Source organism: Litchfieldella qijiaojingensis (genome assembly GCF_014651875.1).
GTDB classification, from domain to species: Bacteria; Pseudomonadota; Gammaproteobacteria; order Pseudomonadales; family Halomonadaceae; genus Litchfieldella; species Litchfieldella qijiaojingensis.
Genome location: NZ_BMXS01000031.1, coordinates 1 through 41675, shown reverse-complemented (window position 1 = coordinate 41675; position 41675 = coordinate 1). Strand labels below are relative to the sequence as shown.

Below are 41675 nucleotides of genomic sequence, written 5' to 3'. Positions count from 1 at the left end.
GGTCATCTGTTCCATCGACGACGAGGCTTCCTCGGCGGAGGCGGCCTGCTCGGTGGCGCCCTGACTGAGCTGCTCGGAGGCCGCGGCCATTTCCTGGCTGCCGGAGGCGACGTTGCGTACCGCGCCGCTCACCTCACCGACCACCTCGCGCAGCTTGGCGGCCATGGCATTGAGCGCATCGATCAGGTCCTTGATCTCGTCGTTGGACTTCACCTGGGCGGTGGCATTGAGATCGCCCGCCGCCACGGCATTGGCGAACCCGAGGGCACTACCAACGGCACGGGTGATGGAGAGCACGATCCAGATCGCCGCTATCGCCGCAATAAGGACGATGGCGATGAGCGCGCCGATGATCGTCGTGCGCGAGGTTTCGTAGGTAGCCGAGGCATCGGCCTGCGCCTGGTTGACCTCATCACGCAAACGGTTGGTCATTTCATCAAGAATGGCATCGGACGCGCGCCGGTAGTTACCACCCTCGGCCGCGACTTCGGATGCATAGTAGTCGCCGTTTTCCAGCCCCTTGGCCATGGCTCCCTCGAGCAGAGGCAGCCACTCCGCGATGCCCGTCTCGATCGCATCGAAACTCGCCCGGTGCTCGCGACCCAGGAGGCGGGATGCCTTGTCGACCTGCGCCTGTAGCTCGGCGATTCGCGCCTCCACCACTTTGGCGAAGCGTTGCTGAGCCTCGGGATTGTCGTTGGAAGCGAGGACATTGAGCAGATTGACGCGCACCCGCAGCAGCGCCGGAACGAGATCGGTCACCGCTTGATATTGCTCGGCTCCAGTCTCGCGCCCACCAATCGACGCCTCATCACTGAGCTGCCGGGCCAGGCTTTCGACGGATTCGAGCACCGCAAGATAGGCATCCCTGCCCTCGTTCTGCATCATGCGACGGGCAATGCGAATGGACTGCAACCGGGCCTGTTCCTGCACTTTGAGATCACTCTCGAGGAATTTTGCCCATGGCTCCTTGAAGGCATCGATGGCAGCTCGGCCCTCGGCGCCGGCAAGCTGGTACATCTGAGCCAGCAGTTCATCTATCTTGGTCTTGCTTTCTTCGATATCCGCCGCGAATTCGTCCATTTCCGCATTGCTTGCGGCGAGGATGAAATTGCGTTCGTCGCGAGCGACGCGCACCGACTCGGCATCGATTTCGGTGGCGAGCCGGACACGCTTGATCTTGTTGTCGATCAGTTCGTCATAGGTGTCGTTCATCTGCCCCAAATTGCTGATGCCAAGGTACATCCCCCCTGCCGCCAGAGCGACGACGATAGCGAAAGTCGCCCCCAGTTTTGCCTTGAGTGTCAGTCTCACTCTCCAATCTCCCTATGGTCGAGAACCGGCGCCTGCCGGTGCTCGGAAACTCGCAGCCGTTTCAGTTGGCTGTCGTAAAAGTCAAGTGGTAGTCGGCTCTCATCCACGCCTGGGTTTATTGCGAACCCCTTTCGGCGTTCTCGGTGCTACCGTCCATGCCGCTTTCCACCATGAAGATCCTGCCGAGATCGGGATGAATGACGAAGCTGTCGCCACGCCGACCGATGCCACGCACGTATTCCGAACGCCAGCGCATGCCGACCTTGGGCGCTTCTTCAATCGAGGCCGATTCGATATCGGCGACGTCATGCACCCTGTCGGCGTAAATGGCGACGATCGCCGGTTCGCCGGCGAGTTCGATCTCGATGACCACGATGCGGCTGTCCTGGTCCGACGCCGAACGCGTCATGCCGAAGGCCACGCGCAGGTCGGCCAGGGGCACCACCCGCCCACGGACATTGATCAGCCCATCCACGAAGGGGCGGGCGTTGGGCACCTGGGTGATGGGCACCTCGTCGAGAATTTCCCGCACCTGCGCGGCATCGATGGCGAAGATCTCGTCTCCCAGTTCGAACACGAGTGCCTGCATGGCGATTCCGGCTCTCTTGGCTTCGTTCATGCCTCCCTCCTCATGCGTTCGTCGCGAAGACGCTGCTCGAAGCCACGTCCGAAACTCACTAGATGGGTAATATCGAGAATCAGCGCGACGCTGCCGTCACCGAGGATGGTGGCGCCGGAGAAGGTGCCGAGATCCGCGTGCAGTCTGGACAGCGGCTTGATGACGGTCTGGTTGTTGCCGATGATCTGGTCGACCACCAGCCCGACCCGGGACTCGCCCGAGGAAACGACGACCACCTTCTGGTGCGGGTCGGGTTCGCCACCGGCGGCGAACAGCTCCCGCAGGCGCAGGAACGGCACCAGGCTGCCGCGAATGTTGAGGAAATTGCGGCCTTGGGCCTCGGTGATCTCGGCTTCGGGCAGTTCGACGCACTCTTCCACCGCCAGCAGCGGCAGGCAGTAGCGCCCCTCGCCCACCCGCACCAGCATGCCGTCGATGATGGCGAGCGTCAGCGGCAGGTGTAGCGTGACGGTGGTACCCGAACCTGGCTCGCTGGCCAGCTCGATACTGCCACGCAAGGCTTCGATGGTGCGCTTGACCGCGTCCATGCCCACCCCACGCCCGGACACCGAGGTCACTTCGCTGGCCGTGGAAAAGCCGGGATGGAAGATGTACTGGAACAGTTCATGATCGGACAGCTTGGCATCGGGCGCGATCAATCCCGCGCTTTCGGCCTTGGCACGAATACGTTCGGCATCGAGCCCCGCCCCGTCGTCGCGGATCGAAATCGCCACTTCCGCCCCCGAATGCACCGCCGCGAGCCGCACCTTGCCACCCCGGGATTTTCCCGCGCGCTGGCGGCGCTCGGGATCTTCCAGGCCATGATCGACGGCGTTGCGGATCAAATGCACCAGCGGGTCGGCGAGCTGTTCGATGACTGTCTTGTCGAGCTCGGTTTCCTCACCAGAGGCCACGAATTCGACCTCCTTGCCCAGTTCATGCGAGAGATCGTGGACCAGCCGGCGGAATCGACCGAACAGCGTGCCGATCGGCACCATGCGAATGCCCATGGTGATGTCGCGCAGGCCGGATGAAAGCCTTTCGATCTCTTCCGCCACGGTCTTGAGCTCGAGATCGTCGCTTGCCCCGGTGATCTGGGAGAGCCGCGCCTGGGCGATGACCAGTTCGCCGACGCGATCCATCAACTCATCCAGGCGTTCCGCCGGCACGCGCAACGATGAACTGTGTCCCTTGCCGGCCTTCGTCGCCGGGGCACCTTGCCGCCCGGCGCCCTGTACCTGCGTCTCGCCCTGGGCCGCTGCTTTTGTCGGCATGCTGGACACCTCATCGGTATTGGAAGGCCCATCGTTCTCTCCCGCCTCGAGAGATTCGATCTCCAGCGCCATGCCATCGCGCAGGAACATGAAGACATCCTCGATGGCTTCCCGCGGCGCCTCGGTAGTGAGCGTGACGTCCCAAGCGAAATAGCAAACCTGAGGATCGATCTCCTCGAGTGGCGGCACATCGTCGGCCAGTGCCTCTACCTTGCACTCGCCCAGTTCGCGCAGCTCGTCGAGCAGCAGCAAGGGGTTGGTGCCAAGCGCGAGCGCGTCATCCGGCAGGCGGAAGCGAACCCGCCAGGTCCGCGCCTGGCGCGCGCCATCGCTGGGCGCCGGAACGGAAGTCGACTTGACGGCGCCTCGATCGCCGACGATGTCATGTAGCGCCGCGAGGATCGGCTCGCCCTGGGCGGCATGCCGCCCAGGCTCTTCGATCAACTTGCCGACGTGATCGCCGGCGCTCAGCGCCACGGCAATCAACGCCGGGGTGACGGACGATTCCCCTTTGCGTACTCGATCGAAGGCGGTTTCGAACTCGTGAACGAAATCGGCGACCTCGTCGAAACCGAACATGGCGCCCGAGCCCTTGAGCGTGTGCAGGGAACGGAAGACGCTGTCGACCAATTCACGATCATCAGGCGCCTGCTCGAGATCGAGCAATGCCTGTTCGAGGCTTTCCAGGAGATCGCGCGCTTCCTGGCGAAAGGTATCAGCGGGATCGGGAGTGCTCATGAGCCTGCCACCTTCTTGACCACGGCCAATAGTTTGTCCTGCTCGAAGGGCTTGACGATCCAGCCGGTGGCACCGGCTTCCTTGGCCTGGCGCTTCAACTCACCGTCGGATTCGGTGGTGAGAAACACGATCGGCACGCCCGTGCTCGACGGGTGAGCACGGTATTGGCGAATGAATTCGATGCCGTTCATTTTCGGCATGTTGAGGTCGGTAAGCACCGCATCGACCCGATGAGCGGTTGCCTGGGCCAGCCCCTCTTCTCCATCGCTTGCCTGCAGTACGTTGTAACCGGCCCCGGATAGAGTGAGCGATACCATCTGCCGGATGGAGGCGGAATCGTCTATGGTCAGAATCGTCTTGCTCATGAGGTCCTTTATCTCCCTGCGATCATTTTTTCGTCTTGTCCCCACCCCATATCCCAGCCGGGGAACGCACTGAGTTCATTGCTGCGCTTCGAGCAGGCCGGCACGCTCCATGGCGGTTTGAACAGCGTCGCCACGAGCCGTGACCAGGCGCAGCTCGGCTCCACGCTGCATAGCGCTGACACGGGCGGCAATCAGTAGCTGGAGAACACTGATATCGACTTCGACCACTTCACGCACATCCACCGCCACCGTCTTTCCCGACTCGAGCACTTCCTCGAGACTGCGGCAGACCTGCTGCACATTGCGAAGCCCAAGCGTGCCTTCCAGCTTCACCGTCATTTCTCTTGCATCGTTCACTATCGAATCTCCATTTCCCGACCTATCGGACTATCGGCCATGAAAAACGAGTCCGAACCCTTGGACACAATTTAATTTCGCTATTCGGATAACGACTTCGCTAAATGGATACTGAGTTACCAATATCCCGCCGATATACGAAGGGAGCATGAATGGATAAAAAAGTGCGATCCAAGGAGCCGGAAAATTGAAGCATCGTCTTTACCCTACGTTCCCTACCCTATCCGGCAACAGCTTCGAATCATTGCGGCAAACACTGGAGCCTTACCATCACTCCTTGTCACGTCCCACGCGTCGAGCCAATGCCCCTTTCCAGTGGAGAGTGGACGTATACAACACCAACGGCCTGACCGTGTTGAAAGCACGATGCTCCGATGACTGGTCCTTCACCTACGATGGAAACGAAGATAATTTGGGGCTCTTGATACCCCGCATCGGCCGGATTGAAGCTTCACTTGGAAACCAAACGTTTAGCGTAACACCCGGCCATGCCTTGCTGGCTCCCACACCATTGCTGCGCGGAATGCGGTTCTTCTGCGACAATCATGAAAACTCAATGATATCGCTGAACGTTGCCAAGCCGATCGTCACAACGGTTCTTGATGAGCTGTCATGTGACAGCATGATGTATGAACTAGACTACAACCCTGTGATCGATTTATCACAAGGAATTGGCCCGACTCTTGGCCTTATGATCCGAACCCTCATAGCGGGAATATGCGAAAGCCAGACTTGGGAACACTCGCCCCAAGCGATGAAAAAGTTCATCAAGTCCGTATTGCACCTGATCTTCGAGAACATGCCAGACCAGCCTGCCAAGCAGGATAATGGTCAGTTGATCGATATCACGCCGCGGCATGTAAAGGTTGCCATCGACTTCATGCATGCCAACTTGCATCGACCGCTCACCGTAACGCAAATTGCCGAAATCGCGGGAGTCAGCGCGCGAGCGCTGCAAACCGGTTTCCAGCGTCACCGCAACACCTCCCCATTGCGTTATCTTCGCAACATTCGACTCGAAGCGGTGCATGAGGAACTTTCATCGCCGGAAAATCAGCTAGGTATAGGTGAAGTGGCCCTGAAATGGGGCTTTACCCATTTCGGTCGGTTTTCCGCCGAATACAAGGCGGCCTACGGACAATATCCCTCGGAAACCGTCAAACGAATGAAGCACTCACGAAAGGCAGAAGCCTAAACGCTGCCCATGAATGCGAAAGAAAAAACCGTCCGGGCGGGGGTAGCTCGACACCGGACGGAAGGGGCACTCGGTATTGGCGCGTCAGTCGTCAAGCGCGCCGTTCGAATTCGATATGCGAAACACCACGGAAACGGGCGGCTCGTTCGGTAGCCGAACTCGACCTTCCTTCGCGTTCACGGCATTTCCCGCTGCGGAATCCTTTCACTCTCTCATCTTCTCGACAGTTTCAGACAAGAAACGTGGATTTCGGGGGGAGAAGCTATCAAACAAGACGTTTCATAAATAGCGTCAGGAGCAAACAGTTGCGCTTTTCGGACATTTTTACGTGAAACGGACATGCAACAGTATGAATTGCTTTAGGGAAACGCTGAATAAATCGGCGAGCGGAGTAAAGCGCAAGGCGCACGGAGCGCAGGAACCGGAGCCTATGGGGTATAGGTGAGGCTTCCGAGCACCGCGCAACGCAGCGATTTGCCCGCGTAGGCAATTATTCAGTGTGTCCTCAGCGAAGCCGCGTTAGCCAGGCATCCAGGGTACCGAACAGCCATTCACGCAGCCGCTGCCAGCGGGGCCGTTGGGCCCAGCGGGCCGGATCGATCTCATGACTGGCGGCGAAATTGCGCTCGAACAATGCCGCCACCTCGCTGGCGAAATGCGCATCGTGGACTTCCTGATTGGCCTCCAGATTCCAATGCAGGCTCCAGTGATCGAAATTGCACGATCCCAACGTGGTCCAATCGTCGGCCAACGAGAATTTGGCGTGTATGAAGATCGGCTGGAATTCGAAGATTCGTACTCCGGCACGCAACAGGCGACCATAGAAACGCTGGCCGGCATAACGCACCACGGGATGGTCATGAGCATCGCCAGGCAATAACAGGCGCACGTCGACACCGCGCCTGGCCGCCCTGGCCAAACGCAGGCGCAGACCGAAGGTCGGCACGAAATAGGGAGTACAGATCCAGATACGGCGTGTCGCCGAGGAAATCTGCTGGTGCATGGAATGGCGAATGGCCTGGTAGCGGTAGCCCTGTCCCCATACCACCCGCCCGCGCATGCCTTGGCCATCGATATACTCGGGAATATCCAGTATCAGATCCCGCACCAGACCGGCTTTCCTCCTGCCTCGAGTCAAGGGAGAGTCCCAAAGCCGCGAGAACAATCGCACCCAGTCGCCAACCACCGGCCCTTCGATGCGAATCGCCACCTCGTACCAGGCCTCCAGGAACTCATCCACGGCACCGAACCCGCCGGTGAAGGCCACGCGCCCATCCACCACCACCAGCTTGCGATGATCGCGGGTCAGGTTCTTGGCTAACGAGTGGAATCCCAGCGGATTGAAGAAGCGCAAGGCCACGCCGCATTCGCGCAGGCGTGTACGGTCTTCGTCGGTCAATCCCATGGCGCCATAGCCATCCAGCATCAGCATCACCGAGACGCCTCGCTCGACGGCCCGCCCCAGCGCATCGATCATCCCCGTCGCCAGACGCCCCGATTCCATCAGGTACAGCTCGATCAGAATCGAGGAACGGGCCTGCTCGATGGCGGTGAACATCTCCGGGATGAAGCGCTTGGCTTCCGGCAACAATGTGAAGCGGTTGCCCTCTCGCCACATGCCGCGCATGGTGGCCTCCTTCGCTCCTTGAACCTCCATTGACGCATGTTTATCCGCATTACGAAAGATACCCTCCTGCGGCATTGCCGCAGTTACCGATATACTGGCCGCCACTATCCCCGACAAGGCAATGGAATGGCCTGGAACACCACCCTCTCGAATCTACTGCGCGCGCCCTTGCGCCGCCTGATTGCCGCCTGGGTCGAGTTACGCCTGATCGAACCGCTCCCCGAACGGCTTGCCCTGGATCCCGAATGCCCGACCCTCTACGTGCTACCGCATCCGGCTCTTAGCGATACCTTGCTGCTGGAAACGCTCTGCGCACGTCATGACCTGCCATCGCCCAGCCAGTGCATGCGCTTCGGTGATCTCGACCTGCGTGCCAGTGTGCCTCTACCTACCACCAGTCGGCGCTTTGGCCAGCGATCGTTGTTCACGCCGCCTTTCACACGTTTGATCGAGTATCTTGCCACTCATCCCGATGAGGACATCCAACTGGTGCCGGTCAGCGTGTTCTGGGGCCGGGCGCCCGGCAAGCGTTTCGGCTTGTGGAAATTACTCGCCGCCGATAGCTGGCAACTCACCGGCCACGTGCGTCGCGCCTTGTCGGTGATCGTCAACGGCAAGAACGTGGAGCTGCACTTCGGCGCTCCTCTGCATCTCAAGGCCCTGCTGGACGATCGCCCCAGCGAGGTCACCAACCGCAAAGTGGCGAGACTGTTGCGCGTTCACTTTCGCCGCGCGCGTACCCGCGTGCTTGGCCCCGACCTATCCCACCGCCGCACCCTGATCGATGGTGTCGTGGGGAGCCCCGCGGTGCGCCAGGCGATCGTCGAGGTGGCCGATGCCGAGGGCCTTTCGCGCGCCAGGATCGAGAAGCGCGCATGGCGCTATGGCCGCGAAATCGCCTCCGATATGTCCTACCCGGTGCTGCGTTTCATGGACAGCCTGCTCGAATGGTTGTGGAACCGGCTCTACGACGGCGTCGAGGTGCGAGGACTGGAAAGCGTCAAGGCCTTGGCCGGAGAGCACACCCTGGTCTATGTGCCCTGCCACCGCAGCCATATCGACTATCTATTGCTGTCCTACGTGCTTTACCGCGACGGCTTGATGCCGCCACACATCGCGGCTGGCCACAACCTCGACATGCCACTGGTCGGGAGTCTGCTGCGCCATGGTGGCGCCTTCTTCATGCGCCGCAGCTTCAAGGACAACCGACTATACGGCGCGGTGTTCAATGAATACCTGCATCGCCTGCTGTCGCGCGGCCATCCGCTGGAGTACTTCATCGAGGGCGGGCGTTCGCGCAGCGGGCGCATGCTCTCGCCGCGGCCAGGCATGCTGTCGATGAGCCTACGCTCGCATGCCCGTCTGTTCGCTGACGCCACGGGCCACGCACGCGGCATGGTCTTCGTACCGGTCTATATCGGCTATGAGAAGGTACTGGAGAGCGCTACCTACCTGCGGGAGCTCAAGGGGTACAAGAAGCGCAAGGAGTCGCCGCTGGGTTTGATCCGTGTACTCGGCCAACTCCGCCAGCCCTTCGGACGGGTCGCGGTCAATATCGGCGAGCCGCTGCACCTGGATGCCTTCCTCGACCATCACACCCCCCAGTGGCGCAGGCAGTGCGACCTGTCGCGCCCCCCTTGGCTGAACCACGCCGTGCCGCTCCTGGGCATCGAGCTGGCGCGACGCATCAACGATGCGGCAGCACTCAATGCCATCAATCTGGTGGCGTTGGTGTTGCTGACTACACCGCATCGCGCCATCGAGACCCGAGTGCTCATTCGTCAGTTGGCCCTGCTGGTCGCACTGCAGCGCCGGTTGCCAGGCGGCAGGCATACCAGCTTTCCCGATGGCAAGCCCGAAGAGTGGGTGACCCAGGCGGCCAGCCTCGGTTTCATCGAACGCCGCGATCAGGCTCTCGGTGAGTTGGTGCTGGCCGATGCGGCACAAGCCAGCCTGTTGGGTTGGTACCGTAACAATGTTCTGCACCTGTTCGCCCTGGCAGGGCTGACGGCCTTCGCATTCCGCAACAATACCCGCCTGCGACTGGAGGAATTGCTCGACCTGCTAGCCCCGAGCTGGCCGGTGTTGTGCCAGGAACTGTTCATCTCGACACCCCGTTCGCTCGAATCGAGCCTGCGCGACATGCTCGAGGCGCTTGTCGAGCAAGGCCTGCTCGAGTATCGGGGCGACGCCTGGAAGCGGCCCAACGGCCAGCTCGAAGCCAATGAGCAACTCCAATTACTGGGAGGGCTGGTTCAACCGACCTTGGAACGCGGCTTCCTGCTGCTCACGACCCTGCTGCGCCAGCCCAGCGGCTCCTTGAGTCGCGAAGACCTGATCGAACAAAGTCGTCAGCTCGCCGAGCGTCTGGCGCTACTTTCGGGTCTCGAGGCACCGGAGTTCTTCGATGCGCGACTCTTCACCGGGCTGATCGACTCGCTGCATCAGGAGGGTTGGTTGTGGCTGGAACAGGACCGCGTGCATTACGGACAGGCTCTCGAACAGGGAGCACGCAAGGCCAGTGCCCTTTTCGACCCGGCATTGCGTCAGCGGTTGTTGCAGATCTCGACGCCGCAACCGGCTCAGGCGTCATCCAGCGCACGGTGAACGTATAGATCGTAGCGACTGGTCTTGCCTTCGATGACGTGACGGGGTGCCGGACCGTCGATGGGCGGCGCCGTGCGCGGGCGCTTGACCGCCACCCGATGGGTCGCGACATCCAGCGCCGCTTCCAGCAGGCGCGGGGCATCCTGGTCGTCGCCGGCCAGTTCGCGGAAGATACGCATCTCCTTCTTGACCAGCGCCGACTTGGTACGGTGAGGAAACATCGGGTCGAGGTGGATCACCTGTGGCGCAAAGCCTGCTCGAGCCACCGTTGCGGCAAGCTCATGGGTGGCATCGGCCCGTGCCAGGCGCAGGTGAGCGGCGGTGGGCGCCGTTTGCGGGTCACGCTCGGCACGCGCCAAGGCATCTTCGAGCAAGGCGAAGATCGCTGGCACTCGTTCGATCATCAACACCTCGGCCCCCAGGCTTGCCAGCACGAAGGCATCGCGCCCCAATCCTGCGGTGGCATCGACGATGGATGGCGTCTGGGTCTTGCCCAGGCCGCATGCCTTGGCGACGAGCTGGCCGCGTCCGCCACCGAAGCGCCGCCGGTGGGCCGCTCTACCGGCCACGAAATCGGCCTTGAGAGGCTTGCCATAGCGCCCTTCGTCACCCGCCAGCACCAGTTCGCCGTCGAGAAGCATCAGTGTCAGCCCCGCTCCCGGTGTGGCGACCCATGGCAGTCTCAAGCGCTCGGCTAGAGGCTTCAAGTCAACTCCGCAAACGCTGACGGTAGCCGTTTCTCTCATCGCCCCTTCTGCCAGGCGACCTGGTCACGCAGATAGACCGGTTGTACCAGATGTGGCTGGCGCCCCTCACCCGCGGCGAACTGCCGGGTCGCCAGCCGCACCATGTCCTCGGCGGCCGGCGCCAGTTCATTGAAACACTGGCTGATCCCTGCCTGAACCGTCGCCGGCATCGACTCCCATAGCGCCCAGCCAGAGCCGACACCTACCCAGTCGGTATCCTCGTATCCTTTCGGCAAGATCAGGCGCTCGGGCGGCAGTACCGCATCTTCGGCCAGCGACTCGAGCTCGCCATCGCGGCAGCGATAGGCGCCCACGTACAGCTCGCCCATGCGCGCATCCAGCGCCGGCATCACGTAGCGCAGGTGGTAACGACGATGGGCAGCGAGCGCCAAGGCCGCCAGGGTCGAGACCCCGAGCAATGGCTTGTCGGCACCGAAGGCCAGCCCTTGGGCCACACCGGCAGCGATGCGCAGACCGGTGAACGAGCCGGGGCCGCGGCCGTAGGCCAAGGCATCGAGCTGGCATAGCTCGATGCCCGCCTCGGCCAGCAGCTCGTCGACCATCGGCATCAGGCGACGTGTGTGCTCGCGGGGTGCCAGGGCGAAACGTGACAGTACTTCGTCCCGTCCGTCGCAGTGGATCATCAGAGCGGCGGAACAGGCATTCGAGGAGGCATCCAGGGCCAGCAGCGTTGGCATAGTTCTCGGTATGTCAGTCATGGTGAGGTAGGTGGGCGCATTATACGACAACGGCCCGCGGGTTGCGGGCCGTCTCGAACATGAAGCATGCGGTGAAGCGTCAGCCCTCCAGGGCTTGCATCACCTGGCGGGTAATCTCGTCCACACTGCCCACCCCTTCGACGCGGTGGTAGGCCGGAGCGCTCTCCGGATCCTCCTTGGCCCAGCGCTGATAGTAGTCCACCAGCGGTGCGGTCTGCTCATGGTAAACCGCCAGACGATTGCGCACCGTGGATTCACGATCGTCGTCACGCTGGATCAGGGATTCACCGGAGACGTCATCCTTACCGGCCTCCTTGGGCGGATTGTACTCGATATGGTAGACCCGTCCGGAGCCGGGATGCACCCGCCGACCAGCCAGGCGCTTGACGATCTCTTCGTCGTCCACGGCAATTTCCAGCACGTGGTCGAGCTTGACGTTGGCTTCCTTCATGGCATCGGCTTGGCGAATGGTGCGCGGGAAGCCATCGAACAGGAAGCCGTTGGCACAATCGGGCTGAGAGATGCGTTCCTTGACCAGAGCGATGATGATGTCATCGGATACGAGGCCACCGCTTGCCATGATTTCCTTGACCTTCAGACCCAGGTCAGAGCCTTCCTTGACTGCGGCGCGCAGCATGTCGCCGGTGGAAATCTGCGGGATACCGAACCGCTCGCAGATAAATTGGGCTTGGGTACCCTTTCCGGCACCCGGGGCGCCCAACAGGATCAAACGCATCTGTACTGCTCCTTGGATGAGAGGAAAAACTTTCTATTAAAAGACTATTAAGCTTGACGATACCCGGGGCGCTGCGTGCAGACAAGCGGCCATATCCATGACGGTGCCTGTCTGATACGAAAATTGACCTTTATCAACAATGGGTTGCCTTACGAATAACACTTTGGTCTCGGCAATACACAACGAGCATGAACACCAACGGCGCCCCCATGGGCGCCGTTGGGTGATCGAGAAATGCCGATCTCGCCTTACAGTAGCAAGCGACGAATATCCGTCAAGGCCTGCCCCAGGAAGGCGGTGAAGCGCGCCGCATCGGCACCGTTGACCGCACGGTGGTCGTAGGACAGGCACAGCGGCATCATCAGCCGCGGGGCGAACTCCTTGCCGTCCCACACCGGCTTCATCTGCGCCTTGGAGATCCCCAGGATGGCGACTTCCGGCGCGTTGACGATCGGTGTGAAGGCGGTACCGCCAATCGAGCCCAGGCTGGAGATGGTGAAGCAACCACCGGTCATCTCCTCGCGCTTGAGTTTCTTCGACTGGGCCTTCTTGGCCAGTTCCACGGACTCCTTGGCCAGCTCGATCAACGACTTCTTGTCGGCGTCGCGGATCACCGGGACCATCAGGCCGTCCGGAGTGTCCACGGCAACGCCGATGTGGACGTACTTCTTCCACACCACCGTCTCGCCGTCGGACGTGAGGCTGACGTTGAACTGCGGGTACTGACGCAGGGCGAAGGCGCACGCCTTGATCAGGAAGGGCAGCGGCGTGAGCTTGGCGCCCTGGGCTTCCGCCTCGGCCTTCATGGACTTGCGGAAGGCCTCGAGCTCGGTGATGTCCGCCTCGTCGAACTGGGTGACGTGGGGCAGGTTGACCCAGCTGCGATGCAGGTTGGTGGCGCCCATCTTCATCAGGCGGCCCATCGGCTTTTCTTCCACTTCGCCGAACTGGCTGAAGTCCTGGTCCGGGATCGGCGGAATGCCTGCGCCCGCCGTCGGGGCCGGTGCCGCAGCGGGCGCCTTGGCCTGCCCCGCCATCACCTGCTTGACGTAGGCGTGGACGTCTTCCTTGAGCACCCGGTCCTTGGGACCGCTGGGCTTGACCAGGGCCAGGTCGACACCCAGTTCGCGGGCCAGCATGCGCACCGCTGGACCGGCATGCACCAGCCTACCTTCGCGCGGCTTGTGCTCGGCCATCTGCGCTTCCGGGCTCGGCGTACCAGTCGGGGTGACGGCGGTCTTCTGCTCCTGAGGTGCCGGCGCCGGCTCCGGCTTGGCAGGCTCAGCCGCTGGCGCAGCGGGAGCCGGGGCTCCGGCCACCTCAATGTAACCGATTAGATCCCCTTCGGAGACGGTGTCGCCTTCCTTCACCACAAGCTCGAGGAGCTTGCCCTTGTAGGGGCTCGGCACATCCATGGAAGCCTTGTCGGATTCCAGGGTGATCAGCGGATCTTCCTCGCTGAGTTCGTCACCAGGGCTGACGGCGACTTCGATGATCGGCACATCGCTGGAACCGGAGAGATCCGGCACACGGATCTCCTTGCGCTGCGGCTCGGCACTGACGGCAGCCTCGGGCTGCGGTTCGGGGCGCGCCGGCGCCTCCTGGGCCGTATTGGCGGCAGGGGCCGGAGCCACTTCGGCTTCGTTACTGTTACCCTCGCCGGCAATCTCCATGGTGCCGATCACATCGCCCTCGGAAACGGTGTCACCCTCTTTCACCGACAGCTTGACCAGCTTGCCGGCGTAGGGGCTGGGCACATCCATGGAAGCCTTGTCGGACTCCAGGGTGATCAAGGTGTCTTCCTCGGCGACATCGTCGCCTTCAGAAACGGCCACCTCGATGATCTCGACGTCGCTCGAGCCGCCCAGGTCGGGCACCTTGACTTCTACGCTACGCTTGCCGCCAGCAGCGGCCGGCTTCGCCGCTGGTGCCGGTTCGGGCTTCGCTTCCGGCTCGGGGGCGGTTGTTACATTCTCTTCGGCCAGCCCGTTGCTGGCACCTTCCACGTCCAGCTCGACGATCTGGTCGCCTTCGGAGACGGTGTCGCCTTCCTTGACCAGTACCTTCAACACCTTGCCGCCCTTGGGAGAGGGCACGTCCATGCTGGCCTTGTCGGATTCCAGGGTGATCAGGGTATCTTCGGCATCGATCGTGTCACCTTCCGATACCGCGATCTCGATGATTTCGACATCGGTGCTTCCGCCGATGTCGGGGACTTTGATGATTTCGCTACTCAAGGTCGCGCTCCTTTCGAATCGTGCTTGCCGCAGGCGCTTCTCCTCGGGTCCCACGGGGGCTGACAGCCCCCGCTCCTGCGCCTGCCACGCTGGTCAACGGCTCAAGACACCACCGGGTTGGGCTTGTAGGGGTCGATGCCATACTTCTTGATGGCATCCGCCACGACCTTGCGGTCGATCTCGCCACGCTCGGCCAGCGCTTTCAGCGCGGCCACGGTGACGAAGTAGCGGTCGACCTCGAAGAAGTGACGCAGCTTCTCACGGGTATCGGAACGGCCGAAGCCATCGGTGCCCAGGACATGATAGTCGGTCGGCACCCAGGCCCGGACCTGGTCGGCGAAAAGTTTCATGTAGTCGGTCGAGGCGATCGCCGGTCCCTTGCGTCCCTCCAGGCAACGGGTTACGTGCGGCTTGGCCGGCTCGGCGTCCGGCTTGAGGAACGCCTGGCGATCGATCTCGAGCGCCTCGCGACGCAGTTCGTTGAAGCTGGTCACGCTCCAGATGTCTGAGCCGATGTCGTAATCGGCCTTGAGCAGCTCGGCTGCGGCTTCGACCTCACGCAGGATGGTGCCGCTGCCCATCAATTGCACATGCCCCTTGCCGCCCTGGGTCTCGCGCAGCAGGTACATGCCCTTGATGATGTCCTCGGCGGGAATCTCGTCGAGGGCCGGATGCTCATAGTTTTCGTTCATTACCGTCAGGTAATAGAAGCAGTTCTCCTTGTCGACGAACATCCGCTTCAGACCGTCCTGGACGATCACCGCCACCTCATGGGCATAGGTCGGATCGTAGCTACGGCAATTGGGGATGGTCGAGGCCTGGATGTGGCTGTGGCCGTCCTGGTGCTGGAGCCCTTCGCCATTGAGGGTGGTGCGACCGGCGGTGCCACCGACCAGGAAGCCGCGCGCCTGCATGTCGCCGGCCGCCCAGGCCAGGTCGCCGATGCGCTGGAAGCCGAACATCGAGTAGTAGACGTAGAACGGCAACAGCGTGGTGTTGTTGTTCGAGTAGGAGGTCGCGGCGGCGATCCACGCCGACATGGCGCCGGCTTCTGAGATGCCTTCCTCGAGGATCTGGCCCTTCTTGTCCTCGCGGTAGAACATGATCTGGCCCTTGTCCACCGGCTCGTACTTCTGGCCTTCCGAGGTGTAGATGCCGAGCTGGCGGAACATGCCCTCCATACCGAAGGTGCGTGCCTCGTCCGGGATGATCGGCACAACGCGCTCACCGAGCTTCTTGTCCTTGACCAAGCCGTTGAGGATGCGTACGAAGGCCATGGTGGTGGAGATCTCGCGACCCTTGGAACCACCTGTCTGGGAGGCGAAGGTCTTGTCGTCGAGATCGGGGATCTCGAGGGACTCGAACTCGGTGCGGCGCTGCGGCAGATAGCCGCCCAGACGCTCGCGCATCAAGTGCATGTACTTCAATTCCGGGCTGTCGTCGTCCGGCTTGTAGTACGGCACCTCCTTGAGCTGCTCGTCGGAAAGCGGAATGCCGAAGCGGTCGCGGAATGTCTTCAGCGCCTCGTATTCCATGGTCTTGACCTGGTGTGCCTCGTTGGCCGCTTCGCCGTCGCCGCTGCCCATGCCGTAACCCTTGACGGTGTGGGCGAGGATCACGGTGGGCTTGCCGTTGCCGTTATGCACCGCCTCGTGATAGGCCGCATAGACCTTGTAGGGGTCGTGACCGCCGCGGTTGAGCTTCCAGATGTCCTCGTCGGACATGTCCTTGACCATCTCGGCGGTTTCCGGGTACTTGCCGAAGAAGTGCTTGCGCGTGTAGGCACCGCCGTTGGCCTTGTAGTTCTGGTACTCGCCGTCGACCGCCTCGTCCATGCGCTTCTGCAGGATGCCCTTCTTGTCCTTCTCGAACAGCGGGTCCCACAGACGGCCCCAGACCACCTTGAGCACGTTCCAGCCGGCACCGCGGAATACGCCCTCGAGCTCGTCCATGATACGGCCATTGCCGCGCACCGGGCCATCCAGGCGCTGCAGGTTGCAGTTGATGACGAAGATCAGGTTGTCGAGTTTCTCGCGGCCGGCGAGAGAAATGGCCCCCAAGGATTCCGGCTCGTCGCACTCGCCATCGCCCATGAAGCACCAGATCTTGCGATCGTGCATGGCCTTGAGTTCGCGGGAGTCCAGGTACTTCATGACATGGGCTTGGTAGATGGCCTGAATCGGCCCCAACCCCATGGACACGGTGGGGAACTGCCAGAAGTCCGGCATCAGCCAGGGGTGCGGATAGGACGACAGACCGTCGCCGTCCACTTCCTGGCGGAACTTGTCCATCTGTGCCTCGGACAGGCGGCCTTCGAGGTAGGCTCGAGCATAGACACCCGGTGCCACGTGCCCCTGGATGTAGACCAGGTCGCCTTCGAAGTCGCCCTGCGGGGCGCGGAAAAAGTGGTTGAAGCCCACGTCGTACAGGGTCGCTGCCGACATGAAGCTCGAGATGTGTCCGCCAAGCCCCGGATGAGCGCGGTTGTTGCGAATGACCTGAGCAATGGCGTTGTAGCGAATCAATGAGCGAATACGCCGCTCCATGAACAGATCGCCGGGCATGTGCGCCTCGCGGTGCACCGGGATGCTGTTACGGTGGGGGGTCGTCACCGAGAAGGGTACCCGCATGCCGTCGCGACGCAGACGGTCGGCCAGGCGGCTCAGCAGGTATTGGGCACGTACTTCGCCCTCACGATCCAGGACCGATTCCAGGGATTCCATCCATTCCGCTGTTTCGATCGGATCGAAATCTTCTCTTGCCTCCAGACTCATAGACGTCTCTCCGAATGAAGATGTTGTGTCAGTCTGCCCTCACCCAGGGGGGTGGAGGGGCGTGTGGCGCTCTTCAGTGCGGGCGTGACCTTCTATGGATCACATCTCCGTGGGAAAACCTGATGCCGACGACTTGCGGAAACACTGCACAAATGCCTGCGCGGGCAAATCACTGCGTTACGCGGTGCTCGCAAGCCTCACATATACCCCATATGCTCCGGTTGCTGCGCTCCGGGCGCCTTGTGCTTTACTCCGCTCGCCGATTTGTTCAGCGCTTCCTTACAGGATGTAGCTAATTTACAGAAACGTCCGCAGATCGTTCGATTTCCGCCCCCGAAGATACCGCAAAGCGGCTCTCATGCCAATTGGAACGGGCATGGAAATTTTTTCCACCCTGCTTGTTGCGGCGCAATACACGTTATTTCAATGCTCCGCCATCAGGCTGGGGCAAAAAGCGTAGGAACGTAGCAAAACTACATGTCATTCCCATTACGTCGATCATTTTTTTCCAGGCAGCGTCGAAAATACGCCCAATCGAAAGCCGGCCCTGGGTCGGACTTGCGCAATGGGGCGATCTTGGCATGGCTGGTGATGCGTTCCCGCGTCAGCTCGAGGTAGTGCGCGAGCAACTCTCGCGTGACTCTGGCCAAGACACAATACTGTGCGTCGCGGTAAGGACTGATCTCGTCGCCTTCCAGCTCTATTCCGATAGAGAAGTCGTTGAGTTCGCACCGCTCGCGCTCGCCATCGAACCAGCGTGAGCGACCAGCATGCCAGGCTCGACGGTCGAAGGGCACGAACTGCACGCATTCGCCATCGCGCCGGATCAGCAGATGGGCCGAGACCCGCAAGTGCGCGATCTTGGCAAAATAGGGATGAGCGTTAGGGTCGAGACGGTTGGTGAACAGCCGCTCGACATGCTCTCCGCCGAACTCACCGGGCGGCAGGCTGATCGAGTGCAGCACCAAGGCTGAAACTTCGCCCTGTGGTCGTGCATTGTGATTAGGCGACGCCACTCGTCGCGCGTCACTCCACCATCCCGATTCGATCGGCATCGCTCTCCCCTGACGTTGGTCCAGTGAATTCCCTATAATCATCTTTATTGTCACATATTCGAGAGCCAGCCCCGCCCATGCATTACTACGAAGCCCTCGCCGAAGACATTCGCACCAGCGCCGCCAAGATGCTGGCCGAAGATGTCGGGCCCGGCGACATCACCGCTCAGTTGATCCCCGAGCAGCAATGGGCCAAGGCCAGCGTCACGACACGCGAGGACGCCGTGTTGTGCGGGGTGGCCTGGGTCGACGAGCTGTTCCGCCGTCTCGACTCCCGGGTCAGCCTGACATGGCATGGCGCCGATGGCGACCGGATCAACGCCGGCGATGTGTTTCTCGAGCTGGAAGGCCCTGCACGCAGCCTGCTGACGGGGGAACGCGCTGCCTTGAACCTGCTGCAGACACTCTCGGCCACCGCCACCCGCACCCGGGAATATGTCGACCTGATCGCCGATACCGGCGTGCGACTGCTCGATACCCGCAAGACGCTGCCCGGCCTGCGCCTGGCACAGAAATACGCGGTGACCTGTGGTGGAGGCCACAACCACCGCATCGGCCTGTACGATGCCTTCCTGATCAAGGAGAACCATATCGCCGCCTGTGGCGGAATCGCCGCCGCGGTCAAGGAAGCACGTAACATTGCACGCGATCTGTCCGTCGAGGTCGAGGTCGAAACCTTTGACGAGCTCGATCAGGCGATCGCCGCGGGTGCCGACATCATCATGCTCGACAACTTCTCGCTCAACGATATGCGGGAGGCGGTACGCCGCACCGCTGGACGCGCCACCCTCGAAGCCTCGGGCAACGTCAGCGACGCCACGCTTCGCGATATCGCCGAAACCGGCGTCGACTGCATCTCCTCCGGTGCGCTAACCAAGGACATCAAGGCCATCGACCTGTCGATGCGCATTACCCACACCGAGCAGCGTTAAGCATCCAGGAGGAAGCACTCGCTCAAGTTTCGACGACGCCCAGCTTCTTACTCATCCTCAGTCGCGGCAAGCTCTCGCCGCCGCGCTCCACCCACTCCTCGCCATGACAGGTCCAGCCTCGCTTCTTCAGGCTTTCGCCAAGCAGCAGGCTGGCCTCGATGGTCACGTGCGATGCACCCTGTTCGAGCAGTGCACGCTCGGCGTGGATCAACAGGGTCGAGCCGATGCCACGCCGCGCCAGCGAGGGCCAGACGTATAGCGTCTCGATGTGCGCTGCGGGAATATCTAGCTCGAGAAAGCCCACGCAACGCCCATCGCAAGTCGCCACCAGGGTGGTGTAAAGCATCTGCCGCGCCGACCAGGCACTGGCATCGCGCGGCAGGGCCGCGGCCCAGGCTTCGCGTTGCGCCAGACTGTAGTGCGAGGCCGCCCCCTTCATCACGGCATGATGAAAGACCTCGGCCTGGTCGGCGGCATCGCGCGGCAAGGCCTCGCGGTAAAGAATCCGGGAAGCTGGCTCACTCATCTAGGCGTACCGCATCGAAACTTTCCGCCACGGGATGATCGCCGGTGGTCATCCCCGGCTCGCGTACCAGTTGTGTCGTCTTTAGCCCAGCCTCGGCGGCGGCGTCCAGCTCGGCGACCACGTCCGACAGGAACAGCACCGACTCGGCCGGCTCACCGATCGCCTCCACGATGCGACGATAGCTTGCCGTCTCGCGCTTGGGCCCGGTGGTGGTATCGAAATAGCCCGAAAACAGCGGCGTCAAGTCACCGGCATCCGAATGGCCGAACAGCAGCTTCTGCGCCTGCACCGAGCCGGAAGAATAGACGTAGAGGGCGATTCCCGCCTGGTGCCAACGCTTTAGCCCCTCGATGGCATCCGGATAGACATGCCCGGTGAAATCACCGTCGCGATAACCGCGCTCCCAGATCATGCCCTGCAGAGCTTTGAGCGGGGTGACCTTGCGATCGGCATCGATCCAGCCCTCAAGGATGGCGATCACGCGTTCGAGATCCGCACCGGGCTCTTCGGCAAGCTCACGGACGGCCTGGATCTGTTCGGCCACCGGCGGTTCGTCGCCGTGTTGGCGAACGAAATCGCCCAGATGCCGACGTGCATAAGGGAACAGCACTTCGTGGACGAAGGCGATGGAACCGGTGGTGCCCTCGATATCGGTGACGATGACGCGAATCATGCCGCTCCCTGCCCCTGTTCGGTGGGCAACGCCTCGAAACGCGGGAAGCGTGAGGCGATGGATTCACCGGTGAAGTTGGCCACCCAGCCCTCGGTGTTGGTGAACAGACGGATCGCAGTGAAGTCGGGCTTCGGCCCCATGTCGAACCAGTGAGGCGTACCTGCCGGCACCGACATCAGGTCGCCCGCCGTGCAACCGACCACATAGACCTTCTCGCCCAGATGCAGGTAGAAGATCCCCTCGCCACGCACGAAGAAACGCACTTCGTCCTCGCTGTGGCGATGTTCGTCGAGGAACTTGGCACGCAGGGCATTCTTGTCGGGGTGGTCCGGCGTCAGGCCGATGACATCGGCGGTGGCAAAACCGGATTCGGCCTTGAGTCGTGCCACGTCGTCGGCATAGGCCGCCAGCACGGCGTCCTGGTCGGCGTCCGGCGCCAGCTCGGCGTCCGTGGTCCAGCGTTCGAAACGAATGCCCTGTTCGGCCAGCTCCTGGGCAATACGCTCGCCATCATGGGTGGTCAACAGCGGTTCGCCATCGTCGCTGACGCGATAGCTCTCGTGATAGACGTGCAAGAAGCTCATTTTCTTTCCTTCCTCATTTCCCAGATTCTGCCCAAAAACTGTTTTCGCTCGCCAACTTTTCAGACAGAACCTGATTGGCTCAACGGCGCAGGATCAATTCGCATTCGAACAAAAAATCCAGCGCCTCGACGTGACGCAGGCAGGCAGCCATGTCGCGAGCCCAGGTATAGAGACCATGGCCGCGGATCAGGTAGGCGCAGCACGCCTCGTTGGCGAGCCGGGCGCGCACCGCCTCGGCCAGAGCCTCGATATCCTGAGTATTGTCGAAGATCGGTATCGCTACGCGAGTCTCGTGGGTGGTCACGCCTTCCAGCGCTTTCTGCAATTCGTAGCCGGACAACCAAAGGGTAGCGGATGATTCCAGACGCGACAGCACCGTGGCGGCCCGTGAATGGGTATGCAGGATCGCCCCGGCGGAAGGGTTGTCCTCGTAGAGCTGGCCGTGCAGGCGCGCCTCGTCGGAAGGCTTGAGAGAGCTGCCGACCGGCGTCGCCGCGAAATCGGTGACCATGATGTCGGCCGGCGCCAGGCGTCCCTTGTGACGGCCGGACGCGGTCACCGCCATGTGATGATCGTCCAGCCGTACCGAAAAGTTGCCACCGGTGGCCGGCACCTGGCCGGCGGCATATAGCTCGCGCCCGGCCTCGACGATGGCCTGCTGGGCGCGAGCAAGATATTCCAGATCGATCACCGTCATTGCCTCGCGGGGAATTATCAGGCGCAGCCTACACAAGGCTGGTCGCCACGCCAATCCCTTATCGCGGCATCGTCGATGGCGCGGCATAATGCCCGGCATGAGCGACAAGACATCATCACCCAGCCTGGCCGCTTCGCCTTCGCAGTCCTTTGCCTTGGACACCATCGGACGTATCGAGAGCGATTACCCGGACAAATTCGGCATTCCCCGCCAGCCAGGGCTGGTGCGGGCCTCGCGGGCCAGCCTGGTGCTGCTGCCACCCTACGACGACCCTCTCACCGTGCGTGGCCTGGAAGACTTCAGCCACCTGTGGCTGACCTTCGTCTTCCATCGCAGCCCCGCACGCTGGACGCCGCTGGTACGCCCGCCGCGGCTCGGCGGCAACGCCAAGGTCGGGGTGTTCGCCAGTCGCAGCACGCATCGCCCCAACCGCTTGGGACTGTCGCTGGTGGAGCTGATGGGAATCGATACCTCGCGGGGCGTGCGCCTTGCCCTGCGCGGCCACGACCTGCTCGACGGCACGCCGGTGGTGGACATCAAGCCCTACCTGCCATGGGCGGAGTCCCTGCCCGAGGCGAGTGCCGGCTTCGCCCCCGAAGCCCCACCCCAGCGGCCCGTCGCTTTCACTCCCGAGATCGAAGCCGCGCTCGCCTCACGCGCCGACGGCGACTCACTGCGCAAGCTGATCGTCCAGGTCCTTGCCCAGGACCCGCGCCCCGCCTACCGGAACGGCGCCGAGGAGCGCCGCTACGGCCTGCGCCTGCGCGATGTGGATGTGCGTTTTCGCGCCGTGGAGCTAGAGGGGGGAGTCGCGATGGAAGTGGTCGAGCTCGTGCAGGTCACCTAACCGGCTTCCTACCCGAAGTCGACACCGATCCGCCGGCCGACCTCCTCGTAGGCTTCGATCACGCCGCCCAGACCCTGACGGAAACGGTCCTTATCCAGCTTCTCGCGGGTCTTGGCGTCCCATAGCCGACAGCCATCCGGGGAGAATTCGTCGCCGAGCACGATTTGGCCATGGAACAAGCCGAACTCGAGCTTGTAGTCGACCAGCAGCATGCCGCCAGCCTCGAACAGCGCCTTGAGCACGTCATTGACCTTGAAGGTCAGGGTCTTCATCTCGGAAAGCTGCTCCGGGGTCGCCCAACCGAAGGTTTCGGCCAGCGATTCGTTGATCATCGGGTCATGCTGCTCGTCGTTCTTGAGGAACAGCTCGAAGGTCGGCGGATTGAGCTCCAGGCCTTCTTCGACACCCAGGCGACGACACAGGCTACCGGCGGAGAGATTGCGCACTACGCACTCCACCGGAATCATGTCGAGTTTCTTGACCACGCACTCGGTGTCGGAGAGCAGCCCCTCGAAGTGGGTGGGAATCCCCGCTTCCTCGAGTTTGCCCATGATGAAGGCGTTGAACTTGTTGTTGACCATGCCCTTGCGTGCCAGGGCTTCCTTCTTCTGACCGTCGAAGGCACTGGTGTCGTCGCGAAAGTGCAGGATCAGACGATCGGGGTCATCGGTGTGATAGACCGACTTGGCCTTGCCGGCGTAGAGTTCTTGACGCTTTTGCATGGGGATCTCCGAAAAGGTGGCCTATGGTTTGTACGAAAAGTCGCCGAGCGCAGGCAGTTTTCGGACAAAGCTTAGTCGATGGTTTGCCACTCAAGGCCATCATCCTGGGCGGCGACCATCAAGCGTGATTCATCGCCGTCGAGCAGGGGAGCCAGGGTTTCCAGCACCAGCTCGGGGCGGTTGTTGTGTTCCGACAGATGCGAACAGACGATGTGTTGCAGCCGATCCAGGCCCAGCCCCTTGAGCAGCTCTGCCGCTTGGGTATTGGCCAGATGCCCCCAGTCGCCACCGACCCGACGCTTGAGCCGCGGCGGATAGGGACCTTCGGCCAGCATGTTCCGATCGTGGTTGCATTCCAGGATCAGGGCATCGCAACCCCGGAATGCCTCCGCCACATGGGCACTGGGGTGCCCCAGGTCAGTCAGCACACCGAGGCAACGGTCATGGGCACGAAAGCGAAATTGTACCGGTTCCCGTGCGTCATGGGGCACCGTCACCGGGTCGATGACGAGCCCCTTGATGGCAAACCGCGCCTGGGGGGTGATCCAGTGATGACGTGGCACTTCCCCCAACCGCCCGGATAGCCAACTTCCGGGAGTGAGATACACCGGCAACCCATGACGTCGTGCCAAGGCACCGACGCCACCGATATGGTCGCCATGCTCATGAGTGACCAGGATCGCCTCGAGCTGACGCGGATGCAGCCCCAGTCTCGCCAGACGGCGTTCGGTGTCACGCATGCCGAAGCCGCAATCGACCAGCACATGGGTCTCTCCATCGCTGATCAGGGTGGCATTGCCCTTGCTGCCACTTCCCAGCGAAGCGAAGCTCAGCGAGTCGGGAGCCATCATCAGCGCAACAGGGAAGCCACACGCTCGAGGAACTCGCGAGTATCGTCGGACGACAACTCACGTTCACCCTCGTTGCTCACCCGCACCAGAGTCCGGTCACTGCCCGATGGCACCAATACCAGTCGCAGCCGTCGCGTCATCTTCTCGGCATCGGGGCCGAAGAAGCCCGAAAAGAAGCCACGTTCACGTTCGTCGCGGGGCAGATATTCGACCAGGAAATCGCGGGATGCGGCATCGCTTTCGAGCAACAGCTCGCGATTTCCTTGATTGAAATTGCTCTCGAGCTGATAGCCAAGTTCGGCCCAGGCCAACTCGGGCCCGACGCCCAACACCAACAGCCATTCGTCGTTGTGGCGGTCTAGATATACACGCTCGGGTTCGTTGGCCATTCGCTGACTTGCCAGCGCCGAAGCGGTACTCGCGGTCTGGCTCTGTCCGCCAAGATAATTGCTCAGCGATGAGAGGCAGTCGGCATAGGCACGCCCAGCCTGTTCGCAACGCACCACACTGGAACCTCTCAACAGCCCTGGACGCACGCTTAGGCGCGCCTGTTGCGTTTCCAGAATCCCGCGCGAGGGATCGCTGGCGGTGACGTTCAGCCCCTGACGGCGCGCGAAATCCTCCAATTGGGGCCATATGGTGTTCGGCTGCGCGTTGACCACCAGCCAGCTATCCTCGCCGATATCGCGACGTTCGACATAATCACGTAGCCGCGAACGTGCCACTTCATCAGGACGCGGTGCGCTGAACCCTTCATCCGATGGCACGAAATCGCCGCTGGCCTCGGGTACCGGCATGGCATTGCCGTAGCGAGCCATATCACGCGATTCCGGCAAGACCAGCGGTGCGCTGGGCTCGGCATCGACATAATCGATGTTGCGATCATGATAGTAGCCGTCGCGCGCACAGCCGGTCGCCACCAAGGCGATCGATACCACCAGTGGCATCCATTTCAGCGCAGGGTTCATTCATCCACCTTGAGTCGTCTGTTCACGGTTTCGAAGCGCCGGCTTCAGGCCTCCAGCACACCAGCGAGTTGCAGAGCCTCACCGACCGTGGAGTGGTATTTTTCGGACAGCCAGGTCAGCGGCAAACGAATGCCGGCCTCGGCATAGCCCATACGGTTCAGGGCCCATTTGACGGGAATCGGATTGGCTTCCACCCCCAGCACGGTATGCAGAGGCATCAGCCGGGTGTTGATCTGGTGAGCCGTCTCGGTGTCTCCCGCCACGGCCGCGACGCATAGTTCATGCATGGCGCGCGGGGCGACATTGGCTGTGACCGAAATGTCGCCATGCCCACCCATCAGCATGAAATCGCAGGCCGTGGCGTCATCGCCGGAATAGAGCATGAAACCGCTACCCTTGAGGCGCTCGACCAACTCCTCGGCACGCTCGAGGTTGCCGGTGGCATCTTTCAACCCGACGATGTTGTCGATTTCGGCCAGGCGGAAAACGGTCTCGTTATAGAGATCCGAACAGGTACGCCCCGGCACGTTGTACAGGATCACCGGCAGGTTGGCGCCTTCGGCCACGGCCTTGAAGTGCTGGTAGAGGCCTTCCTGGGTCGGTTTGTTGTAGTAGGGACAGACCGAGAGACAGTAATCGGCCCCCACTTCTTTAGCGTAACGCGCCAGCTCCACAGCCTCGGACGTGGCGTTGGCACCGGTGCCGGCAATGACTGGGATACGTCCGGCGACTTCCTCCACCACGGTGCGAATCACATCGAAGTGTTCGGCGAACGACATGGTGGTGGGCTCCCCCGTGGTGCCGGCAGCGACGATGGCGTCCGTCCCGTTCTCGAGGTGGAAGTTCACCAGACGACGCAGCGCCTCCCAGTCGATCTCGCCAGCGGCCTTCATCGGTGTCGCCAAGGCGACGATGCTGCCTGTGATCATGCTGCGGATCCTCTTTTTCAAATGACGCTCAAGGCAAAGGGATGCCAAGGGCTAAATGGTACTCAGGCGACGAAAGCCTGTACAGCGGGACTTGACCTCGGGAAACGCTGAAGAAATCGACGAGCGGCATCAAGCACAAGGCGCACGGAGCACAGGAACCGGAGCCTATGGGGTATAGGTGAGGCTTCCGAGCACCGCGCAACGCAGTGATTGAGTCGCGCAGGCATTTATTCAGAGTTTCCCTTGGCTTTACAGCGGACTGCTGGTTGCGTGTAATGCCCACATCCAACCCATCGAAGGAACCCCAGATGAGCGTTACTCTCGGACAGCCTGTCCCCGACTTCACCGCCCAAACCACCGGCGACACCACCGTCACCCTGTCGGAGCTAAAGGGCAAGCAGGTAGTAATCTACTTCTATCCCAAGGCCAGCACACCAGGCTGTACCACCGAGGGCGGCGACTTCCGAGATCGCAAGCAGGCCTTCGATACCGCCAATACCGTGATCCTCGGCATCTCCCGTGACGGCCTGCGTGCCCAGGAAAACTTCAAGGCGAAACAGGAGTTCAATTTCGAACTGATCTCCGACAAGGACGAGAGCGTGTGCAAGCTGTTCGACGTGATCAAGCTCAAGAAGCTCTACGGTAAGGAGCATCTGGGCATCGAGCGCAGCACCTTCCTGATCGACAAGGACGGCAAGTTGGCCCGCGAGTGGCGCAAGGTCAAGGTGCCTGGGCATGTCGACGAGGTTCTCGAGGCCGCCCAGGCCCTCCACGCCGGCTAAGTTTTACTCCTCGGACAGTACCTCCACGGCCTGGTGCTCGCTGCGCTCCTTGATGCCGCGAGGCCAGGCGCGCGCCAGGGCCTTGAGCAGGGTTGCCAGGGGAATCGCGAAGAAAATGCCCCAGAACCCCCAGATTCCACCGAAGAACAGCACCGCCAGAATGATCGACACCGGGTGCAGATTGACCGCCTCGGAAAACAGGATCGGCACCAGAACGTTGCCGTCCAGCGCCTGGATCACCCCATAAGCTATCAGCACATAGAGGAATTCATCGCTGATGCCGAAGTGGAAGCCGGCCACTGCCGCCACTGGCAGCGTGGCCACCGCCGCGCCGATATAGGGCACCAGGACCGAAAGCCCCACCGCCACCGCCAGCAGTGCCGAATACGGCAAGCCGAAGAAGGCAAAGGTCAGGAAGGCAACACTACCAACGATGATGATTTCGACGAACTTGCCGCGTACGTAGTTGGCGATCTGGTCGTCCATCTCTTGCCAGATGCGAGTCATCAAGGTGCGCTTCTGAGGCAGCAGCGAGAGCATGAAGCTGACCAGCCGGTCACGGTCCTTGAGCATGAAGAACACCAGGATCGGCACCAGCACCAGATAGATGATCAGTGCCAGTACGTTGCCCAATGAAGCCAGCGATAGCGTCAGGGCACGTTGGCCCATCTGGGTCAGCTCGCGGCCGGCTGCACCGATCCAGTCCTGGATCTGGTCCGGTGTCACCAGAGTGGGGTATCGCGCCTGAAGATCGTCCAGCAGCATCTGGCCACTGGCGAACATCCGCGGTGTCTCCTGTACCAGGCTGACCAACTGATTCCAGATCAGCGGCATGACGATGAATGCCATCGCCAGCAGGATGCCGATGAAGCCCAGAAAGATCACGATCACCGCCAGCAAATGCGGGATGCCTCGCCGCTCCAGCCAGCTCACCGCGCCCTGCAACAGGAAGGCAATTATCAACGCAGTGAAAAACGGCGCCAGCATTCGCCCCAACCAGATCACCACGGCGAATCCCAGTACCAGTACGATGAACAGGATCACCGCCTCCTCGTCGGAGAAGTAGCGCTCGACCCAGCTCTTGAACACCGAGCGCAGGGTCATGCTGTCGGCTCCCCACCCTTGCGGACCCAGTAATGGTAGACTTCTCCCCGCTCTTCGCGAGCCGGCATCTCATGCTCGCTCTGGGCGATGAAGGTCTCGAAATCTCGCCATGAACCGGCGTCGGTGGCCATGACCTCCAGTAGCTGCCCGGCCTCCAGCCGTGACAAGGCCTGCTTGGCCTTCAGCAAAGGCAGGGGGCATGGCAGGCCACGGGCGTCGAGCACATCATCAGGTTGCAGGGCCATGCGAACTCCCGGAAAAATGTCGGGTCAGGGATGCCAGACGTCGCTGGCACGGAATCTTCTGGAATTTAAAGGCACTTTGACCGATGAATCAATGTCAGAGAAAAGTCCGGCTCAAACGAGGCACTTCATGATACATGCCCTGAAACCTTGGCTGGTTGCCGGCTCCCTGGCACTGACCGGCGCCGTGGCGACACCAGCGACCGCCGTCGATGACTATGGCCTGCCGCAACTCGGCACGCCGGGTACCAGCGCATCGAGCAGCGAGGAATTCCGCCTCGGCCGCGCCTGGTTGCGCCAGTTCCGAGCCCGCGCTCCTGTCTGGCAGGATGCCATCGCGCAAGACTATGTGGAGTCATTGGTCGATCGCCTGCTGCCCCATAGCGAAATCAGTGGCGCCCGTACCGCCGTGACCCTGGTCGATAGCCGCATGCTCAACGCCTTCGCCGTGCCCGGCGGAGTGATCGGCGTCAACTCGGGCCTGTTCTCCTTCGCCGAGGATGAGGCATCGTTGGCTTCCGTGCTGGCTCACGAGCTCGGGCACCTGTCGCAGAAGCACTACGCTCGTCGGATGGAGCGCGCCGAACAAACCCAGATCCCGGCCATGGCGGCGATGCTGGCCGGGATGCTGATCGCCGCCGGCGGAGGTGGCGATGCGGGTATCGCCACCGCCATGGGCTCCCAGGCCGCCTTCATTCAGGATCAGTTGGCCTATTCGCGGCGCTACGAGCAAGAGGCCGACCGCATTGGTCTGCGGACCATGGCTCAGGCTGGTTACGATCCCCAGGCCATGGTGCGCATGTTCCGCGCCATGCAGCGCATGGCCTCCCTCCAGGGCGGTACCCCGCCGGAGTTCCTGTTGACCCACCCGGTGACCGAATCACGCATCAGCGACACCGAGTCGCGTGCCAGCCAAATGAGTGTGAGCCACCCTCGTGACGAGAGCCCGTTGTTTGACATGGTGCGTGCCCGCGCCCTGCTCGACCTGCACCGAAGCAACCCGAGCCAGGCCAACGCCCGCTTGGCCGAGGGCGACCCTGCCCCCGCGGCCCGGCGCTACCTCACGGCACTGATCGACGCCGAGCGCGGCCAGACGCAGGCGGCCCTGGCGGCGTTGGACGAGTTGGCCCGGGAGTTGCCCGACCTACCCTTGATTCCAACCTCGGCAGCCGAAGTCGCGTTCAAGGCGGGCGACTACGACGCCACTCTCGAACGCACGCACCGTTTGCTGAGACTCATGCCCGACTACATGCCCGCTCAACGCCTGCGCGGCGAGGCCCTGCTGCATCGCGATCCCGACCAGGCCTTCCAACTGCTCCGCGACCTGACCGAGCGACGCCCCGAGGACCCGCAACTCTTCAGCCTACTCGCTGAAGCGGCTGGACACAGCGATCGCGAGGCCTGGGGACACCTGGCACGTGCCGAACACCTGCAGCTCACGGGACGCATCGACCGGGCGATTCGCCAGCTCGATGTCGCCGAGGACGTGGCCAAGAGCACTGGAGCGAATACCGTATTGAGCCGTATAGAACAGCGACGCAAGGATTTCCTCGACTATCGGGAGACGATGGAGAAGTTTTGAGCCGCGAGCCGCGAGCCGCGAGCCGCGAGCCGCGAGCCGCGAGCCGCGAGCCGCGAGCCGCGAGCATGATGATAGCCCGCGATATCGTTGCGAGCTTAATTGCTCGTAGCTCGTAGCTCGTAGCTCGTAGCTCGTAGCTCAGGAATTGAAGTTGAGCATCCGCTCCAACGGCTTGAGCGCCTTGGCACGCAGTTCCGCGTCGACGAATACTTCGCCGCTGCCATGGCGCAGCGCACTGGCCAGGTTGTCCAGCGCATTCATCGCCATCCACGGACAATGGGCGCAGCTCTTGCAGGTCGCGCCGTTGCCGGCGGTAGGCGCCTCGAACAACGTCTTCTCGGGCACCGCCTGCTGCATCTTGAAGAAGATGCCGCGATCGGTGGCGACGATCAGCCGCTCCTGAGGCAGTTCCTTGGCGGCCTTGATCAGTTGCGAGGTGGAACCGGTGACATCGGCCAATTCGACCACCGGTGCCGGCGATTCGGGGTGCACCAGCACCGCGGCATCGGGATACAGTGACTTGAGGTCCTCGATGCCCTTGGCCTTGAACTCCTCGTGTACGATGCAGGCGCCATCCCATAGCAGCATGTCGGCACCGGTCTTCTTCTGGATATAGTGCCCCAAGTGCTTGTCGGGGGCCCACAGGATCTTCTCGCCACGCGCCTGCAGGTGCTCGATCACATCCACGGCGATGGATGAGGTCACTACCCAATCGGCACGAGCCTTCACTGCCGCCGAGGTGTTGGCGTAGACCACCACGGTGCGGTCGGGATGCTGATCGCAGAAAGCACTGAATTCGTCGGCCGGACAACCCACATCCAGCGAACAAGTTGCCTCGAGAGTCGGCATCAGCACGCGCTTTTCCGGCGATAGGATCTTGGCGGTCTCACCCATGAAACGCACGCCGGCCACCACCAGCGTCGAAGCCTCGTGGCGGGCGCCGAAGCGAGCCATTTCCAGGGAATCGGCCACGCAGCCGCCGGTTTCCTCGGCAAGTTGCTGAATGGCATCGTCAGTGTAGTAATGCGCCACCAATACGGCGTTCCGATCGTGCAACAGGCGCTTGATTTCATCGACACGCGCCTCGTCCTCTGCCGGTATCCGGGTGGGGCAATAGGCGCGGGCCAGGTGCTCGCGCACCTCGGCTCGGGAGGTAATGGTCGTCATCGTGTCTACCACTGTGACTGGCAGGGGCTCCCCCTGCGGTTTACCAAGTATCGCCTCCCGCGCGCTCCGCACGGGGCGATACACTTGAGGGCCGACCCTGCGTCTTTCGCCACGGTCGATCCAGTTCTTTATTCTAGACCAGAACACTGGGGTATTGACCACCCCCGGCCAGAAAAGCGTCATGCGAATGGAATGGGGGCCGCCCGGCGGGATCGAGGGGCACTCGAGGTGGCTGCATCGATGGCGTCAGTGCGTTAGCGCACCGACGGCGGCCTACCGTTCCGCTAGAGTCATGCTACCGATGCTTCACGACATCGTGAAAGCGGGACAGTGACACGAGGTCGCCATGCCATCCCCCATCCAACACACCACTCCTCCCACGACTGCATTCAAGAAATTCACGCGCCTGCCCGACCGCGAGCCAGGCGAACAGCAGCACGGCTATCCCTTCAAGCCGGAACGCTTGCCCGAAGCATAATCCCGCGTTATTCACCGGGAGGGCTTTGGAAAGAAGATGGCAAGTGGTTTTCTCTTGTGGAATCAGGATGTTCCTAGCAGAACACGTTTCAAGAGGACCACTCGCCATGGGTGAGAGCCTATCTCCCTGGATTCCCTCCTGCCACGGCTCTGTCCGCGTTGAGCTGAGCGGCCGACGCCCTGCACCAGGGCGTGCAAGGGCGACTCCTCGACCCCCAGGATCAAGGGCATCCCGAACATGCCTTCACTGCCGACATTGCCACTTCCAGCCGCTCCCGTCACTCAGGTTGGCAATCAGGGAAATGAAGCTGGTGAGGGGAAAATAGACCTGCTGCATCACGCCGCCTGATTCACACAGCGACTTCCCCAACGGCAACGTCACTCGCTCAATATGGGGCAACAGCCGCGCCAGTTCGTCCTCCGGCAATAGCGCCAGCAGCTGGCTCCCAGGGTCATACTGTGGCCCTCCCTTGTTCTCCAGCGGCGGGGGACTATGTGCGCCACCAAACGGATGACATTCTCGTTCTGCCTTATGCTGAGGGTGGCGGTCCGTCGTAGCCGCGCCGCTCCCAAGGTAACTCCCGCTGCGAGCAAGACCCCTTAACCCGAGTGACACCACCATGAAACACATCAAACATCTAATACTTGGCACTGCCTTTTTCTTGGTACTGCTGTCACTCGCCGCCTGCTCCGGCATGTCGGCACAGGACAAGGGCACCGCGATGGGTGCAGGCGTGGGGGCCGTTGGTGGCTCAGTACTCACCGGCGGCTCCGCTATCGGCACCGTGGGTGGCGCGGCGGTGGGCGGCGTGATAGGCCACGAGATCAGTAAACCAGATCAGTAAACCGTGATCTTTCACCAGTCACACCATCGGCGCGCCGAGGAGCACCGCTGCTGCCCCCTGATGGGTTCTCCATGTCGCCGCGCGGGCAGTAGCGGTGGCGGCATCAATGGCGTCAGTGCGTTAGCGCACCGACGGCGGCCTGCCGGTCCGCTAGAGTCATGCTACCGATGCTTCACGACATCGTGAAAGCCGGACAGTGACACGAGGTCGCCATGCCATCCCCCATCCAGCACACCACTCCTCCCACGACTGCATTCAAGAAATTCACGCGCCTGCCCGACCGCGAGCCAGGCGAACAGCAGCACGGCTATCCCTTCAAGCCGCAACGCTTGCCCGAAGCACCACTTGCGACACTTCCCGACGAGGAGCTCGACGAGCCTGCCAGGCGCACCACCGGAGGCGACGATGACCTGATGAGCCAGGATATCAACGCGATCGCCCCCAAGGTCCCGTCATGACATCCCGGCTGGTGCGGCCTTACCAGGGCGCACCAGCCGATTTCATGGTGCCTTCCCTTCGATGATGACCTGACGGTAGATGCGTCGATCGGAGGCATAGCAGCCACAAGAGGCCTCGATCAGTACCGCCAGCGGTTAGGGATCAAGCCCGTCAAGCGTGTCTTCGCGCAGACCCAGGCCCTGTAGCATGGGCATACGCCGCATCCCCACTGGTCGGGCTGACGCTGCTGGGCGTCGATGGCGTGGTCTGGCGCCCCCCGATTCACCGGAGAATTCGGCACAGATCAGGCGCTTAGTGATCTCACCACCATCTTGCAGTATCCGGAACTCAACGACGACGCTCTTACCACCTTGAGCACCCTTGCATTTTCCGAGAAGCAGATCCTCGCCACCGACGGCCGTTGGTCTACGGTACGGATCATGCCCTATCGCTGACTGGACAATGTGATTGACGGGGTGGTGATAACCCTTGTCGATATCACCGCAACCAAGGAGTTGGAACAGGCCCTGCGCAAGGATCTGCAATCATGACGGAAAGGCCATAATCCCATGCACGGGAATCGACCGCCGGCCGTGTCTTTGGAAAGCTCCACTTCCTTCATGCCCCGGCATCCCGGCTGCTCAGCGTGTGTTTCAGGCTGACCTTGATCTCGCTCCAAATGGCTACGAAGAACGCTGTCAGGGGAACCGCGAGTATCATGCCGATAATGCCACCCAAGGCCGTGCCCCAGAAGAACAGGGAAATAATCACGAGTGCAGGGTGCAGGCCCGAGCGGTTGGCCATGATTTTCGGTGTCAGCAGCCAGCTTTCCATCAGTTGAACCGCAGCGAACACCAGTCCGGCCAGGACCAGTAATTCGACACCGCCATCCGGCTGCAGATAGCCCATGGGCAGGACCACCAGCAGGCCGATCAGAGTGCCCAGGAAGGGGACGATATTCAGCAGCCCCAGCACCAGCCCGGCAAGCACACCGAACTCAAGGCCAATCAGCGTAAAGCCCATGACATACAAGGCAGCCATGCACACGGCGATGATCAGCTGGCCCTGAAAGAAGGCGGTGACATATCCCACGAACACATCCATGAAATACAGCGCTTTCTGCTGGGTGGGCTTGTGGAAAACGGATAACAACTCGGATACCTGTCCCCGGAGCAAGTCACCGGAAAGCAAGGTGAAGAACAGGAACAGGGGCACGAAACTGATACCCGCCAACAGCCCCAGATAGGACATGATGGTCGTGCCCGGATTTTCCGTGACTGCCAAGGCTGACTGGGACTCCTCCCCACTGCTGCTCTCCATTCTGGTGGAAATCATGGAGCTGAGTCCCGGGAAGTGAGTGGAGAAATGTTCCTGCCAGCTTGCCAGTGTGTCGGGCAAAACGGTCATCAACTGAACGGCCTGTCTGACCAGAATGGGGACGAGAAGGTAAATCAAGCCGCCGATACCCACAAAGAAGACTACCAGCAGAAGAATGATGGCCAGCAAGCGCGGTAAGTGAAGCCGTCTCTTGAGAATCTCAACCACAGGATGAAGCACCAACGCCAGAACACCGGCAACGGCGAGCGGCAGGAGCAAGTTGTAGAACGCATTTAGTATCCAGCCAAATGTCCACACGATGATGCCGATCAGAGCGGTCAGTACAACCAGGGACAACAGAACCGCCGTGTAGCGAAACAAGCGAAGCTCAGCCGGGTTAAACAGTCGCTTGTCAGGACGTAACGCCGGCGGGTATTGGCTGGCAACTCTCGCCCCGCAAGCCTGGGGGGCCTGCCTGTTGTCGGGCATTGCGAACTCCTGCGTTAGTTGCTTGCAGATTTACCGAACATCAACAGTCCAACACCGGCCACCGCAGAAGCCGCGCTCAGCCTCCTGAGTAATCCGATCGCCGGGTGTAGTAGGAATCGACGGTCGAACTCCAGGTGGCGTCAGCCATATTCGGCCATTGATCCTTGTCGAAGCCCGGTGCGTTCTTTAAGCTCTCGACATCGACGTCGAGCATGAAACGCTTGTTCTCCTTGTCCTGCTTCAAGGCCTTCCACGGAACAGCGAACAGGTGATCACCCATGCCCAGAAAACCACCCGATGCCAAGACTGCGTAACGTATCTTGCCCTCCGTTATATCGAGCATGACGTCCTGAATCTTACCGAGCTTTTCATCCTGCATGTTACACACTTCGTCGCCGGTAATGGTGGAGGCACTCAGCAACGTGGACCCGGCCTGCATGTCATCAGCGGCGCCGTACCTGCTATTCGATTGTGTCGTTGAATCGTTCATTTCGTTGCCTTCTTGGTATCGTTCTTGAGATCTCCGTACTTGGCTTCAGCCTTGCCGCCATGCTTTTCGGCTTTACCCTTGTACTCCATGCGTTTGTCGCCAGTCACCTTGCCGGCAACCTCCTTGACCTTCCCCTTCGCCTCGTTCGCATGACCTTTGACCTGATTCTTGTTCATGAGCCGATCCCCAGATGATGGTTCCGTTTAGGTTATGCCTCTCACCATTGACTCATGTAAAGGCAGGGTGAGGCTCCCAATACCTATATAGTGGAAGCTCGAGGCATGATCTGTGCGGTGTCTAACATATGCGGAGTCATTTTTTCGGACAAGTCTCAGGCAAGAACACTCCGCCCATCGTTTCTGGGGTTGAATCTGCCCCTAATCGTGGCTGGCGCTCGCATGGGAAAGCGTGAACGCGTGGCTGATCGCACCGAAGCCTCCGAACAGAAAGATACCTGAGAGCACTGTAATCGACCCTAAAAGAGCGCCTTGAAGGCGCATGGTAGCTGCGTCACCGGACGACGACCATGTGTGCACTACCGCACCGACAAATCGTTCGCTTATGCCCAAGATGAAATGGCATTCCCACGATTAAAGAACTGCACTCTAGGCCCAAGAGGGTGCGGCAGACTGCCGTCAAACAGAGGAGAAACAATGATGAAGAAGCTAACAACATTGATCCTTTCCGCCGCCATTATCCCGGCATTGGCACTGAGTACGGCCGCAATGGCGGAGGACCACGACGACATGCAGGCAGACACCGAACAGCAAGCCGATGAACAGCGTGCCGGCGAGCAGCAGATGAGCGGTAAGCCAGCTGGTGCGTTCTACGCCGACGACGTCATCGGCAAGACCGTCAAGCACCGCGGGTCAGATAAGGACGTTGGCGAGATCCAGGATCTGATTATCGGCGAAGACGGCCACATCGTCGGCGTCGTGGTGAAGACGGGTGGCTTCCTGGGGCTCGGCGGACAGGACATTGGACTGGGCTGGGATCACATAGAGCACACCATGGAAGATGACGAATCCGTGTTCTACACGGATATTGACGAGGAGACGCTGCGGAACTCGCCCAAGTACGAGCGCGATTGATCCGACCTACAGTCAGCGGGGGCACATCGTGCCCCCGCTGACTGAACACCGCCGAAAAACTGCGATCAAGAGCACGAAACCCAACAGCACCACTTGCGACACTTCCCGACGATTTCATGGTGCCTCCCCTTCGATGATGACCTGACGGTAGATGCGTCGATCGGAGGCATAGCAGCCACAAGAGGCCTCGATCAGACCAGCCCGGTCCAGCACCGTGATGTCCCCACGGTGATAGCGGATCAATCGGCGCTTCTGAAGCGCCTTGGCGGCCAGGGTGATGCCGGCACGACGCACCCCCAGCATCATGGCCAGGAACTCGTGGGTGAGATGCAACTGATCCGAGTGCGCACGATCCTGGGTCATCAACAGCCAGCGAGCCAGACGGGCCTCGACCTGATGAAAGTGGGTACATACCGCCATCCGGGACAACTGGTGCATCAGCACATAGAAATAGCGCTTCAGCAGTGTCTGAAGCGCGGGGCTCCTCGCCAAGTGACGGCCAAAGACAGCCGCCGGTATGCGCAGTGCCGGCCCGGCGCCCTGCACCAGGGCGTGCAAGGGCGACTCCTCGACCCCCAGGATCAAGGGCATCCCGAACATGCCTTCACTGCCGACCATTGCTACTTCTAGCCGGTCCCCGTCACTCAGGTTGGCAATCTGGGAAATGAAGCTGTTGAGGGGAAAATAGACATGCGATATCCGTCCGCCGGGCTCGGCGAGCACCTCACCGAACACCAGGTCGACGGCCTCGCAGCCGGTGAGGAGATGTGCCCTTTCCTGGCGCGGCAAGCTGTCGAGAAGCCGATTGCCGGCAAGGCCGAAATCAACGAGTACCATATGCACGCTCCTGTTCGAGAAAACTGGAATCGGCACATGGAAAATAGCCATGAAAACCCGATGTCGGCTGCTAGACAGGAAATGGGCAGCGCTCCTCGCGCAGCAAGGTTTCAAATTGGCATGGCATCGATGGCCCCGTCTGTACGGTAGGATACATATCGCCGGAAAGGCCCCGCTCCTCATCCGAGTGAAAAAAGCAGCAAGGATACGCCTCGTTCACGACTCGTGATGATCGGCCAGCAGCCGTCGGTACTCCTTCTTGACGACCGCATAGCATTCGCAAACCCGCGACTCCAGGCCTGGCCTGTCGAGCACCGTGATATGACCACGATGGTAGGCAATCAGGCCCGCCTTCTGCAGCTTGCCGGCAGACTCGGTGACACCCTCGCGGCGCACCCCGAGCATGTTGGCGATCAACTCCTGGGTCATGACCAGTTCGTTGGTCGACAAGCGGTCGAGACTCAGCAGCAGCCAGCGACACAGCTGTTGATCCACGGTGTGATGGCGATTGCAGACCGCGGTCTGGGCCATCTGCGTAATAAGCGCCTGGGTGTAACGCAGCAGCAGACCCTGCAGGGAACCCGCACGATAGAACTCGTCCTTCAGGAACTGCCCCCTGAGTCGATAGGCATGGCCGGCGCTTTGCACGATGGCGCGGCTCGGCGTGGTTTCTCCTCCCATGAACAGCGAGATGCCGACGATGCCTTCATTGCCGACCACGGCGATTTCCGTCGAGTCGCCATCCTCCATGACACAGAGTAGCGAGACAATGGCGTCGGTCGGGAAATAGACATGGCGCATCACCCCTCCGGACTCGTACAACGCCTCCCCCAAGGATAACGTGACCGGTTCAAGACGAGGCCTCAAGCGCTCATACTCAACCCGCGGCAAAGCAGCAAGCAATTGATTTTTCATTTGATAGTCTTGAGACGTCATAAATCTCAGCATCCCGTTCGACTGCCAGGACCCGGGTGATCCATCGTTGTGGCCTCACCCACGGACATACAACGCCCATCGTTTCCCGGGATTCAACAGGAGTATAGAACAGACTGAGGTTGACGAGCCTTATGTACGCCAGCGCACAGATGGGGGTGCCGCCGTTGGCATATCCTCAACATGGGTGTGGCAAGGGAACAGCCTGTACAGGGAGTTGCACCACGCGTCGCACGGATTGCGACGCCATCATGACACGAGCCATCCCGCAGCATCCTGAAACAGGAAAATGCGCCGCAGAGGAAAACTTCATGAACAATATCGTCTATATCGTCGGCGCAGTCGTCATCGTGCTGGTGGTTCTTTCCGTTCTCGGTCTTCGTTGAAACAAGCGACGAGAGACGTTGGTAGGCAAGGCAGCACGGTGAAGCCGGGAGGCTGCAGGCCGAAGATGCCCCCTCTCACTGGAGACGCCCCCCGTGACCATCATCAAAGGATTCGTGTTCCTACTCTTTCTGTTCGGTCACATCGCGCTGGCTAGTGCCGATTACCGCTACACCGACGCCCTGCGGAGCTACGAGCGGCAGGAGTACCGCCAGGCCTTGCAGATGTTCGACCGGCTTGCCACCACCGGCGACGCCGACGCCCAGTACATGCTGGGGCAAATGCACGAGGCCGGCCAAGGGACGCTCCAGGACTTCGTGGAGGCGCACAAGTGGTACAACCTGGCCGCGGCTCGCGGCCACCGCCATGCCGCCACTGCGCGCGATGCAGTGGCGGCGCGGATGACCGCGCAACAGATCGGCGAGGCCCAACAGGCAGCCCGCGCCTGGCAGCCAACGGCGACACCGTCAGGGATAGCGCCCGAACCATCGCCTCCCGTCGAGACGCTGTCCGGCCGACAGCTGGTGGCCGAAGTCCAGCGTGAACTCAACCGGCTCGGTTACGAGGCCGGCCCGGTGGACGGTCTGATGGGAACTCGCAGCCGTAATGCGATTCGCGATTACCAGGGCACGGTGGGCCTGGCCCAGGACGGTCAACCGACGACGGCACTGCTGGCTCGATTACGGCAGACGGGGCGGGAGCCTGAGGCCACGGCGCCACCCGAACCGGAGCCGACACCGGCAAGACGGGTCGCCCTGGACGACGCCTTCAGCGACGGCGATTTCCGGCGCAACCCACCCTGGACCGTGCTCAGCGGACGCTTCGACATCGATGATGGCGGGTTACGCAGCATCGTGGAGAAACCACAGGTGGTCACCCCCGCCTCACCGACGCTCCGCCCGGAGCGACCGGAGGAGATCGGCCTGGCGATGCTCCAGTTGATCCTCGAGCAGGCGGGCGGGCTGACGCCAGACGCGGCATCGCCGGTGGCGGCGGAGGTCGAGTTCGGGGACGCGGCGCGGATTTTCGTCCATGCACCGGTCGACAATGCCTTCAGACTGGAGCTGGAACTGGCCTCCTACCAGCGGCCGGGCAGCCTGGAACTGGGGCTGTTCCAGGGCAACCAGCCCGGTGGAGGCTACCGCCTGGTCTACAATCCCGGCTCACGGCCTGGGCTTAGCCTGGTACGGATGACGGCCGATGGGGGCGAGGTGATCGCCAGCAGCGCGGGCACGCTCGACCTCGAGGATGGCCGTTTCCATATGCTGAGCTGGAGCCGCGACGAGAGCGGGAACATGCAAGTCTGGGTGGATGGCCGGCGTGTGCTGCAGGCACACGACCTGCGCCTGCGCCAAGGCTTCCAGGGCTTCGTGCTGGTGAATCATGGTGGCGATTACAACCTCCGCCGGGTACGGCTGGAGCATTAGGGGGGCAAGTGGACCCCATATAAACAAAGCGCCCTCGCTTTCTGGAAGCGAGGGCGCTTTATTGGCAATCTGGTGGGTCGTGTAGGATTCGAACCTACGACCAATTGGTTAAAAGCCAACTGCTCTACCAACTGAGCTAACGACCCGCAACGCCCATGCCAACAATGACATGGGAAACGGCGGCGAGAATTGGTGGGTCGTGTAGGATTCGAACCTACGACCAATTGGTTAAAAGCCAACTGCTCTACCAACTGAGCTAACGACCCGCCGCCGAACCGTCGAGAGGTGACACGTCACGTTTCCCCTCCCGACAGGGCGCACATAGTACTGACAACGCCCCATGCTGACAAGTATTTTTTCAATGCTTTCGGGTAGGCTTGGGCTTGCCGTAGCTCCAGCGGAGCCTGGTCATGGTTCACCATGGTCAGCCTCAAAGCCTTATTGGCACCTGCGGCCAAGGCGCTGGCCTTGAAGTCGCCACGCTCTTCCATGTCCTTGAGCCAGGCGAGGTCGGGGTCGGCCTCGACCATGGCGTCGATGGTCTGGCTGACGGTCTGCTCATCGATCTCGGGCACGTCGGCGACGATGCCTTCGGCGGCCTGGATCACCCGGTTGCCCTTGGCGATCAGTTGACTCTGGCGCAGGGTTTCGTCGGTGCGTCCTTCGCCCCGCGACGATTGCCAGGCGAAGTTGCCGCTGCGCTTCTCGTGGGATTCGGTGTGGACGTCGCTGGCGGCTTCGAAGTGGATGGCGCCGCCGCTGGCCAGCGTCAGGTCGTTACCGGCTTCGAGGCGGGCGCCCTGGCCGGTGCCGTAACGTCTTAGGCACGTCCACTCAGGAGGGTAACCCTCCTGAGTGACACGAAATCGAATCAGTTGTTAAAGATCAAAACCAAATGTTGCTCTTGGTCATTGAAACCGGCCATCTACTCACTATGCATTTGCCTTATCTCTTCTTCAACGATTTTCTCAGCAACAGTATCACCGTCGTAATATTTCTCCCAAAAACCATCAACCTGCCATTTTTCAGGAGCAAGACAGATAAAGTCGTTAGAATCAAGACTCGCCACCCATCTCCGCGACAATTTTGCATCTTTGATCTCAAAATCTGAAGCAGGAAATAGCGCCAAAGATTCCTGTTTTTCTGACCAAATCAAAAACCTTGAGCCTTCTGTTTCGACACTACTGACAGCAAGAACAGTAAAAACCTTTCCTGTCTCAAGCCATCCTGCAACACTTTCCGCATTTGACTTAGCAACAACCTTCACTTAAAACCCTTCACCTTGAAGTCGATATTGTTGACGAGCCTTTATTAATCACGAAATCTCTGCTCCCTTTTATATGCCACTGCAATGCTGGCCCTGCAATTCCTTAGCAAGCTTTCTTAGCTCATCAATGGAGTACTCAAATTCCTGCGCGTCCTCCATTCTCGCGAGATCTAAGAGGAGGCCACGGAAATCAGAGTCTACTTCTCTCTGACACCTCAAGAAAATATCATAAGCCCATCGAGACAATATAGTCACGTCATTTGTCTCCTCTAGCTTGTTAGCTAACATCTTTCCAAACTCTGATCTAGTCAATTTCATTGCGACAGCCCCAGCTCTCTTGCGGTCGGTGGATAATGCTGAGAGTCAACGACTTGTCCATTTATCATTTTTGGATGAACACGGTTTACGTTCCCAGCTTGATCGTAAGCTTCATTCCATGAACGAACATTACCATTGGCTGGATTGTATTCAGTTACGTATGAAGACCCCCTAGTTGGACCTGGGTTACGTGCTGCACGCTCAGCTTCGTAATACCTTATTCTTCCATCCGGCAACTGTCTAACTTTTACAGCATTTTGCTGGGCACTGAACCGCCCCGGGATTCCCGGAGACTCCATTTCTTGAGAGGATGGAGTGATGACAACATCGAAGAAATACTCACCTGAGGTGAGGGAACGGGCGGTTCGGATGGTGCGCGAGCACCAGGATGAA

The 41675-nt window shown here is 61.0% G+C and carries 44 protein-coding genes and 2 tRNA genes; 14 read left to right on the top strand and 32 right to left on the bottom strand.

What is annotated here, in order from left to right; translation table 11 throughout:
• The 5 genes from IE093_RS20345 to IE093_RS20325 form a co-directional block, all read right to left on the bottom strand.
• Positions 1 to 1314, bottom strand: a 1314-nt coding sequence (locus IE093_RS20345) for a HAMP domain-containing methyl-accepting chemotaxis protein (protein ID WP_189472450.1), incomplete at its 3' end; no start/stop codon positions are given.
• Between the two features lie 115 nt (positions 1315 to 1429).
• Complete coding sequence (locus IE093_RS20340; protein ID WP_189472449.1) at positions 1430 to 1933, bottom strand: chemotaxis protein CheW; 504 nt, start codon at positions 1931 to 1933, stop codon at positions 1430 to 1432.
• The gene (locus IE093_RS20335) at positions 1930 to 3945 is read right to left on the bottom strand and encodes a chemotaxis protein CheA (protein ID WP_189472447.1); all 2016 of its coding nucleotides are present in this window, start codon (positions 3943 to 3945) and stop codon (positions 1930 to 1932) included. Before IE093_RS20335 ends, IE093_RS20340 begins: the two co-directional genes overlap by 4 nt.
• Complete coding sequence (locus tag IE093_RS20330; protein WP_189472445.1) at positions 3942 to 4310, bottom strand: response regulator; 369 nt, start codon at positions 4308 to 4310, stop codon at positions 3942 to 3944. Before IE093_RS20330 ends, IE093_RS20335 begins: the two co-directional genes overlap by 4 nt.
• Positions 4311 to 4385: 75 nt before the next feature.
• Positions 4386 to 4667 carry an STAS domain-containing protein gene (locus IE093_RS20325; protein WP_189472443.1) on the bottom strand — a complete coding sequence of 94 codons (282 nt, stop codon included), beginning with the start codon at positions 4665 to 4667 and terminating at the stop codon, positions 4386 to 4388.
• A 187-nt stretch (positions 4668 to 4854) separates the two neighbouring features.
• Here IE093_RS20325 and IE093_RS20320 point away from each other — a divergent pair, with 187 nt between their 5' ends.
• Complete coding sequence (locus IE093_RS20320; RefSeq protein WP_189472442.1) at positions 4855 to 5862, top strand: AraC family transcriptional regulator; 1008 nt, start codon at positions 4855 to 4857, stop codon at positions 5860 to 5862.
• Between the two features lie 505 nt (positions 5863 to 6367).
• Here the strand turns inward: IE093_RS20320 and IE093_RS20315 are convergent.
• The gene (locus IE093_RS20315; RefSeq protein WP_189472441.1) at positions 6368 to 7489 is read right to left on the bottom strand and encodes a phospholipase D-like domain-containing protein; all 1122 of its coding nucleotides are present in this window, start codon (positions 7487 to 7489) and stop codon (positions 6368 to 6370) included.
• 126 nt (positions 7490 to 7615) lie between these two features.
• Here IE093_RS20315 and plsB point away from each other — a divergent pair, with 126 nt between their 5' ends.
• Entirely contained in the window at positions 7616 to 10096 is a 2481-nt protein-coding gene (gene plsB, locus IE093_RS20310) for a glycerol-3-phosphate 1-O-acyltransferase PlsB (protein WP_189472440.1), read from the top strand.
• Here plsB and IE093_RS20305 read toward each other — a convergent pair.
• The 6 genes from IE093_RS20305 to ampD form a co-directional block, all read right to left on the bottom strand.
• Positions 10072 to 10842, bottom strand: a complete 771-nt coding sequence (locus tag IE093_RS20305; RefSeq protein WP_189472439.1) for a class I SAM-dependent methyltransferase — start codon at positions 10840 to 10842, stop codon at positions 10072 to 10074. The genes plsB and IE093_RS20305 overlap by 25 nt on opposite strands.
• The gene (tsaB, locus tag IE093_RS20300; protein WP_189472438.1) at positions 10839 to 11540 is read right to left on the bottom strand and encodes a tRNA (adenosine(37)-N6)-threonylcarbamoyltransferase complex dimerization subunit type 1 TsaB; all 702 of its coding nucleotides are present in this window, start codon (positions 11538 to 11540) and stop codon (positions 10839 to 10841) included. The genes IE093_RS20305 and tsaB overlap by 4 nt, the downstream gene beginning before the upstream one ends.
• 100 nt (positions 11541 to 11640) lie before the next feature.
• Positions 11641 to 12297: an adenylate kinase gene (adk, locus tag IE093_RS20295; protein ID WP_189472436.1), complete on the bottom strand. Its 657-nt coding sequence runs from the start codon at positions 12295 to 12297 to the stop codon at positions 11641 to 11643.
• 248 nt (positions 12298 to 12545) lie between these two features.
• On the bottom strand, positions 12546 to 14534 hold the full coding sequence (gene aceF, locus IE093_RS20290; protein WP_189472435.1) for a pyruvate dehydrogenase complex dihydrolipoyllysine-residue acetyltransferase: 1989 nt from the start codon (positions 14532 to 14534) through the stop codon (positions 12546 to 12548).
• Between the two features lie 101 nt (positions 14535 to 14635).
• The gene (aceE, locus tag IE093_RS20285) at positions 14636 to 17308 is read right to left on the bottom strand and encodes a pyruvate dehydrogenase (acetyl-transferring), homodimeric type (protein ID WP_189472434.1); all 2673 of its coding nucleotides are present in this window, start codon (positions 17306 to 17308) and stop codon (positions 14636 to 14638) included.
• A gap of 473 nt (positions 17309 to 17781) precedes the next feature.
• Positions 17782 to 18363, bottom strand: a complete 582-nt coding sequence (gene ampD / locus IE093_RS20280) for a 1,6-anhydro-N-acetylmuramyl-L-alanine amidase AmpD (RefSeq protein WP_189472433.1) — start codon at positions 18361 to 18363, stop codon at positions 17782 to 17784.
• A 77-nt stretch (positions 18364 to 18440) separates the two neighbouring features.
• Here ampD and nadC point away from each other — a divergent pair, with 77 nt between their 5' ends.
• On the top strand, positions 18441 to 19295 hold the full coding sequence (gene nadC / locus IE093_RS20275) for a carboxylating nicotinate-nucleotide diphosphorylase (RefSeq protein WP_189472432.1): 855 nt from the start codon (positions 18441 to 18443) through the stop codon (positions 19293 to 19295).
• A 22-nt stretch (positions 19296 to 19317) separates the two neighbouring features.
• Here nadC and IE093_RS20270 read toward each other — a convergent pair whose 3' ends face one another.
• The 4 genes from IE093_RS20270 to IE093_RS20255 form a co-directional block, all read right to left on the bottom strand.
• Entirely contained in the window at positions 19318 to 19821 is a 504-nt protein-coding gene (locus IE093_RS20270) for a GNAT family N-acetyltransferase (RefSeq protein ID WP_189472431.1), read from the bottom strand.
• Positions 19814 to 20494 (bottom strand): acireductone synthase, encoded by a 681-nt coding sequence (mtnC, locus tag IE093_RS20265; RefSeq protein ID WP_189472430.1) that lies wholly within the window; start codon positions 20492 to 20494, stop codon positions 19814 to 19816. Before mtnC ends, IE093_RS20270 begins: the two co-directional genes overlap by 8 nt.
• Positions 20491 to 21078 carry a 1,2-dihydroxy-3-keto-5-methylthiopentene dioxygenase gene (locus tag IE093_RS20260; protein WP_189472429.1) on the bottom strand — a complete coding sequence of 196 codons (588 nt, stop codon included), beginning with the start codon at positions 21076 to 21078 and terminating at the stop codon, positions 20491 to 20493. Before IE093_RS20260 ends, mtnC begins: the two co-directional genes overlap by 4 nt.
• A 79-nt stretch (positions 21079 to 21157) precedes the next feature.
• Complete coding sequence (locus tag IE093_RS20255; protein WP_189472428.1) at positions 21158 to 21775, bottom strand: methylthioribulose 1-phosphate dehydratase; 618 nt, start codon at positions 21773 to 21775, stop codon at positions 21158 to 21160.
• A gap of 97 nt (positions 21776 to 21872) precedes the next feature.
• On the opposite strand from IE093_RS20255, the gene tsaA reads away from it, so the two are divergent.
• Positions 21873 to 22622, top strand: a complete 750-nt coding sequence (tsaA, locus tag IE093_RS20250; RefSeq protein ID WP_189472426.1) for a tRNA (N6-threonylcarbamoyladenosine(37)-N6)-methyltransferase TrmO — start codon at positions 21873 to 21875, stop codon at positions 22620 to 22622.
• A gap of 8 nt (positions 22623 to 22630) precedes the next feature.
• Here the strand turns inward: tsaA and purC are convergent, their stop codons facing one another.
• From purC to dapA, 4 genes are all read right to left on the bottom strand, one after another.
• On the bottom strand, positions 22631 to 23344 hold the full coding sequence (gene purC, locus IE093_RS20245) for a phosphoribosylaminoimidazolesuccinocarboxamide synthase (RefSeq protein WP_189472424.1): 714 nt from the start codon (positions 23342 to 23344) through the stop codon (positions 22631 to 22633).
• A gap of 71 nt (positions 23345 to 23415) precedes the next feature.
• Complete coding sequence (locus IE093_RS20240; RefSeq protein WP_189472422.1) at positions 23416 to 24195, bottom strand: MBL fold metallo-hydrolase; 780 nt, start codon at positions 24193 to 24195, stop codon at positions 23416 to 23418.
• The gene (locus tag IE093_RS20235) at positions 24195 to 25163 is read right to left on the bottom strand and encodes a lipoprotein, NlpB (RefSeq protein WP_229803810.1); all 969 of its coding nucleotides are present in this window, start codon (positions 25161 to 25163) and stop codon (positions 24195 to 24197) included. Before IE093_RS20235 ends, IE093_RS20240 begins: the two co-directional genes overlap by 1 nt.
• Before the next feature lie 44 nt (positions 25164 to 25207).
• Positions 25208 to 26092, bottom strand: a complete 885-nt coding sequence (gene dapA / locus IE093_RS20230) for a 4-hydroxy-tetrahydrodipicolinate synthase (RefSeq protein ID WP_189472420.1) — start codon at positions 26090 to 26092, stop codon at positions 25208 to 25210.
• A gap of 308 nt (positions 26093 to 26400) precedes the next feature.
• Between dapA and IE093_RS20225 the strand changes: the two genes are divergently transcribed.
• Positions 26401 to 26874, top strand: a complete 474-nt coding sequence (locus tag IE093_RS20225) for a peroxiredoxin (protein ID WP_189472418.1) — start codon at positions 26401 to 26403, stop codon at positions 26872 to 26874.
• Between the two features lie 3 nt (positions 26875 to 26877).
• Here the strand turns inward: IE093_RS20225 and IE093_RS20220 are convergent, their stop codons facing one another.
• Both IE093_RS20220 and IE093_RS20215 read right to left on the bottom strand, forming a co-directional pair.
• A complete protein-coding gene (locus tag IE093_RS20220) occupies positions 26878 to 27978 on the bottom strand; it encodes an AI-2E family transporter (protein WP_189472416.1) in 1101 nt (366 codons plus the stop codon).
• Positions 27975 to 28223: a sulfurtransferase TusA family protein gene (locus IE093_RS20215; protein ID WP_189472414.1), complete on the bottom strand. Its 249-nt coding sequence runs from the start codon at positions 28221 to 28223 to the stop codon at positions 27975 to 27977. The genes IE093_RS20220 and IE093_RS20215 overlap by 4 nt, the downstream gene beginning before the upstream one ends.
• Before the next feature lie 127 nt (positions 28224 to 28350).
• Here IE093_RS20215 and IE093_RS20210 point away from each other — a divergent pair, with 127 nt between their 5' ends.
• Complete coding sequence (locus tag IE093_RS20210; protein WP_189472412.1) at positions 28351 to 29802, top strand: M48 family metalloprotease; 1452 nt, start codon at positions 28351 to 28353, stop codon at positions 29800 to 29802.
• Between the two features lie 138 nt (positions 29803 to 29940).
• Here IE093_RS20210 and nadA read toward each other — a convergent pair whose 3' ends face one another.
• Entirely contained in the window at positions 29941 to 30969 is a 1029-nt protein-coding gene (gene nadA, locus IE093_RS20205; protein WP_189472410.1) for a quinolinate synthase NadA, read from the bottom strand.
• Between the two features lie 346 nt (positions 30970 to 31315).
• On the opposite strand from nadA, the gene IE093_RS22715 reads away from it, so the two are divergent.
• The 4 genes from IE093_RS22715 (at position 31316) to IE093_RS22555 (ending at position 33184) form a co-directional block, all read left to right on the top strand.
• A complete protein-coding gene (locus tag IE093_RS22715) occupies positions 31316 to 31447 on the top strand; it encodes a hypothetical protein (RefSeq protein WP_268247416.1) in 132 nt (43 codons plus the stop codon).
• Positions 31448 to 32066: 619 nt separating this feature from the next.
• Positions 32067 to 32291, top strand: coding sequence for a glycine zipper 2TM domain-containing protein (locus tag IE093_RS20200; protein ID WP_189472408.1), 225 nt, complete (start codon positions 32067 to 32069; stop codon positions 32289 to 32291).
• 212 nt (positions 32292 to 32503) lie between these two features.
• A complete protein-coding gene (locus tag IE093_RS20195; protein ID WP_189472406.1) occupies positions 32504 to 32749 on the top strand; it encodes a hypothetical protein in 246 nt (81 codons plus the stop codon).
• A 237-nt stretch (positions 32750 to 32986) separates the two neighbouring features.
• A complete protein-coding gene (locus tag IE093_RS22555; protein WP_229803808.1) occupies positions 32987 to 33184 on the top strand; it encodes a hypothetical protein in 198 nt (65 codons plus the stop codon).
• A 163-nt stretch (positions 33185 to 33347) separates the two neighbouring features.
• Here IE093_RS22555 and IE093_RS20185 read toward each other — a convergent pair whose 3' ends face one another.
• The 3 genes from IE093_RS20185 to IE093_RS20175 all read right to left on the bottom strand — a co-directional run bounded on the left by IE093_RS20185 (position 33348) and on the right by IE093_RS20175 (position 35201).
• Positions 33348 to 34427 (bottom strand): AI-2E family transporter, encoded by a 1080-nt coding sequence (locus IE093_RS20185; RefSeq protein ID WP_229803806.1) that lies wholly within the window; start codon positions 34425 to 34427, stop codon positions 33348 to 33350.
• A 184-nt stretch (positions 34428 to 34611) separates the two neighbouring features.
• Positions 34612 to 35025 carry a PRC-barrel domain-containing protein gene (locus tag IE093_RS20180; RefSeq protein ID WP_229803805.1) on the bottom strand — a complete coding sequence of 138 codons (414 nt, stop codon included), beginning with the start codon at positions 35023 to 35025 and terminating at the stop codon, positions 34612 to 34614.
• Positions 35022 to 35201 carry a CsbD family protein gene (locus IE093_RS20175; protein WP_189472402.1) on the bottom strand — a complete coding sequence of 60 codons (180 nt, stop codon included), beginning with the start codon at positions 35199 to 35201 and terminating at the stop codon, positions 35022 to 35024. The genes IE093_RS20180 and IE093_RS20175 overlap by 4 nt, the downstream gene beginning before the upstream one ends.
• Positions 35202 to 35678: 477 nt before the next feature.
• On the opposite strand from IE093_RS20175, the gene IE093_RS20170 reads away from it, so the two are divergent.
• Complete coding sequence (locus IE093_RS20170) at positions 35679 to 36116, top strand: PRC-barrel domain-containing protein (protein WP_189472400.1); 438 nt, start codon at positions 35679 to 35681, stop codon at positions 36114 to 36116.
• 114 nt (positions 36117 to 36230) lie between these two features.
• On the opposite strand, the gene IE093_RS20165 is transcribed toward IE093_RS20170, so the two are convergent.
• Complete coding sequence (locus tag IE093_RS20165; protein ID WP_189472398.1) at positions 36231 to 36953, bottom strand: Crp/Fnr family transcriptional regulator; 723 nt, start codon at positions 36951 to 36953, stop codon at positions 36231 to 36233.
• 216 nt (positions 36954 to 37169) lie between these two features.
• Entirely contained in the window at positions 37170 to 37868 is a 699-nt protein-coding gene (locus tag IE093_RS20160; RefSeq protein WP_340163155.1) for a Crp/Fnr family transcriptional regulator, read from the bottom strand.
• 269 nt (positions 37869 to 38137) lie between these two features.
• Between IE093_RS20160 and IE093_RS22710 the strand changes: the two genes are divergently transcribed.
• Together IE093_RS22710 and IE093_RS20155 are read left to right on the top strand one after the other, a co-directional pair.
• Positions 38138 to 38272 (top strand): hypothetical protein, encoded by a 135-nt coding sequence (locus IE093_RS22710; protein ID WP_268247414.1) that lies wholly within the window; start codon positions 38138 to 38140, stop codon positions 38270 to 38272.
• A 93-nt stretch (positions 38273 to 38365) separates the two neighbouring features.
• The gene (locus tag IE093_RS20155) at positions 38366 to 39697 is read left to right on the top strand and encodes a peptidoglycan-binding protein (protein WP_189472395.1); all 1332 of its coding nucleotides are present in this window, start codon (positions 38366 to 38368) and stop codon (positions 39695 to 39697) included.
• Positions 39698 to 39767: 70 nt separating this feature from the next.
• On the opposite strand, the gene IE093_RS20150 is transcribed toward IE093_RS20155, so the two are convergent.
• Together IE093_RS20150 and IE093_RS20145 are read right to left on the bottom strand one after the other, a co-directional pair.
• Positions 39768 to 39843, bottom strand: a tRNA-Lys gene (locus IE093_RS20150).
• A 44-nt stretch (positions 39844 to 39887) separates the two neighbouring features.
• Positions 39888 to 39963: transfer RNA gene (locus IE093_RS20145), tRNA-Lys, on the bottom strand.
• Positions 39964 to 40107: 144 nt separating this feature from the next.
• Between IE093_RS20145 and IE093_RS20140 the strand changes: the two genes are divergently transcribed.
• Entirely contained in the window at positions 40108 to 40521 is a 414-nt protein-coding gene (locus tag IE093_RS20140; protein WP_189472393.1) for a hypothetical protein, read from the top strand.
• Between the two features lie 101 nt (positions 40522 to 40622).
• On the opposite strand, the gene IE093_RS20135 is transcribed toward IE093_RS20140, so the two are convergent.
• Complete coding sequence (locus tag IE093_RS20135) at positions 40623 to 40964, bottom strand: hypothetical protein (protein WP_189472391.1); 342 nt, start codon at positions 40962 to 40964, stop codon at positions 40623 to 40625.
• A gap of 314 nt (positions 40965 to 41278) precedes the next feature.
• On the bottom strand, positions 41279 to 41675 hold a 397-nt coding region (locus tag IE093_RS22550), incomplete at its 5' end, for a hypothetical protein (RefSeq protein ID WP_229803803.1).

Coding starts and splice junctions, on each gene's coding strand:
- IE093_RS20340 (WP_189472449.1), bottom strand. CDS start 1,933: ATGAACGAAGCCAAGAGAGCCGGAATCGCCATGCAGGCACTCGTGTTC.
- IE093_RS20335 (WP_189472447.1), bottom strand. CDS start 3,945: ATGAGCACTCCCGATCCCGCTGATACCTTTCGCCAGGAAGCGCGCGAT.
- IE093_RS20330 (WP_189472445.1), bottom strand. CDS start 4,310: ATGAGCAAGACGATTCTGACCATAGACGATTCCGCCTCCATCCGGCAG.
- IE093_RS20315 (WP_189472441.1), bottom strand. CDS start 7,489: ATGCGCGGCATGTGGCGAGAGGGCAACCGCTTCACATTGTTGCCGGAA.
- plsB (WP_189472440.1), top strand. CDS start 7,616: ATGGCCTGGAACACCACCCTCTCGAATCTACTGCGCGCGCCCTTGCGC.
- IE093_RS20305 (WP_189472439.1), bottom strand. CDS start 10,842: ATGAGAGAAACGGCTACCGTCAGCGTTTGCGGAGTTGACTTGAAGCCT.
- tsaB (WP_189472438.1), bottom strand. CDS start 11,540: ATGCCAACGCTGCTGGCCCTGGATGCCTCCTCGAATGCCTGTTCCGCC.
- adk (WP_189472436.1), bottom strand. CDS start 12,297: ATGCGTTTGATCCTGTTGGGCGCCCCGGGTGCCGGAAAGGGTACCCAA.
- aceE (WP_189472434.1), bottom strand. CDS start 17,308: ATGAGTCTGGAGGCAAGAGAAGATTTCGATCCGATCGAAACAGCGGAA.
- ampD (WP_189472433.1), bottom strand. CDS start 18,363: ATGCCGATCGAATCGGGATGGTGGAGTGACGCGCGACGAGTGGCGTCG.
- nadC (WP_189472432.1), top strand. CDS start 18,441: ATGCATTACTACGAAGCCCTCGCCGAAGACATTCGCACCAGCGCCGCC.
- IE093_RS20270 (WP_189472431.1), bottom strand. CDS start 19,821: ATGAGTGAGCCAGCTTCCCGGATTCTTTACCGCGAGGCCTTGCCGCGC.
- mtnC (WP_189472430.1), bottom strand. CDS start 20,494: ATGATTCGCGTCATCGTCACCGATATCGAGGGCACCACCGGTTCCATC.
- IE093_RS20260 (WP_189472429.1), bottom strand. CDS start 21,078: ATGAGCTTCTTGCACGTCTATCACGAGAGCTATCGCGTCAGCGACGAT.
- IE093_RS20255 (WP_189472428.1), bottom strand. CDS start 21,775: ATGACGGTGATCGATCTGGAATATCTTGCTCGCGCCCAGCAGGCCATC.
- tsaA (WP_189472426.1), top strand. CDS start 21,873: ATGAGCGACAAGACATCATCACCCAGCCTGGCCGCTTCGCCTTCGCAG.
- purC (WP_189472424.1), bottom strand. CDS start 23,344: ATGCAAAAGCGTCAAGAACTCTACGCCGGCAAGGCCAAGTCGGTCTAT.
- IE093_RS20240 (WP_189472422.1), bottom strand. CDS start 24,195: ATGATGGCTCCCGACTCGCTGAGCTTCGCTTCGCTGGGAAGTGGCAGC.
- IE093_RS20235 (WP_229803810.1), bottom strand. CDS start 25,163: ATGAACCCTGCGCTGAAATGGATGCCACTGGTGGTATCGATCGCCTTG.
- dapA (WP_189472420.1), bottom strand. CDS start 26,092: ATGATCACAGGCAGCATCGTCGCCTTGGCGACACCGATGAAGGCCGCT.
- IE093_RS20225 (WP_189472418.1), top strand. CDS start 26,401: ATGAGCGTTACTCTCGGACAGCCTGTCCCCGACTTCACCGCCCAAACC.
- IE093_RS20220 (WP_189472416.1), bottom strand. CDS start 27,978: ATGACCCTGCGCTCGGTGTTCAAGAGCTGGGTCGAGCGCTACTTCTCC.
- IE093_RS20215 (WP_189472414.1), bottom strand. CDS start 28,223: ATGGCCCTGCAACCTGATGATGTGCTCGACGCCCGTGGCCTGCCATGC.
- IE093_RS20210 (WP_189472412.1), top strand. CDS start 28,351: ATGATACATGCCCTGAAACCTTGGCTGGTTGCCGGCTCCCTGGCACTG.
- nadA (WP_189472410.1), bottom strand. CDS start 30,969: ATGACGACCATTACCTCCCGAGCCGAGGTGCGCGAGCACCTGGCCCGC.
- IE093_RS22715 (WP_268247416.1), top strand. CDS start 31,316: ATGCCATCCCCCATCCAACACACCACTCCTCCCACGACTGCATTCAAG.
- IE093_RS20200 (WP_189472408.1), top strand. CDS start 32,067: ATGAAACACATCAAACATCTAATACTTGGCACTGCCTTTTTCTTGGTA.
- IE093_RS20195 (WP_189472406.1), top strand. CDS start 32,504: ATGCCATCCCCCATCCAGCACACCACTCCTCCCACGACTGCATTCAAG.
- IE093_RS22555 (WP_229803808.1), top strand. CDS start 32,987: ATGGCGTGGTCTGGCGCCCCCCGATTCACCGGAGAATTCGGCACAGAT.
- IE093_RS20180 (WP_229803805.1), bottom strand. CDS start 35,025: ATGAACGATTCAACGACACAATCGAATAGCAGGTACGGCGCCGCTGAT.
- IE093_RS20175 (WP_189472402.1), bottom strand. CDS start 35,201: ATGAACAAGAATCAGGTCAAAGGTCATGCGAACGAGGCGAAGGGGAAG.
- IE093_RS20170 (WP_189472400.1), top strand. CDS start 35,679: ATGATGAAGAAGCTAACAACATTGATCCTTTCCGCCGCCATTATCCCG.
- IE093_RS20165 (WP_189472398.1), bottom strand. CDS start 36,953: ATGGTACTCGTTGATTTCGGCCTTGCCGGCAATCGGCTTCTCGACAGC.
- IE093_RS20160 (WP_340163155.1), bottom strand. CDS start 37,868: ATGAAAAATCAATTGCTTGCTGCTTTGCCGCGGGTTGAGTATGAGCGC.
- IE093_RS22710 (WP_268247414.1), top strand. CDS start 38,138: ATGACACGAGCCATCCCGCAGCATCCTGAAACAGGAAAATGCGCCGCA.
- IE093_RS20140 (WP_189472393.1), top strand. CDS start 40,108: ATGGTTCACCATGGTCAGCCTCAAAGCCTTATTGGCACCTGCGGCCAA.